Origin of the sequence: Orenia metallireducens, from assembly GCF_003001995.1 — a bacterium.
Classification (GTDB): Bacteria; Bacillota; Halanaerobiia; order Halobacteroidales; family Halobacteroidaceae; genus Orenia; species Orenia metallireducens_B.
Map to the genome: position 1 here is coordinate 1 of NZ_PVNB01000004.1, position 57,671 is coordinate 57,671.

Annotated in this window: 52 protein-coding genes and 1 riboswitch (1 of these 53 running past the window's edge); of the genes, 50 read left to right on the plus strand and 2 right to left on the minus strand. The window is 34.1% G+C overall.

The window, feature by feature from the left end:
* The first annotated feature begins 230 nt into the window (after window positions 1–230).
* Window positions 231–332, plus strand: a riboswitch (purine riboswitch).
* 107 nt (window positions 333–439) lie between these two features.
* The 50 genes from BX659_RS03680 (at window position 440) to BX659_RS03925 (ending at window position 56,334) form a co-directional block, all read left to right on the plus strand.
* Window positions 440–1,777: an NCS2 family permease gene (locus BX659_RS03680; RefSeq protein WP_097017171.1), complete on the plus strand. Its 1,338-nt coding sequence runs from the start codon at window positions 440–442 to the stop codon at window positions 1,775–1,777.
* Window positions 1,778–1,996: 219 nt separating this feature from the next.
* Window positions 1,997–3,646: a methyl-accepting chemotaxis protein gene (locus tag BX659_RS03685; protein ID WP_097017170.1), complete on the plus strand. Its 1,650-nt coding sequence runs from the start codon at window positions 1,997–1,999 to the stop codon at window positions 3,644–3,646.
* Between the two features lie 347 nt (window positions 3,647–3,993).
* The gene (gene pgl / locus BX659_RS03690; RefSeq protein WP_097017169.1) at window positions 3,994–4,689 is read left to right on the plus strand and encodes a 6-phosphogluconolactonase; all 696 of its coding nucleotides are present in this window, start codon (window positions 3,994–3,996) and stop codon (window positions 4,687–4,689) included.
* Between the two features lie 224 nt (window positions 4,690–4,913).
* The gene (locus BX659_RS03695) at window positions 4,914–5,636 is read left to right on the plus strand and encodes a GntR family transcriptional regulator (protein WP_097017168.1); all 723 of its coding nucleotides are present in this window, start codon (window positions 4,914–4,916) and stop codon (window positions 5,634–5,636) included.
* A gap of 353 nt (window positions 5,637–5,989) precedes the next feature.
* Entirely contained in the window at window positions 5,990–7,327 is a 1,338-nt protein-coding gene (locus tag BX659_RS03700) for a 6-phospho-beta-glucosidase (protein ID WP_097017167.1), read from the plus strand.
* A gap of 117 nt (window positions 7,328–7,444) precedes the next feature.
* Window positions 7,445–7,705: a SemiSWEET family sugar transporter gene (locus BX659_RS03705; protein ID WP_097017166.1), complete on the plus strand. Its 261-nt coding sequence runs from the start codon at window positions 7,445–7,447 to the stop codon at window positions 7,703–7,705.
* 89 nt (window positions 7,706–7,794) lie between these two features.
* Window positions 7,795–8,454 (plus strand): HAD family hydrolase, encoded by a 660-nt coding sequence (locus BX659_RS03710; RefSeq protein ID WP_097017165.1) that lies wholly within the window; start codon window positions 7,795–7,797, stop codon window positions 8,452–8,454.
* A 66-nt stretch (window positions 8,455–8,520) separates the two neighbouring features.
* The gene (locus tag BX659_RS03715) at window positions 8,521–9,744 is read left to right on the plus strand and encodes an MFS transporter (protein WP_172431849.1); all 1,224 of its coding nucleotides are present in this window, start codon (window positions 8,521–8,523) and stop codon (window positions 9,742–9,744) included.
* 766 nt (window positions 9,745–10,510) lie between these two features.
* Window positions 10,511–10,813, plus strand: coding sequence for a PTS sugar transporter subunit IIB (locus BX659_RS03720; RefSeq protein WP_216358758.1), 303 nt, complete (start codon window positions 10,511–10,513; stop codon window positions 10,811–10,813).
* Between the two features lie 119 nt (window positions 10,814–10,932).
* Complete coding sequence (locus BX659_RS03725) at window positions 10,933–12,270, plus strand: PTS sugar transporter subunit IIC (protein WP_106231620.1); 1,338 nt, start codon at window positions 10,933–10,935, stop codon at window positions 12,268–12,270.
* Window positions 12,271–12,372: 102 nt separating this feature from the next.
* Window positions 12,373–12,702 (plus strand): PTS lactose/cellobiose transporter subunit IIA, encoded by a 330-nt coding sequence (locus tag BX659_RS03730; RefSeq protein WP_097017161.1) that lies wholly within the window; start codon window positions 12,373–12,375, stop codon window positions 12,700–12,702.
* Window positions 12,702–14,039 carry a 6-phospho-beta-glucosidase gene (locus BX659_RS03735; protein WP_097017160.1) on the plus strand — a complete coding sequence of 446 codons (1,338 nt, stop codon included), beginning with the start codon at window positions 12,702–12,704 and terminating at the stop codon, window positions 14,037–14,039. Before BX659_RS03730 ends, BX659_RS03735 begins: the two co-directional genes overlap by 1 nt.
* Window positions 14,040–14,155: 116 nt before the next feature.
* Complete coding sequence (locus tag BX659_RS03740) at window positions 14,156–14,410, plus strand: HPr family phosphocarrier protein (protein WP_097017159.1); 255 nt, start codon at window positions 14,156–14,158, stop codon at window positions 14,408–14,410.
* Window positions 14,411–14,485: 75 nt separating this feature from the next.
* Window positions 14,486–15,916, plus strand: coding sequence for a glycoside hydrolase family 1 protein (locus tag BX659_RS03745; protein ID WP_097017158.1), 1,431 nt, complete (start codon window positions 14,486–14,488; stop codon window positions 15,914–15,916).
* Window positions 15,917–16,068: 152 nt separating this feature from the next.
* Window positions 16,069–17,001, plus strand: coding sequence for an AEC family transporter (locus tag BX659_RS03750; protein WP_097017157.1), 933 nt, complete (start codon window positions 16,069–16,071; stop codon window positions 16,999–17,001).
* 294 nt (window positions 17,002–17,295) lie between these two features.
* Window positions 17,296–18,603 (plus strand): NCS2 family permease, encoded by a 1,308-nt coding sequence (locus BX659_RS03755; protein ID WP_097017156.1) that lies wholly within the window; start codon window positions 17,296–17,298, stop codon window positions 18,601–18,603.
* A 611-nt stretch (window positions 18,604–19,214) separates the two neighbouring features.
* Window positions 19,215–19,517, plus strand: coding sequence for a PTS sugar transporter subunit IIB (locus tag BX659_RS03760; RefSeq protein ID WP_097017155.1), 303 nt, complete (start codon window positions 19,215–19,217; stop codon window positions 19,515–19,517).
* Between the two features lie 103 nt (window positions 19,518–19,620).
* Complete coding sequence (locus BX659_RS03765; protein ID WP_097017154.1) at window positions 19,621–20,961, plus strand: PTS sugar transporter subunit IIC; 1,341 nt, start codon at window positions 19,621–19,623, stop codon at window positions 20,959–20,961.
* A 124-nt stretch (window positions 20,962–21,085) separates the two neighbouring features.
* Entirely contained in the window at window positions 21,086–22,405 is a 1,320-nt protein-coding gene (locus tag BX659_RS03770; RefSeq protein ID WP_097017153.1) for a hypothetical protein, read from the plus strand.
* A 101-nt stretch (window positions 22,406–22,506) separates the two neighbouring features.
* Window positions 22,507–22,827, plus strand: a complete 321-nt coding sequence (locus BX659_RS03775; RefSeq protein ID WP_097017152.1) for a PTS lactose/cellobiose transporter subunit IIA — start codon at window positions 22,507–22,509, stop codon at window positions 22,825–22,827.
* 371 nt (window positions 22,828–23,198) lie between these two features.
* Window positions 23,199–24,605, plus strand: coding sequence for a GH1 family beta-glucosidase (locus BX659_RS03780; RefSeq protein ID WP_097017151.1), 1,407 nt, complete (start codon window positions 23,199–23,201; stop codon window positions 24,603–24,605).
* Window positions 24,606–25,099: 494 nt separating this feature from the next.
* Window positions 25,100–25,354, plus strand: a complete 255-nt coding sequence (locus BX659_RS03785) for an HPr family phosphocarrier protein (RefSeq protein ID WP_097017150.1) — start codon at window positions 25,100–25,102, stop codon at window positions 25,352–25,354.
* 257 nt (window positions 25,355–25,611) lie between these two features.
* Entirely contained in the window at window positions 25,612–26,337 is a 726-nt protein-coding gene (locus BX659_RS03790; RefSeq protein ID WP_097017149.1) for a GntR family transcriptional regulator, read from the plus strand.
* Between the two features lie 152 nt (window positions 26,338–26,489).
* Window positions 26,490–26,780 carry a YerC/YecD family TrpR-related protein gene (locus BX659_RS03795; protein ID WP_097017148.1) on the plus strand — a complete coding sequence of 97 codons (291 nt, stop codon included), beginning with the start codon at window positions 26,490–26,492 and terminating at the stop codon, window positions 26,778–26,780.
* A 171-nt stretch (window positions 26,781–26,951) separates the two neighbouring features.
* Complete coding sequence (locus BX659_RS03800; RefSeq protein ID WP_097017147.1) at window positions 26,952–28,178, plus strand: TIGR00341 family protein; 1,227 nt, start codon at window positions 26,952–26,954, stop codon at window positions 28,176–28,178.
* A 91-nt stretch (window positions 28,179–28,269) separates the two neighbouring features.
* Window positions 28,270–29,193, plus strand: coding sequence for a cysteine synthase A (gene cysK, locus BX659_RS03805; RefSeq protein ID WP_097017146.1), 924 nt, complete (start codon window positions 28,270–28,272; stop codon window positions 29,191–29,193).
* 280 nt (window positions 29,194–29,473) lie between these two features.
* The gene (locus BX659_RS03810; protein ID WP_097017145.1) at window positions 29,474–30,757 is read left to right on the plus strand and encodes a cation:proton antiporter; all 1,284 of its coding nucleotides are present in this window, start codon (window positions 29,474–29,476) and stop codon (window positions 30,755–30,757) included.
* Between the two features lie 35 nt (window positions 30,758–30,792).
* Window positions 30,793–31,263, plus strand: coding sequence for a hypothetical protein (locus BX659_RS03815; protein WP_097017144.1), 471 nt, complete (start codon window positions 30,793–30,795; stop codon window positions 31,261–31,263).
* 237 nt (window positions 31,264–31,500) lie between these two features.
* Window positions 31,501–32,274: an IclR family transcriptional regulator gene (locus tag BX659_RS03820; protein ID WP_097017143.1), complete on the plus strand. Its 774-nt coding sequence runs from the start codon at window positions 31,501–31,503 to the stop codon at window positions 32,272–32,274.
* A gap of 39 nt (window positions 32,275–32,313) precedes the next feature.
* The gene (locus tag BX659_RS03825; protein ID WP_097017142.1) at window positions 32,314–32,988 is read left to right on the plus strand and encodes a FadR/GntR family transcriptional regulator; all 675 of its coding nucleotides are present in this window, start codon (window positions 32,314–32,316) and stop codon (window positions 32,986–32,988) included.
* A gap of 461 nt (window positions 32,989–33,449) precedes the next feature.
* Window positions 33,450–34,811, plus strand: coding sequence for a GntP family permease (locus BX659_RS03830; protein WP_097017141.1), 1,362 nt, complete (start codon window positions 33,450–33,452; stop codon window positions 34,809–34,811).
* A gap of 116 nt (window positions 34,812–34,927) precedes the next feature.
* Entirely contained in the window at window positions 34,928–35,881 is a 954-nt protein-coding gene (locus tag BX659_RS03835) for a sugar kinase (protein ID WP_097017140.1), read from the plus strand.
* 18 nt (window positions 35,882–35,899) lie between these two features.
* Window positions 35,900–36,547 carry a bifunctional 4-hydroxy-2-oxoglutarate aldolase/2-dehydro-3-deoxy-phosphogluconate aldolase gene (locus tag BX659_RS03840; RefSeq protein ID WP_097017139.1) on the plus strand — a complete coding sequence of 216 codons (648 nt, stop codon included), beginning with the start codon at window positions 35,900–35,902 and terminating at the stop codon, window positions 36,545–36,547.
* A gap of 31 nt (window positions 36,548–36,578) precedes the next feature.
* Window positions 36,579–38,303 carry a dihydroxy-acid dehydratase gene (gene ilvD, locus BX659_RS03845; protein ID WP_097017138.1) on the plus strand — a complete coding sequence of 575 codons (1,725 nt, stop codon included), beginning with the start codon at window positions 36,579–36,581 and terminating at the stop codon, window positions 38,301–38,303.
* Window positions 38,304–39,054: 751 nt separating this feature from the next.
* Entirely contained in the window at window positions 39,055–39,999 is a 945-nt protein-coding gene (locus tag BX659_RS03850; RefSeq protein ID WP_097017137.1) for a sugar-binding protein, read from the plus strand.
* 550 nt (window positions 40,000–40,549) lie between these two features.
* The gene (locus BX659_RS03855) at window positions 40,550–42,391 is read left to right on the plus strand and encodes a methyl-accepting chemotaxis protein (protein ID WP_097017136.1); all 1,842 of its coding nucleotides are present in this window, start codon (window positions 40,550–40,552) and stop codon (window positions 42,389–42,391) included.
* A gap of 199 nt (window positions 42,392–42,590) precedes the next feature.
* Window positions 42,591–42,809 (plus strand): sulfur carrier protein ThiS, encoded by a 219-nt coding sequence (thiS, locus tag BX659_RS03860; RefSeq protein WP_097017135.1) that lies wholly within the window; start codon window positions 42,591–42,593, stop codon window positions 42,807–42,809.
* Window positions 42,796–43,602, plus strand: coding sequence for a HesA/MoeB/ThiF family protein (locus BX659_RS03865; protein ID WP_097017134.1), 807 nt, complete (start codon window positions 42,796–42,798; stop codon window positions 43,600–43,602). The genes thiS and BX659_RS03865 overlap by 14 nt, the downstream gene beginning before the upstream one ends.
* A complete protein-coding gene (locus tag BX659_RS03870) occupies window positions 43,599–44,012 on the plus strand; it encodes a M67 family metallopeptidase (RefSeq protein WP_172431848.1) in 414 nt (137 codons plus the stop codon). The genes BX659_RS03865 and BX659_RS03870 overlap by 4 nt, the downstream gene beginning before the upstream one ends.
* Window positions 44,013–44,031: 19 nt before the next feature.
* Window positions 44,032–46,362 (plus strand): sulfurtransferase TusA family protein, encoded by a 2,331-nt coding sequence (locus tag BX659_RS03875; RefSeq protein ID WP_097017133.1) that lies wholly within the window; start codon window positions 44,032–44,034, stop codon window positions 46,360–46,362.
* A gap of 102 nt (window positions 46,363–46,464) precedes the next feature.
* Window positions 46,465–47,682, plus strand: coding sequence for an O-acetylhomoserine aminocarboxypropyltransferase/cysteine synthase family protein (locus BX659_RS03880; RefSeq protein ID WP_106231621.1), 1,218 nt, complete (start codon window positions 46,465–46,467; stop codon window positions 47,680–47,682).
* A gap of 322 nt (window positions 47,683–48,004) precedes the next feature.
* Window positions 48,005–48,637 carry an adenylyl-sulfate kinase gene (cysC, locus tag BX659_RS03885; protein WP_097017131.1) on the plus strand — a complete coding sequence of 211 codons (633 nt, stop codon included), beginning with the start codon at window positions 48,005–48,007 and terminating at the stop codon, window positions 48,635–48,637.
* A gap of 180 nt (window positions 48,638–48,817) precedes the next feature.
* Entirely contained in the window at window positions 48,818–50,209 is a 1,392-nt protein-coding gene (locus tag BX659_RS03890; protein WP_097017130.1) for an SLC13 family permease, read from the plus strand.
* A 49-nt stretch (window positions 50,210–50,258) separates the two neighbouring features.
* The gene (locus BX659_RS03895) at window positions 50,259–50,744 is read left to right on the plus strand and encodes a hypothetical protein (protein ID WP_097017129.1); all 486 of its coding nucleotides are present in this window, start codon (window positions 50,259–50,261) and stop codon (window positions 50,742–50,744) included.
* 116 nt (window positions 50,745–50,860) lie between these two features.
* Window positions 50,861–52,012 (plus strand): sulfate adenylyltransferase, encoded by a 1,152-nt coding sequence (sat, locus tag BX659_RS03900; RefSeq protein WP_097017128.1) that lies wholly within the window; start codon window positions 50,861–50,863, stop codon window positions 52,010–52,012.
* Window positions 52,013–52,345: 333 nt separating this feature from the next.
* Window positions 52,346–54,040, plus strand: coding sequence for an adenylyl-sulfate reductase subunit alpha (locus tag BX659_RS03905; RefSeq protein WP_097017127.1), 1,695 nt, complete (start codon window positions 52,346–52,348; stop codon window positions 54,038–54,040).
* Window positions 54,024–54,359: a 4Fe-4S dicluster domain-containing protein gene (locus BX659_RS03910; protein ID WP_097017126.1), complete on the plus strand. Its 336-nt coding sequence runs from the start codon at window positions 54,024–54,026 to the stop codon at window positions 54,357–54,359. Before BX659_RS03905 ends, BX659_RS03910 begins: the two co-directional genes overlap by 17 nt.
* Window positions 54,360–54,723: 364 nt before the next feature.
* Window positions 54,724–55,176 (plus strand): S-ribosylhomocysteine lyase, encoded by a 453-nt coding sequence (locus BX659_RS03915; RefSeq protein WP_097017125.1) that lies wholly within the window; start codon window positions 54,724–54,726, stop codon window positions 55,174–55,176.
* Between the two features lie 235 nt (window positions 55,177–55,411).
* Window positions 55,412–55,837, plus strand: a complete 426-nt coding sequence (locus tag BX659_RS03920) for a MarR family winged helix-turn-helix transcriptional regulator (RefSeq protein ID WP_097017124.1) — start codon at window positions 55,412–55,414, stop codon at window positions 55,835–55,837.
* 101 nt (window positions 55,838–55,938) lie between these two features.
* Window positions 55,939–56,334 carry a pyridoxamine 5'-phosphate oxidase family protein gene (locus tag BX659_RS03925; RefSeq protein ID WP_097017123.1) on the plus strand — a complete coding sequence of 132 codons (396 nt, stop codon included), beginning with the start codon at window positions 55,939–55,941 and terminating at the stop codon, window positions 56,332–56,334.
* Window positions 56,335–56,490: 156 nt separating this feature from the next.
* Here the strand turns inward: BX659_RS03925 and BX659_RS03930 are convergent, their stop codons facing one another.
* Together BX659_RS03930 and BX659_RS03935 are read right to left on the minus strand one after the other, a co-directional pair.
* Complete coding sequence (locus BX659_RS03930) at window positions 56,491–57,189, minus strand: pirin family protein (protein ID WP_172431847.1); 699 nt, start codon at window positions 57,187–57,189, stop codon at window positions 56,491–56,493.
* Between the two features lie 122 nt (window positions 57,190–57,311).
* On the minus strand, window positions 57,312–57,671 hold the 3' end of the coding sequence (locus tag BX659_RS03935; RefSeq protein ID WP_097017121.1) for an ammonium transporter. The gene runs 897 nt beyond the window's last position; only the last 360 of its 1,257 coding nucleotides appear in the window; its start codon lies off the right edge, out of view; the stop codon is at window positions 57,312–57,314.

A 57,671-nucleotide genomic window follows, 5' to 3' on the forward strand; every position in this document is an offset into this window, starting at 1 on the left:
AATAGGACATTTGTCCTATTGTTAAATTTAAAACTATGAGTAATAAAATATAGTAAGAGTTTCAATTGTATTTTTTAACAATGCAACGATAGTGAAAATAAATATAGTTAATAAAAATATTAGTTTTTTCTTGAAGATGATTTGGATTTATGTTAATATTACTATGTAAATATGAGATATGATTAAATCTATTAAAATTAAATTGATTTTTATAATCAATGATATTAATAAAATAAAAGTATAAGTAATTCCGTATAATATCAGGGATAGGGCCTGAAAGTTTCTACCGATTAGCCGTAAACTAGTCGACTACGGGATGTTGATGTTAGTTTTAAACTACATCTTTATCCCAAGTTATTAATTCTAGATGGAATTATACTTTGGGAATTTTTTGTTTTTAACACTAATAAAATATCTTAATTGTAGGAGGGAATTTTTAATGGCTAGTTTCTTAGAAAGAACGTTTAAGTTAAGTGAGAACAAAACAGATATGAAGACGGAGATTCTTGCTGGAATTACTACTTTTATGACAATGGCGTATATTTTGGTTGTTAATCCTAATATTTTGAGTGCAACAGGGATGGACAAGGGTGCTTTATTTACAGCTACTGCACTTGCAGCAGTAATTGGTACTTTGATTATGGCTTTGATAGCTAATTATCCTTTTGCTTTAGCACCAGGAATGGGTCTTAATGCTTTCTTTGCTTTTACAGTGGCAGCAAAGTATGGGTGGAAGATGGCTTTGACAGCAGTATTGGTGGAAGGAATTATTTTTATTATTTTGACTTTTGTCAATGTTCGCGAAGCAATTTTTAACTCGATTCCAACTAATTTAAAGTATGCAGTAAGTGCAGGAATTGGTTTATTTATCGCACTGATTGGTTTTCAAAATGCTGGTATAATTAAAGCTGACCCAGCAACTTATATCGCATTAGGAGATATAACTCATGTAACTGTGGTGTTAGCGATTATTGGAGTTATTATTACAGCTATTTTAGTTGTCAAGCAGGTTAAAGGTGCTATTTTAGTAGGAATATTTGCAACTTATGTACTTGGAATATTAGCTCAATTATTAGGAATTTATGAGGTTAACCCTGAGATTATGCAATTTAACTTGATACCAACTACTTTATATTCAGCTCCACCAAGTATCAGTTCAATTGCTTTTAAATTTGATTTTGCTAAGGTATTTACTTTTGAATTTTTAGCAGTTATCTTTGCATTCTTATTTGTAGATTTATTTGATACTTTAGGGACTTTAATTGGTGTATCCTCTAAGGCAGGTTATCTGAATGAAGAGGGCAAATTACCTCGAATTAAAGAAGCACTTTTTGCAGATGCTATTGCAACCACAGCAGGAGCAATGCTTGGTACTTCTACAACAACAACTTATGTTGAAAGTGCAGCAGGTGTAGCGGATGGTGGGCGTACTGGTTTAACATCTTTCACTACGGCTATATTATTTGGATTGGCTCTATTATTTTCACCAATCTTTTTGGCAGTACCATCTTTTGCAACAGCACCAGCATTGATTATCGTTGGTTTTTATATGCTTGATAGTGTAAAACACATTAATTTTGATGATTTCTCAGAAGGTATTCCGGCATTCTTTACAATGATTGCTATGCCGTTTACTTATAGTATCTCTGAGGGTATCGTATTTGGTGTTGTATCTTATGTATTAATCAAGTTGTTTACAGGAAAGTCTAAGGATACACATCCACTTATGTACGTGTTAGCTGTGGCTTTCGTTCTAAAATATATCTTTATGGGATAATTGAATATAGTAAAAAAGAGTTGCTTTTTAAAAAGCAACTCTTTTTTTATTCAAACTACTTTTAAATCCTTTAAAATGTTGACATAAATGAGTAAAAAATGTTAAACTACTAATATATAATGAAAATGATTTTCATTATATATTAGTAGTTTTTTAATTATAGCATAATGAATATAAGAAATTAATTTACTTATAATTTTAAAAGGAGATGTAATAGAGATGCAAAGGTTAAGAGACTTAAGATTAAAGTATAAAATCTTATTAGGAATAGGAAGCACATTTTTAATGGCTATGCTAGTATTGGGACTTTCGACTCAACATCAATTAAAACGGCTAAAGCTTATTAACCAAGAGAATTTAAAACATGTATTATTAGAAGAAGAGGTAAGTAATATGAAGAGTAGGGTTGAAATTATGGCTAATAGTTTATCACAGATTTATAAACGGAACTCTTCTAAATTGAATCAATCAGAATTAAAAGAGCTGATCAGAGACCATAATAGTCAAATTCAATCTGATGTAGATGATTATTTTACAATATATAATTATCAAGGAGAGGTGGTATCCTATCCAGCTGACAGCACTTTAGAAGGAGAAAGTCAGTGGGAGTTGCAGGATTCTATGGGTAAATACATAGTGCAAGAGTTTGTTGATGTTGCTAAATCTGGTGGTGGACTTGTTGATTATTTTTCTAGTAACTCTAAAACAGGAGAGGAAGAGTTTAAATTAAGTTATGTAGAGGTCATTCCTGACACTAAGTTGTTGCTTGTCTCTAGTAGCTATCATGGTAAGATTAATCAGATTGTTCAAGAGGCCAATCGAACTATAGCTACTTATAGGGAGAAGATTTCAAGTATATTACTGCTTACCTTCTTAGTCACTATTTTACTAATGGCTATAGTCATACTTATCTTTTCAAATTATATTACTAGAAATCTAAATAGAATATTGTTAGTGCTTAATAGAATTGCCCAAGGAGATTTACGAGAGAAGTTAGAGGTTAAGAGTAAGGATGAGTTAGGTCAGTTAGCAGAAGGATTGAACAGAGCTATAGTATCTCAAAGTGAATTATTAGATAAGATATTGGGAATTATAGATGAGATATCTGAGCATAGTCAGGATTTATCTGTATTTTCAGAATCAGGTGATTCAGTTGTTGAGACTGCTAACTTTAAGATCAATAATATTATTAAATCAATCAAGCAAGTGGCTAGTAGTAGTCAGCAGATAGAGAGCTTTGCTGAAAACTCTCATTCTAAGGTTGAGATAGGAAGTTATAGAATTGGGGATTTATCGATAAAGATGGAAGAAATCAATCAAGCTGTTGGAGATGCTAAAATTACTATTAGTAGCTTAGACTCCACTTCCAAAGAGATTAGTGGTATAGTAACTATGATTACTAATATTGCTAAGCAGACAAATCTATTGGCATTAAATGCGACTATAGAGGCGGCTAGGGCGGGTGATTATGGTAGAGGTTTTGCAGTGGTAGCTTCAGAAATCAAAGAGTTGGCTGATGATACTACTAAGGCTACTGAAGAGATAAGTAATTTAATCGATAAAGTCAAGGAGAAATCAAATTTAGGATTAATGGCTGTAGAGAGGGTTAAAGAAGAATCTGATGAAGGAAAAGGACTAATTGAGGATACAGGTCTGGTATTTCAAGAAATAGCCAATCTAGTTGAAGAGACCTTTGCTCATACAAAGGAGTCCACATCTTCAGCCAAGGGGCTGGTTATTGATAGCAAAGATGTAGTTGATATAATTGCTGAAGTAAAGGGTATGTCTGAAGAATCGACTAAGTCTGCTGAGGACTTGGCTGAGATGTCTCAAGGTTTACATAAGTTAGTTAGTAATTATCAATTATAGTCTACATAGATGTTTGATTTTATAATGGGGCTCAATGGGTATAGTGCGACACTTTTTAAACCAATGAATAATTAATAAAGCATAAATAATAGTTAAGTTCAAAATCATTAGACACTCCAGAAAGATAACTTTTTTATTTATTCAATATTCATTATTATTTGTTATTTGTAAAAGTGCCGCTTTATTTCTATACTCAGACATGTTAGCAACAAGTGAGTAGTAAATTTATTACTTATTATTTTCTCACTATTATTTAAATAAAATTAGATGATTATGATATCTTGACTTGAATAATTTGCTGATATTAGATATATTCTAATTAAAGATATAATTAAGGAGGGAGATTGATGGAAAGAATAGTTGCTGCTAGAGAAGAGCTGGAAAAACAGGTTGCTCAGAAGATAGTCGAAGGTATTAAAAAATTACTCCAAGAAAAGGATTATTTGGTTTTGGGTATTGTAGGAGGTAGTTCTGTTGCTGGAGTATTCTCTTACTTAAAGGAGTATTCTATTAATTGGAATAAGGTACATATCTTTATGGCTGATGAGCGCCTAGTGCCATTGGATAGTGATGAAAGTAATTATAAGCTTGCTAAAGAAGCTTTTTTAGATGAGTTGCTTGCTAGTGGGGAGTTGGCAGAGGAAAATTTACACCCTTTTGTCTATAAGTCTAATCAGGGTGACTACGGGTTGAACAGCTATATTGAAGAGCTAAACCGATATGGTGGAAGGATGGATATGCTATTATTAAGTGCAGGAGAGGATGGTCATACAGCTTCACTATTTCCTAATCATCCATCTATTAAACAAGAGGATAAGTCCTATATTTTAGTAGATAACTCTCCTAAGCCTCCTGTTAAGAGAATAAGTGCTTCTAAAAATTTACTGCTAAAGGCTAAAGAATCTTTTCTGCTCTTTTTCGGTGAACAGAAGGTCGATGCTTATCGGAAATTTTCTGATGATAATATTTCTATTAAAGAGTGTCCATCAAAACTTGTGAAATCTATAGATAAATCATATGTTTTCATAGATATAGAAGAATAATTAATGATTGTTATAATAGTTTGATTGAAATAATTATCAAAGAGTGATATAATTGAAATATTATCAAGGTGTTTTATCAACAGAGGTATAGAAGTCTATACAGCAATTAATAAATTTTTCAGAAATTATTAGTAGGATCCATTTAAGAATTTATTTTTGCTTATCTTGTATGGGTCTTACTATTAGCTTTAATTATAAAAAACATATGGAAAGAAGGTGTATCTATGAAATTAGATGAAGATAGTCCAATTCCTTTATATTATCAGTTAGAGAATATAATTAGGGAGAAGGTAGAAAAAGGAGATTATGGAGTTGAAGAGCAGATACCTTCTGAGAGAGAGTTAAGTGAACTCTTTAAACTAAGTAGAATGACAGTCAGAAGAGCTCTTAATGAATTAGTAGAAGAAGGTATCTTATATCGCAAGCGAGGTCAGGGGACTTTTGTTGCAAGAAAGAAGATAGAGTCAGTTCCAGAGTTGATAGGTTTTAATGAGCATATTAAAGCAAGGGGTATGAAGCCAGAAAATAAGGTGATAGAGCAAAGAGTAATGCCTTGTAGCAAATTAATAGCCGAGAAGTTACAAGTTAAAGAAGGGAGTAAAGTAATCTTTACCAATAGATTACGTCTAGCAGATAGAGAGCCATTAGCTATAGAGAAATCCTATGTTCCTTATGAATTATGCCCTATATTACTTGACGAAGATCTAGCTGAAGGTTCTATTTATGAATGTTTAAAACAATCAGGTTACAAGCCTACTGAAGCAACAGATGAGGTTGAAGCTATATTGGCTGATGAATATTTAAGTGAGGTTTTAAATATAGAGGTAGGGCAACCTATTTTGAAGCGTGAGAGAAAGACATATGCTGCTAATGAACTAATAGAGTTTAGTTTTAACTTCTATCGTGGAGATAGATATACAATAATCAATAAGAAAAAATCTCTATAATAATGATTTATCAAGGATAGAGAAGCTTAATTTGTGGTTGTTACTTTATTATGGATGAGTCTTTGCAGAAGTGCTTATGTTTTTTTATTTAGTGCAAACGTTTTTCGAGTTGCTAAGGATGATAAAATAAAAAAATAATTCTAATAATTACTTGAAATAAAAAAGATACTCTGGTATAATTTGATTACAAATAATCGGTGGTATAGACCAACATACCTAGAAGATAAATTTTTTAAGAAGTTTGGTATAGACCTCTATACCTTGAGGGTTGAGTATATAATCAATCTGCTTATAAGTCTATAAGACCCTCCCGAAAAGAAATTTTAACAATCTAAAAAGGGTGGTGTGAATTAATGGCAACTAAAAGAGGATTGAAGATTGCAACAATTGGGGGAGGAAGTAGTTATACTCCTGAGATAGTTGAAGGTTTTATCAAAAGATATGATGAGCTTCCAGTTAAAGATTTATATCTAGTAGATATTGAAGAAGGTAAGTGGAAATTAGATATTGTTGGAGCCCTAGCTCAAAGAATGGTTGAAGAGGCTGGAGTAGATATGAAGATTCATTTAACCTTAGATAGAAGAGAAGCGATCAAAGATGCAGATTTTGTAACAACTCAATTTCGAGTAGGGTTATTGGATGCAAGAATTAGAGATGAGAAGATTCCACTAAGGTATAACTGTATTGGTCAAGAGACCACAGGAGCTGGTGGATTAGCCAAAGCATTACGTACCATTCCTGTGATTTTGGATATCTGTAAGGATATTGAAGAGTTAGCACCTGATGCGTGGTTGATTAACTTTACTAACCCTAGTGGTATTATAACAGAGACTATTAATAAACATACAAATGTTAAATCTATCGGTTTATGTAATGTTCCAGTCTTAATGCATATGATATCTGCTGATATCTTAGGTGTAGATAGAAATGATGTTAGAATGGACTTAGTAGGACTAAATCATCTTGTCTGGGGTAGAGATGTTATCTATAAAGGTGAAAGTAAGATTGATGAGGTAATTGAAAGGACTCTTAGTGGTAACATAGAGACAGTTAAAAATGTGGCTAATATTCCTTGGGGAGATGATCTTCTTAAGTCATTAGGAATGCTACCTTGTCCATACCACAGATACTACTACTTAACTGACAATATGTTGCAAGAAGAGATTGAGGCTGCTAAAACCAAAGGTACTCGTGGAGAGGTTGTTAAGAAAGTAGAAGCTGAGCTGTTTGAGTTATACAAAGACCCAAATCTAAAAGTTAAGCCCAAGCAGTTAGAGCAACGTGGGGGACAATATTACTCAGATGCAGCTTGTAATTTAATCAGTTCTATCTATAATGATAAAGGTGATATCCATTATCTTAATGTTAAAAATAATGGTACAGTAGATTGCTTACCAGATGATTCAGCAATTGAAAGAACCTGTTATGTAGATAAGGAGGGTGCACATCCATTAAATGTTAAACCATTACCTTCTAAAGTAAAGGGGCTATTACAAGTAGTAAATGAGTATGAGTCCTTAGCAGTAGAGGCAGGGGTTTATGGAGATTATGATGCTGCATTACAAGCATTAGTCATTCACCCATTGGTAGAAAGCAGTATTGCTAAGCCATTATTAGATGATATTATCAAAGAGAATCTAGATTATCTACCACAATTTAAAGCTGTAGTTGAATCTGGTAGAGTAAAATAACTTTTTATTTAGATATTAAAAGAAGATACTTATCTTTAAAGATAAGTATCTTCTTTTAACTATGCTCTACGAGGTAAAAAACTATTGGCTATGATATAATTGAAGGGAGGATTTAAAATGTTTGAATTGATCGGGAATATTGCAGCTGTTTTAACTACTGCAGCCTTCTTTCCGCAAGTAATTCGAACTTGGAAGACAAAGTCCACAGATGATATGTCTTGGAGCTGGTTACTTATGCTTACAATAGGTGTGTTTTTATGGTTGATTTATGGTATAAGTAATAGCTTGTTACCAGTTACTGCTGCCAATGGAGTTACTTTTTTATGCCTTTCAGTTTTGGTATATATTAAAACAAGTAACTTTTTAGCAAGGAGATAATTTCAATAGAGAAGATTAATATTGTGTAAATTAGTTTGAAATAATTATTAGTGGGCTAGGATCATATAACTAAAAATGAGGTGTTAAATATGACTGAGTTGAAAGCTGTTATCTTTGATATGGATGGTGTGATTATTGATAGTGAACCAATTCATTATCAAGTCAAGCAGATTCTTTTTGAAAAACTAGGGATAGAGATGTCTAAAGAGGAATATAGCGCTTTTATTGGTTCTTCTAGTAGTGAGATATGGGCTGCATTAAAGGAGGGTTATAACCTTAAAGAGAGTGTTGAAGATTTACTAGCTAAGCAGAATCAAATTCTGATAGAGAGCTTAAAATCTAGAGAAGATAAGACAGTTGCTGGGATAATGAACTTGCTTGAAGAATTAAAGAAGAATGACTTAAAGATTGCATTAGCCTCATCTTCTCCTGTAAAAGTTATTGAGGTAATCTTAGATAAATTAAAAATCAAGGAATATTTTTTGGAGACTGCTAGTGGTGAAAGTTTTGTCAAGAGTAAACCAGATCCTGAAATTTTTCTATATACTGCTGATAAGCTTGAGGTTAAAAGCAGAGAATGTTTAGTAATTGAAGACTCTAAAAATGGTGTCGAAGCAGCTAAAAAAGCTGGGATGAAATGTATAGGGTTTAAGAATCCTAATTCGGGAGATCAAAATTTATCTAAAGCAGATTTAATTGTAGAATCTATTGAAGTAATTGATATGGAGACTTTGACTGATTTATTTTAGTTGATCAAGAGGCAGCACAATTGATTTAGTATTATTATATCTAGTGGTGAAGGGGAGGGGCTGTCATTGTTGCTTTTTTTAAGAAATCAAAAGATTCAATTTGCTTTACTACAATGGGCTTTTTGGAGTACATGGAGCTCTTTTGCTTCATTTTATGTCTTTTATTTTAGCGAACAGGGCTACAGTAGTACAAATATAGGTCTATTTTTATCAATAATGACCTTGATGGGATTAATTGGGCAGTTGTTTTGGGGATATATATGTGATTTGAAAAGGACAATAAAGAGGGTCTTTATCTTTTGTATAACTATCATAGCTTTGATTATATTATTATTTCCCTATTATCAAAATGCTTATCTAATTATGCTTGCTATGGGTGGAATAGGATTTTTGTGGACAGCTCAGCAGTCTATAATTGATAGCTGGATCTTACAGAGTTCAACTGAGTTAAGGGAGAACTATGGCTTTACAAGGGCATGGGGTTCTTTGGGATTTGCTTTAATAGCTGTTATCTTTGGAAAGGTGATTCAGATGTATGGTTGGAATATTATTTTTATAGGTTATCCACTGCTATCACTTCTTATAATTATTATAGCTTCTAAAATAGAGGATGGTTATCAAAAAGACTTGCTTACTGCTAATCAAAATGAAAAATCAGTAGTGGTGAATCCATTTTTATTATTTAAAAACTTTGAATATATTTATCTGCTGATTATAGCAACTTTGATCTTTATGCCAAATACAATTATGATAAGTTTTCTACCAATGTTTTTGAAGAATGTAGGAGGGACAACTAGCCATCAGGGGCTAGCTCTTTTTTTTATTGCGATCAGTGAAGTACCTACGCTGCTTTTATCTAAGCAGTTTATTATCAAGTATAATTATAGAGTTATACTTTTGTTTTCAGCAATATTTTATATAGTTAGGCTTACTTTATTATCATTAGCAACTTCTCCAGCGATGATTATTGGTGTTGGAATGCTACAGGCCTTATCTTTTGCTGTATTTTTACCGACAGTAAGATATTCAATCAATCAAATTGCTCCTGATAGCTTAAAGACAACAGCACAAACCTTTGCTACCTGTTCTTATTTGGGCTTAGGTGGAGTTTTAGCAAATTCCTTAGGAGGAGTGGCTATAGATTATTTTGGAGTTAGAGTTCTTCTATATGCTTGTATAGGGATAATTGCTATTGTCATAGCAATATTATTAGTAACTATAATAATTAATAAGGAATTTAAAGTAAAAGAGGTATCTATCGAGGAGAGCCTATCAAAAGAAGCTGTATAATTTAATAGAGGATTGCTTATCTGAATGCTTTAAGAAAGATTAGGGAATAAAAATAAGAAACCTCTTGCAAAGATGAGTTAAATTTGATATACTAAAATTAATAAAAACTGGTATAGACCACTATACCCAAAAATAGCTGAATAAGTTGAATAATAAGTAGTATAGCTATCTAATTTAATTTTAAACAATTGAGTATTATATAGTAAGTTTATAAGTTTGTTAATACTTAGTTGTTAAGAAATTAAGTTTTATAAGAGTTTATTATAATATATTAAGCTAATTCAACTTGATAATTAAAAAATAATCTATTTTTAAGAAAATAATAGAAACCTCTTGTAAAATTGATTTTTTTATGTTAAAATTAAATTAGATAAGATAAGATGAAACATTAGTTATTTTACTTCTTCTTTGGTATAGACCTCTATACCCAAATTGTTTTTAAATTTTATCAACAGGATTTGTTCTTGTATAGGTGTTTATGCTTAGTGTTTAATTAAATATTTAGGGTATAAGATTATAAGCAGATTATAATAAGTATAAAATAAGAACCTGCCTCTAGACATTAACTTTAAAATGTCAGTGGTAGGTTCTTTTTTTATAAGGGCTTTATAACTTAAATAAGTGTATAACCTCATTAGATTGACTTATTAATAATTGACTTAGTGGAGGTGATAAAAAGGTTTAATTATGGGCTTAATATAATTATATTAACAAGCTTTTAATAAATGAATTAAGAAAAACTATTTTAACAAGGGGGAAGATAATAATGAAAATTTTATTAACTTGTGCAGCTGGAATGAGTACTAGTTTGATGGTGGAAAAGATGAAAAAGGCAGCAGCAGAGAGAGGTTTAGATGCTACTATTAAAGCAGAATCAGTAGATAAGTTTGTAGATTTAGTAACTGAATATGATGTAGTATTATTAGGACCTCAAGTTAGATATAAGTTAGCTGAGTTTAAGAAGATTGGTGCTGAAAATAATGTACCAGTGGAGGTAATTGATTCAGTAGCTTATGGAATGGTAAATGGAGGAAAGGTTTTAGATCAAGCTATAGAACTTATAGGTTAATATAGTAAAAAGCGTATCCTCTGTCTTCTTAAGGGGTCGACGGAAGATACACTGATAAAAAAATAATTATATTCCAGATTATATCATAATTGTCTTGAAAATTAAAGGAGGTTTTTAATATGGCAAACAATAAATTCTTTGATTTCTTAGAAACCAAGATGATGCCTGTGATGGGTAAGGTGGCAAACCAAAGGCATTTATCAGCTGTTAAAAATGGAATGATCGGTATAATTCCTTTTACGATTTTAGGTAGTATGTGTTTGATCTTAAGATTTCCTCCGATTGATCCAAGTAAGGTAGGAGCAAATCCTAACTTCTTTATTAAGATGTTATTGGCTTGGAAGACATGGGCAGATGCCAATGGTGATGCAATTATGATGCCTTTCAATATGACTATGGCTTTATTAGGACTCTTTGCAGTAATTGGTATATCTTATAACTTGGCAAAAACTTATAAATTGAACTTATTAAGTGCGACAACATTATCTTTAATGTCCTATTTGGTAGTTGCTGCACCAGCAACTAATGGAGCATTACCAATGGGATATTTAGATGCTAAAGGTTTATTTACTGCGATTATAGTTGGGTTGGTTTCTGTAGAGGTTCTTAAGTTTATGGAGGATAGAGATATTAAGATCAAGATGCCAGATGGTGTACCACCAGCAGTAGCTAACTCTTTTGCTAGTTTGATTCCAGCATTTGTGTTAATAATTATCTTTTATGCATTAAGTTTAATCGTACAAAGTGCAACTGGTATGATTCTGCCTCAAGCAATTATGGCAATGATGGCACCACTAGTAGGAGCTGTAGATAGTCCAATTGGAGTCTTTTTCACTGTACTTTTATGTCAATTATTATGGTTTGCTGGTATTCATGGTGCTTCAACAGTTGGAGCTGTTCTTACTCCTTTCTTAATTCAGAATTGGAACTTAAATGCTGAACTTCGTATTGCAGGAGAAGCAATGAAATACACTTATACAAGACCAATGTGGGCTTTCTTTATCTGTCTTGGTGGTTCAGGAGCAACTCTAGCTTTAGCATTTATGATGTTAAGAAGTAAATCTAAGCAGCTTAGCAGTGTTGGTAAGGTGGGGATATTACCTGGATTATTCAATATCAATGAACCAATTATCTTTGGGGCACCATTAGTATTGAATCCAATAATGTTTATTCCGTTTGTTTTTATATCACCTATTTTAGGAGTGCTTTCTTATTTTGCAATTGATATGGGGTTAGTAGGAAGAGCCTTTGCTACAGCACCTTGGACTACTCCTGCCCCAATTGGAGCCTTTATGGCTACAATGGATTGGCGTGCTGCAGTTTGGGTAGTAGTATTATTTGTTCTCTCAAGTTTAATGTATTATCCATTCTTTAAAACCTATGAAAAGCAACTTGTTCAACAAGAACAAGAGGCGGCAGCTATGGAAGCTGGCGGTGAACAAACAGTAACTGCATAATATGAAATTAAAAATTAAAATTATATTAATATAAGGTTAGGATTTTATAAGACAATAAAATTATAAGGCTACAAGTTATTAAGTTTATAAGGGGGAGATAAGATGAGTTCTGAAGAGATAATCTTTACTATCATAACGGAAGCAGGTAATGCCAAAGGGATTGCTTTTGAAGCCCTTGGTTTGGCAAGAGAAGGTAAGTTTGAAGAAGCAGAGGCAAAACTAAAAGAGTGTAATCAGTTTTTCCATAAGGCGCATGATATTCAGACTGAGCTAATTACTAAAGAAGCGCAGGGGGAGAAGACTGAGGTAGGTATTTTAATGGTTCATGCTCAAGACCATTTAGCTACTGCAACCTTAACTAAGGATTTAGTCACAGAGATGATTAAGATGCAAAAAGAGATTCATGACCTTAGAAAGGCTGGTGATTGTTAATGGCAACTGAAAGAGGCTTGAAGGTAGCAACTATTGGTGGAGGAAGTAGCTATACTCCTGAGATAGTTGAAGGTTTTATTAAGAGATATGATGAGCTTCCAGTTAAAGATTTATATTTAGTAGATATTGAAGAAGGTAAGTGGAAGTTAGATATCGTTGGAGCTTTAGCTCAAAGAATGGTTGAAGAGGCTGGAGTAGATATGAAGATTCACTTAACTCTAGATAGAAGAGAAGCTATCAAAGATGCAGACTTTGTAACAACTCAATTTAGAGTGGGATTATTAGATGCAAGAATCAGAGATGAGAAGATTCCGTTAAGATATAATTGTATCGGTCAAGAGACTACAGGAGCAGGTGGATTAGCTAAAGCTTTGAGAACTATTCCTGTGATTTTAGATATCTGTAAGGATATTGAAGAGCTAGCACCAGATGCATGGTTGATCAACTTCACCAACCCTAGTGGAATTATTGCAGAGACTGTTAATAAGCATACAAATGTAAAATCTATTGGTCTATGCAATGTTCCAGTTAAGATGCATATGATGAGTGCTGATATCTTAGGTGTAGACAGAGAAGATGTAAGGATGGATTTATTAGGATTAAATCACCTCGTCTGGGGTAGAGATGTTATCTATAAAGGTGAAAGTAAGATCGATGAGGTACTCGAAAAATTAGTTTCAGGTCAAGTGCAAGAGGTTAAAAATGTACCTGACTTTGGTTGGGGAGAAGACTTGCTTAAGTCACTAAGGATGATGCCTTGTCCATACCATAGATATTACTATCTAACAGCTAAGATGCTAGAAGAAGAGATAGAGTCTGCTAAGACTAAGGGAACTCGAGGAGAGGTAGTTAAAAAAGTAGAAGCAGAACTATTTGAATTATATAAAGATCCAAATTTAAAAGAGAAACCAAAACAATTAGAACAGCGTGGAGGTCAGTATTACTCAGATGCTGCCTGTGATTTAATCAGTGCAATTTACAATGATAAAGGAACAATCCACTATGTCAATATCCAAAATAATGGAACAGTAGATTGCTTACCAAATGATTCAGCAATCGAAAGAACCTGTTATGTAGATAAAGAAGGTGCACATCCATTAAATGTTAAGCCACTCCCTTCTAAAGTAAAAGGTTTATTACAAGTAGTAAATGAGTATGAAGCCTTAGCTGTAGAGGCAGGAGTCTATGGAGATTATGACGCTGCATTACAAGCATTAGTGATCCATCCATTGGTAGAAAGTAGTATTGCTAAACCATTATTAGATGATATTATCAAAGAGAATATTGATTATCTACCTCAATTTAAAGCTGTAGTTGAATCTGGTAGAGTAAAATAATTTAGTAATAAAATTATATTTAAGAGGGGCTTATCTTTAGATTTAAGATAAGCCTTTCCTTTTATGTCAATTCTCTAAAGAAACTTTAAATCTAATTGATAACGGGAGATGATGTGATGGCAACTAAAGAGATCAAAATAGTTAATGAAACGGGGATACATGCCCGTCCTGCTAGTATGCTGGTACAATTGGCTAATAGTTTTAAGGAAGATATTAATATTATAAAGGGTGGCAAAGTGATTAATGTTAAAAGTATTATGGGAATTATGAGCTTGGGCGTAGCTTACGGTGATACCCTTGAGATTGTTTCCGATAATAAAAGTGCTGTTGACCAATTAGTAGGATTAATAGAGAGTGGCTTTGGAGAGTAATAAATTAGATTTAAAAATTTTTATGATATTAGATGAAATGACATATATCTAAAATTTGAAAAGGAGGAATGCTTTGTGTATTATGAATCTTTAAAATCTTTTCCAGATGACTTTTTATGGGGGGCTTCGACCTCGGCATATCAGATAGAGGGGGCATGGGATGAGGATGGCAAAGGACCTTCAGTTATCGATATGGCTCAACATCAAGAAGGAGTAACAGACTTTAAAGTAGCAAGTGATCACTATCACCGTTATAAAGAGGATGTTGCTTTATTGGCTGAGATGGGCTTTAAAACCTATCGCTTTTCTATTGCCTGGACCCGAATCTATCCAAAAGGAACAGTAGAGATCAATCCTAAAGGTATTGAGTTTTATAATAATTTAATCGATGAATTGATTGCTCATGATATCGAACCCCTTGTTACCATGTATCACTTTGACCTCCCTTATGCTTTACAAGATAAGGGAGGTTGGTCTAATCGAGAGACTATCGATGCCTTTGCAAACTATGCTAAGACATTATATGAGAACTTTGGTGATAGGGTTAAATACTGGTTAACAATCAATGAACAGAATATGATGATTCTCCATGGAGATGCTATTGGTACACTAGATTCTAATTTAGAAAATCCAGAGAAGGAGCTATATCAACAGAACCACCATATGATGTTAGCTCAAGCAAAGGCGATGATATTATGCCACCAGATGTTAGATGGTGCTAAGATTGGTCCAGCACCGAATATATCTGCTGTTTATCCAGCTACATCTAAGCCTGAAGATGTTTTGGCAGCCAATAACTTCAATGCGATTAGAAACTGGTTATACTTAGATATGGTATGCTTTGGACGTTATAATAGTGTTGCTTGGAGCTATTTTGAAGAGAAGGGCTATGTCCCAGAGATTCAAGAGGGTGATATGGAGATATTAGCAGATGCTACTGCTAGACCAGATTTTATTGCTTTTAACTATTATAGTACAGCTACTGTAGAAGCAAGTAGAGGTAATGATGATGCTAAAAATAGTACTGGTGATCAACAAATTGTAATTGGTGAACAAGGTGTTTATAAAGGGCACACCAATCAATATTTAGAGAAGACTGAGTTTGGTTGGGAGGTTGATCCTGTTGGTTTCCGTGTTACCTTACGTGAAATCTATAGTCGTTATAATTTACCATTAATAGTAACAGAAAATGGGTTAGGTGCCTTTGATAAATTAGAAGAAGGCGATGTTGTTAATGATGATTATCGAATTGAATACCTTAAAAAACATATTAAACAATGCCAATTGGCAATCACTGATGGTGTTGAATTATTTGGTTACTGTCCATGGTCAGCAATAGATTTGGTTAGTACTCATCAAGGTTCAAGTAAGCGTTATGGATTTATTTATGTCAATAGAGAAGAGTTTGATCTAAAAGACTTAAGAAGAATTAAAAAGAAGAGTTTCTATTGGTATAAAGATGTTATAGCAAGTAATGGTGCAATAATAGTAGAAGATAAAAACTAAGCTTAGAGAGGGGACTTATCTTGAGTTTTTGAGGTAAGTCCTTCTCTCTATATCTATGTAGAAGGGGTATATACATTTATCTTGAGCTTATAATATTATTGCTTAAACTGTCTATCGATAAGAAGCTATTAGAATAATAAGGAGGAAGACAAGTGGAGGTCTTTTTGTTTGTACTATTTAATAATATATCACCGATTTTTCTGATAATTGTTTTAGGTTATATGCTGGCTACAAAATTTGAATTGGATATTAACTCTTTAAGTAAGGTCAACTTTTATATCTTCATCCCTTCTTTAATCTTTGTAAAGATCTATGAGACCAAGATAGATACAAGACTATTGAAGGTATTATTATTTGCAACACTCTTTCTTGTAGCCCTTGCTTTAATAAGTATTATAATTGCCAAGTTGCGAGGACATAGTATAGCAAGGGAGAGTGCTTTTAAAAATGCTATTATGTTCTATAATTCAGGTAATTTTTCTCTTCCTCTTATCTCTTTAGTCTTTGGGGTGACTGCCTTTGCGGCTTATGCTATCTCTGTACAGATTATGGTCTTACTTGTACAGACCTTGATAACCAATACTTTAGGCTTTTATAATGCTGGAAGGGGACAGATGGATTATAAGGAGAATCTCAAAACAATCTTTAGTATGCCCACAGTCTATGCAATTGCTTTAGCTTTAATATTTAAAGCAGTACCCTATAATCCTACAGAATCCTTCTTATGGCCTGCTATTTTATACATGAAGGATGGGATGATTCCAATAGCATTACTTATGTTAGGGATTCAATTAACAGCCACTAAATTTAATTTCAAGGATTTAGATGTTTATATAGCTAGCTTTACTAGATTATTGATTGGACCAATTTTAGCTTATTTATTGATTCTATTATTGGAAATAGATAGTAATACTGCTCAAGTATTGTTTATCTCTTCATCAGTACCGACAGCTGTAAGTACGGCATTGATTGCGGTAGAATTTAATAATGAGCCAGATTTTGCTTCTCAAGTTGTGCTGACAACAACCTTATTGAGTACTATCTCCTTAACAGGGATTATATATCTAGCCCAATATATCTTTTAAGGAATTAATCTCCGCTCTAATATAAAGGAGTCTACTGGCTGAAATGTTTCTGTAAACAACTAAATATTAGTCCAATTTGTTCAATAAGAGGATGGTAGCTACCATCCTCTTATTCTTTTTCATAATTTAATCATTAAATACTTTAAATAATCTCATAAGACGAACGTATTCTATATAATTTTATAAAAAATTAGTTTAATTATTGACTATTGCCAAGTTATATGTTAACATTAATAACGGTTTGAAGAAAAAACACAATAAAACACGAACAATAATAAATGGAGGGGAAATTTAATGACTGCTTTATTAGAAAGAATCTTTTTATTAAAAGAAAATAACACTAACGTAAAGACTGAGATTTTTGCGGGAATTACGACCTTTATGACGATGGCTTATATTATCTTTGTCAATCCAAGTATAATCTCAGCAACAGGAATGCCTATTGAAGCAGTAATGATTGCTACAGCTATCTCTGCAGCCTTTGGTACTTTATGTATGGCTTTTTTTGCAAATTATCCCTTTGCTTTAGCACCAGGAATGGGGATTAATGCTTATTTTACCTATACAGTAGTATTAAAGATGGGTCTTAGCTGGCAACAGGCTTTAGGAACTGTCTTTGTTTCAGGTATTATCTTCTTAATTTTAAGTGTAACTAAGGTAAGAGAGACGATTATTAATTCTATGCCGAAAAATTTAAAGTTGGCAATTAGTGCAGGAATGGGGCTATTTATTGCTTTGTTAGGTATGGAGAGTGCAGGGATTGTAGTTAATAGTCAGGCTATTTTGGTTGACTTAGGAGATTTAACTGCCCCTACTACCCTATTAGCTCTATTTGGCATTATCATTACTATTGTCTTGATGGCTCGTGATATTAAAGGAGCTATCTTAATTGGGATTATGGCTACTACATTGATAGGGATTCCTTTTGGAATTGTAGAACTACCAGAGGCTATTATTAAAGCTCCTACTTTTGCAAGTTGGGAACCGATCTTCTTTAAAGCAGATATTATGGGTGTCTTGAATTTAGGACTTTTACCAGTTATATTCTCCTTCTTATTTGTAGATATATTTGATACAGCAGGTACTTTAATTGGGGTAAGTCAACAAGCAGGATTTCTAGATAAAGATGGTAACTTACCTAAGGTTAATCGAGCATTATTGGCTGATTCAGTAGGGACGATGGCTGGAGCATTGATGGGAACACCAACAGTTACTACTTATGTTGAGTCTGCTACAGGGGTAGCTCAAGGTGGAAGAACAGGATTGACTGGTGTAACAGCTGCTTTTTGTTTCTTACTATCAATCTTCTTTACACCATTAGTTGCAATCGTGCCAGCTGCAGCAACAGCACCAGCGCTGATTATTGTTGGGTCATTGATGATGAAGAATGCAATTTATATAGATTGGGATAAGGTGACAGAAGCTATTCCAGCCTTTATCACACTCATTGCAATTCCTTTCACCTATTCAATTACTAATGGTATCTCTTTGGGGTTTATCATTTATCCAATTGTAAAGTATTTGCATGGTGAAGGTAAGGATGTGCACTGGATTATAACTTTATTTGGTTTCTTGTTTATTCTAAAATATATTTATATGTAATCTTTCAGGCGTGGGATATTCCACGCTTTTTTATTCTGAAATCAAGTTATAGTATAGGATATGAGGATTATTTTGAGGGATAATTATATTATTTTTTCCAACTAAAAGAAAAAAATACTTGAAAATAAAAATAAACCTTGTTATAATATAACTGTAGATGAGAAATCTTTTTTATTTAACCACGTGGTATAGACCACTAGTATAGAACTATATAATTATAAGACGGTGAAAGTTAAGAAGATAATTTAAAATAGTTCTTACTAAAACCATAAGTTTATAATTATTAGATATTTTAATCTAAAATTCAGCCAACTTTTTGAGCTGATGAGGGACAGCCAAAAATGTAGTCGGTTTTAGATTGATATACCTATAGCTAGAAGAATATTTTTTATCTAAGAACGAGGTCTAGACCACTAGTATAGAACTATTTGTTTATGGTGTGGCTACAAGACATTAAGGATCTAATGCAAATAGTTCTTGCTAAAAATTTAAGTTTATAATACTGGATATATGAATTTAAAGCAGAAATTCAAGTTTTAAATCCACATATCTACATAAGAATATATTAAAAAATCTTAATTTAGATTATTAAATTAAAAGGAGGAGATTTCATGAAGATTTTATTAACTTGTAGTGCTGGGATGAGTACTAGCTTAATGGTAGAGAAGATGAAAGAGGCAGCTAAAAATAGAGGTTTGGAAGCATCTATTAAGGCAGAAGCAATGGACGGGTTTGCAGATGTCGTAAATGATTATGATGTTGTCTTATTAGGTCCTCAAATTAGATACAAAGAGGCTGAATTTAAGAAGATTGCAGCTGAATATGAGATACCAGTAGCTGTAATTGATTCAGCAGCATATGGGATGTTAAATGGAGATAAGGTTTTGCAACAGGCTTTAGAAATGGTTAAGTAAATATATAGGGTGATATTGCTATTTATAAGTTTATAAGAAAAGATTAGAAGCATAAATACTTTAAGTTTATAAGCTATTAAAAAAAATAATAGGAGGCTTTAATATGGCAAAAAATAAATTTTATGATTTTTTAAATAATAAATTTATGCCAGTTATGGGGCGAATAGCCAACCAAAGACACTTAAAAGCAGTTCGAGATGGCTTGATTAGTACAATTCCTTTTACAATTGTAGGAAGTGCAGCATTAATTCTAAGGTTTCCACCAGTAGATCCTAGCAAAGTGGGTCCTGATTCTAATTTTCTTATGAAATTCTTATTGGCATGGAATACTTGGGCTAGTAATCATGGTGACGCTATCATGATGCCCTTCCAAATGACAATGGCCTTATTGGGTATATTTGCAGTAATTGGTATCAGTTATAGTCTAGCTAAAACTTATAAATTAAATGAGCTATCAAGTGTTGGAATGGGTCTGATGAGTTATTTGTTAGTCTCTGCACCAGCTACAAACGGTACACTCTCAATGACTTATCTCGATGCTAAAGGTTTATTTACAGCAATAGTCATTGGAATTTTGAGTATTGAAATGCTGAGGATTTTAGAAGAGAAAGAGATTAAAATAAAGATGCCTGATGGTGTTCCACCAGCAGTAGCCAGCTCTTTTGCTATTCTAATACCAGCGTTTATCTTAATGGCAGTTTTTTATGGTGCTAGTTTAATTATTCAAGGTGCAACAGGTAAGTTAATACCAGAAGCTATTATGGCGATGATGGCACCAGCAGTAAAGGCTGTAGATAGTCCCTTTGGAGTATTCTTCTTTGCTACATTATGTCAGTTATTATGGTTTACTGGTATTCATGGTGCAGCAACTGTAGGAGCTATTCAACAAGCCTTTTTAGATCAGAACTGGATGAGAAATGCAGAGCTTCGTGTAGCAGGAGAACCGATGCAATATGTTTATACAACACCATTTTGGTCTTATTTTGTAATAATTGGAGGTTCAGGTGCTACATTAGCATTGGTATTCCTATATTTAAGAAGCCGTTCTAAGCAATTAAAAAGTGTAGGTAAGTTGAGTTTATTACCAGCTTTATTTAATATTAATGAGCCAGTTATCTTTGGTTCACCACTGGTATTGAATCCAATTATGTTTATTCCCTTTGTATTTGTTCAACCGATTTTAGGTGTAATAGCTTATTTTATAGTTAAATGGGGATGGGTTGGAAAGGCATTTATCAATCCTCCATGGACTACGCCAGCACCAATTGGAGCGGTTTTATCAACACTTGATTGGAAAGCAGGGGTTTTGGTAATAGTTCTAGCAGCTTTAGCTGGAGTAATGTATTATCCATTCTTTAAGGCTTATGAGAAGCAACTTGTTGAAAAAGAGATGGGAGAAGAACAAGAAAGTCTAGAAAATGCAGAAGGTTCTGTTAGTGCATAAGATATTATTTTTATAACATTTAACTAAGAGTCTAATTTGCTAAAAATTAAAGGAAAGTTAAAATCTATTGATATATTGTAAACAAGAAGATATTAAGATTAGAAAAGAGATGAGGGGGATTTACATGAAGAAGTTTTTAATTACTATGTTATTTGTATTAGTTTTAAGTAGTTCTGTATTTGCTAGTTCTGATGTTGATAAATCATCTGATGTGGAAGAATTAGCTGCTAAGTTGGCTGCTATAGAAGCACAGCTTAACAACACAGTAACAAAAGAATCTGGAATTTCTATCAGCGGTTGGGGGCGTGCAATTTTTGCTCCAGGTATGTCCAATGATAGTGGAGACACTGTGAATTTCAATGGTACATCTTGGGGTGGAAATAGTGCTCGTATCGGTTGGACTATCAAAGGTCAAAGTAAAAACGTAGGTTTTCATGTTGATATGAATGCTGATGGAGGTAGTTCTGGTTTTCAAGATCAACAGAAAATATGGGCAAAGCCTACTGAAAATCTTACTATTGAAGTAGGACCATCAGTATTCTACCAAGCTTTACGTGGTGATACTGCATATGGTGCTTGGAACTGGTTACGTTTTGATGGTATTGATGATGAAGATGCTATCTTTGCTCGTGGTAAAGCAGGTGGCGGCGACCAAAACAATATCCACCAAAATGGTAATGGAGTACAAGGTGGATGGGAACGTGAGGATGGTATAGATGGTGGTGCTATAGCTCATTATGATAAGGATGGAGTACATGTATTTGCTGCTCTTGATCATAGTAAAGGTTCATTTTTAGATGAAGCTAAAACTGTAAGGGAAGAATATACTACTGGTGACATGCTTGCCCGTGGGCAATATGGTTTTGGTTATGACATGCCTAATGTTGGTCTAGTTCGTGCTCAATACATTGGAAAAGCATATAATGATGGTGGAAATGAACTTGAGAGCTATGGTATATTCAATGCTGCAGTAAGCTTGAACAATCTTTCAGATAATTTTGCTCTTGATTTAGGCGTATTTGTTCCAACTGAAGACTTTGATAAGACTGGCGATACTAAGCATGGCTGGACAGCTTTCAATGCTTATGGTAAATATACAGGTGTAGATAAATGGACTCTACACAGCACAATTCAAACTAAGTTTGATAAAGTAGATAAAACTGGAGACGAAGGTTTAGGTTTCCAACTTGGTGTTGGGGCTGACCATCCTTTAGCTATGGCTGATGGTAGCTACACTTTAAATACAGACTTACGTTTTATGAATGAAAACTGGAGTGGAGATGACAACTCTGTTAGTACATTAATCGGTATTTCCAAAGGTTTAGCTAGTGGGAAAGTTGGTATAGGTATAGAGTATACTACTGGAGGATTTACAGCTAGCGATACAGGTAGTTATGATGATTCTAACTGGGCAATTCCTGTTGTTCTTGAATACTGGTTCTAATCATTATCTAGTTTAGTAATCAAGGTGTTATAGTCTACTATCACAAGACTATAACACCTTAAAACCTTAAATGATAAAAACTTTATAAAAGGAGGGAAAATATGAGTTCAGAAGAGATTGTGTTTAAGATTATTACTGAAGCAGGTAATGCTAAAGGGGTATCCTTTGAGGCCTTTGCTTTAGCTAAAGAAGGAAAATTTGCTGAGGCAGAAGAGAAGTTAAAAGAGGCTAATCAGTTTTTCCATCAAGCCCATGATATCCAAACTGAATTGATTACTAAAGAGGCTCAGGGTCAAAAAAATGAAGTTAGTATATTGATGGTCCATGCTCAGGACCATTTAGCAGGTGCTACCTTAGCTAAGGATTTAATTGCAGAGATGATTCAAATGCAAAAAGAGATTCATAATTTAAAGATAAGTTAGATATTAGATTGTTGTATTTTTAATACCCCTTATAAAGTTCTATAAAGTGATTGATAAAAGTGATTTAAGCTATTTAATAATATTGTAAGATTTTATGTATTGTATTAAAGGTTTAATATTATAGTTAGCTATAGGTTTTGCCCCATAGGTTTTGTAGAGGTTATGATAGCATCATAGCACCCTGAGGGTAAATACTCTTGGGGTGATTACAACTTGTATTTAATAATTAATTTTCGCCATATATAGATAAAAGTAAATCTGATTTAGGCATTCATATTGGAATAAATTTCATTAATTATATTTCTATTACTATACAGATAGACAGGTTTAATAATTTTAATATTGTTTTTAAATGAGAAGGAGGGAGAAAAATGAAATTTCCGAATGATTTTTTATTTGGAGCCGCTTCTGCTTCATATCAGGTAGAAGGTGCCTGGAATGAAGATGGAAAAGGCCTTACTAACTGGGATGAATTTTCTAAGATACCAGGAAAAACTTTTGAAGGAACTAATGGTGATGTTGCAGTAGACCATTATCATAGATATAAAGAAGATATTAAGCTTATGGCTGAAATGGGATTAGAATCTTATAGATTCTCTATCTCTTGGGCTAGGATTATCCCAGATGGAGATGGTGAAATAAACGAAAAAGGGATAGAATTTTATAACAATCTAATAGATGAGTGTCTAAAGTATGGGATAGTTCCTTTTGCTACCTTGTACCATTGGGATTTGCCCTTAACTTTAGAGAAGGATGGAGGCTGGATCAATAAAAGAACATCAAAAGCTTTTGTTAAGTATGCAAATGTATGTTTTAAAGCCTTTGGTGATAGAGTCAAGAATTGGATTACTTTTAATGAAACAGTTGTTTTTTGTCGTTTAGGTTACTTAACTGGGGCTCATCCGCCAGGAATAGAGAATGATCCCAAAAAATATTTCCAAGCAATACACAATGTCTTTATTGCTCATGCTCAAGCTATAAAAGATTATAAGAAATTAAAACAATTTGGAGAGATTGGGATAACACATGTTTTTGGACCAGCATTTAGTATAGATGATAAACCAGAGAATAAAGAGGCAGCTTATCATGCTAATCAGTATGAGATAGCTTGGTATTATGATCCAATATTGAAGGGAGAATATCCAGAATATGTGCTAAAACAATTAGAAGAAAAGGGATGGACTCCTGACTGGACAGAAGAAGAGCTAGAATTGTTGAAAACTGCAGCTCCTTTGAATGATTTTATAGGCTTAAATTATTATCAACCCTTTAGAGTAAAGAAGAACGATATAGCAGAAGAACAAGAGAACTCTAGAGAGAACTCCACTGGTGCTCCAGGTAATGCCTCTTTTGATAATGTATATAGAACTGTTATGATGGATGACAAGAAGTATACAAAATGGGGTTGGGAGATTGCTCCAGATGCCTTACTTGAAGGTTTGAGAATGTTAAAAGCTGACTATGGTGATGTGAAGATGTATATTACGGAAAATGGTTTAGGTGATCAGGACCCAATTATTGAAGGTGAAATAGTAGATATCCCTAGAATTAAGTTTATAGAAGCACATTTAAAAGCTGTTAAAGAGGCCATTAAAGAAGGAATAAACCTTAAGGGATATTATGCTTGGTCAGTAATTGACTTGTTAAGCTGGTTAAACGGATATAAAAAGCAGTATGGTTTTATTTATGTAGACCATAACGATAATTTAAATAGAAAGAAGAAAGCCTCTTTTTATTGGTATAAACAGGTTATTGAAGAGAGAGGGGAGAGTCTTTAAAGAATGTCTACTGTAGTTATCTTAGATGGAAATACTTTTAACTATAGCTGACTTAGTTTTAGAATGAAAGCTAATGGATATATTGAGACACTTTTCACTTTAAAAAGTTAGTAAAATTATTAAAATATTTTTCGGGAAAGCTTATCAGCTTTTTTCTCGAGTGACTTTTACCATCGCCGCAAAAGTCACCAAAAGGTCTAGAAAAAATTCAACTCACTCAGCAATCAAAATAATGAACATTATCACTTATTAGACTCTCTAAATTAAGATTTTATAATACTCTAGATCCTAGCTCAATTTTTGCTTCGTTCAAACAGAAATTTTTTTCGGATTAAAAACCTTAAAATCTGTTTAATTGTCAATTGTACACTGTTAATTGCAAATTTAAGAGTGTCGCAATATCATTCTATAACGTCATAGTTAAATTTTATTCTAGATTCACGAAGCTATAGATGGATTGGTATTTAAATTGAATTGTATAGGGGGATAGTCAGATGGCTAGTCAAGAGATCAAGATAGTTAATGAAGCGGGAATACATGCTCGTCCTGCTAGTATGTTGGTGCTGTTAGCTAATAAATTTAAGGAAGATATCAATATTGTAAAGAATGGAAGAGAGATTAATGCTAAAAGTATTATGGGAATTATGAGCTTGGGGGTAAGTTGTGGCGATACCCTTGAGATTATTTCTGATAATAATGATGCTGTTGAGCAGTTAGTTGAACTGATAGGAAGTGGGTTTGGAGAATAACAAGTTCGATTTTTATGGTATTAGATAAATTAGCATAATTGACAGATAGTTTAGATATTAAATAAGTAACGAGTAAGCAGTGACTAGAGAACTTCTTACTCGTTATTTATTATATGATTTGAAAGTAAAATTAACTAGTGTTATAATAAGTTAAAAGTTATATTGAAGGTTTTGACAGTTAGCGAGTCAATCTAATACCAATCCTAAATAAAGATTATTAAAGGTATAAATTATTAAAGTAAAAGAGGAGATACATAATGAGGCTAGATGAGAGTAGTCCAATCCCATTATATTATCAATTAGAGAATATAATTAGAAGAAGAATAGAGATAGGGGAGTATAAACCTGGAGAGAGGATCCCTTCTCTAAATCAATTAAATGAGGAGTTTAACCTTAGTAAAGTGACAATAAGTAAGGCTGTTGCTAATTTAATTGAGGAGGGAATCTTATATAGAGAGAGGGGTCAAGGAACCTTTGTTTCAGAAGAGAAAGTAAAGGACTTTAGTGAAACTACAGGTTTTACTGAGACTATGATCGAAGAAGGAAGAAAGCCTTCAACTAAGGTTATATCACAGGATTTAGTCTCTCCTAGTGAATTGATCTGTGATAAATTAATGATTAATGATAAGCAAAAGGTGATTTTAACAGTCAGAATAAGAATTGCAGATGAGATACCTGTTGCTTTTGAGAAGTCTTATATACCCTATGCAGTAGCTCCTAAGCTATTGGAGTTGGATTTATCCAAAGACTCTATTTATCAGCACCTTAGAGAAGAAGGATATAGTTTAAACAAAACTATTCAGGAGATTGAAGCAATAGAAGCAGACAAGGAGTTAAGTGATCTCTTAGAAGTTAAGCGGGGTAAGGCGATCTTAAAGAGAAAGAGATTGACCTTTTCTAATGGTAATCCTGTTGAATTTAGTTTTAGTTTTTATCCTGGAGATAGGTATGTTATAACGACTGAGTCTATCTCGACAACTTAATATTGTTTTAAATGGTCAGTTTGTCTTGCAGGCTGATCTTTTTTTATTAGTATACTTTTACACTTTAATAAGTTAAACCACTGGTAAAAGAATAGAAAGTTTATTATAATATAGTTAAAAGGTTTGAGATATAATTTATGGAGGTGTAAGTTTTGAATTCTAAGTTACAAGATGAATTTACTGATCAGTTATTTGAAGCTATTTTGTTGTTAAAGAATAAAGAAGAGTGTTATAAATTTTTTGAGGATATAAGTACTGTCAATGAACTAAAATCCTTAGCCCAGAGATTAGAAGTAGCTCGTATGCTAAATGATGGTTATACCTATGAAGAGATTGCTGAAACTACTGGGGCAAGTACTGCTACTATCAGTAGGGTAAAACGCTGTTTAAATTATGGTGCTGATGGTTATCAGTTGATTTTGGAACGTATGAAGGATAAGTAGTTATATGATAATATAATTAAAGAGTTGATTCATTAGGATTATTCCCCCTTTAGGGGGTCTTTTTATGTTGGTTTATATATTTTAAAATGGTATAAAATTTCTATCTTTATAGTAAGAATTAATAATTTTTTATATAAGACTAGGATAGAATATTATTAAAGGGGGTCTAATATGCAGGTTGTTCATGCTACCTTTGCTTCAGGCGAAGGAAAAGATGCTGTTGAATTACTAAAGAATTTGGGGGTGGAGATTGAGGATTATAAATTAATTGAATCAAAGTCAGGGGATCTACTTATTATAAATCTCCTATATCATAATGTTGATGTACTGATAGATAAGCTTAAGAATCGCTTTGATTTTACTAATAATGTACATAGAAGCTTAATCATCTTTACACCTGATACTGTAATTCCAAGTAATAAGGAGAAGGCCAAAAAAGAGGCCTATCGAGCCAGTCGAGAGACAATTGTTACCTATGCTAAGGAGAATAGTGAGATGAGTAGCCAACTAGTATTTTTGGCTGTAGTGGCTGCTATAATTGCTACCTTAGGATTAATTCTTGACAATACTCCAGTAATAGTTGGGGCCATGATTATCGCTCCTGTATTTGGACCGATAGCTACGATGGCTATAGGAATTGTATTAGGAGATTTAAAGCTATTGGTTAAGGGGATTGTAGTAGAGTTATCTATTATGGGAATAGCAATTGTTATTGGGGCTATCTTTGGACTTATAATTCCTAATGTCTCAATAACTCATGCCTTAGAGGTGAGGATGTTACCAACCTTACCAGACTTGCTGGTGGCACTAGCAGCAGGTGGGGCAGGAGCTTATGCATTGATTACCCATGTTAAGTCACAACAGTTAGTAGGAGTAGTTATTGCTGCTGCCTTGATTCCAGTCATGGCTACTATAGGTGTGGGAATCTCTTTACATAATGTAGATATGATAATAGGTGCTTCATTATTGTTGTTAGGGAACCTATTTACCCTATTATTGGCTATAATCATGGTATTTTACTTTAAAGGATTGAAGCCACAATGGTGGTATGAATCTACTGCTAAGAAATTAATTAAGAAGAGTTTGGTTGTGTTGACTATCTCAGTAATCTTATTAACTATACCTTTATCTATAATCACTTACAATCAGATGGTTAGAGAAGAACCTGAAGATGTAGTCCGTCAAATTTATCGAGAGCATTTTGGTGATGAACTAGAGAGTAGATTATTTTCAATTGATGTTAAAGATAAGAAGGTAGATATTATCTTATATACTCCTATTAATACTGATAAGCATTATTTTAAATTGTTGTCAGATAAGATAAAGGATAGCCTTGGAGCTGACTATCAGGTTATCTTTGAAATTATACCAACTCAAAGATTGGAAACACCACTATAATATTCTTGACAAAAGGCGAACATTTTGTTAAAATATGAATAACATATAAACATAGTGATTTACTCGGTTTTAAATATAGAGGAGGGATAAAATGAGAGTTGTAAATAATATTACTCAATTAATTGGTCAGACTCCTATGGTTAAATTAAATAGAGTAGTCCCAGAGGGTGCTGCAGAGATTTATGCTAAGCTAGAATCCTTCAACCCTGGAGGGAGTGTTAAAGACCGTATTGCTCTTAATATGATTGAGAGTGCTGAAGCAGAAGGAGTATTAAAAGCAGGTGGTACTATTATTGAACCTACTAGTGGTAACACTGGAATTGGTCTAGCAATGGTTGGAGCTGCTAAAGGATATAAGGTTATTCTAACGATGCCAGACACAATGAGTATCGAAAGAAGAAAGATATTAAAGGCTTTTGGAGCGGAGATACTGTTAACACCTGGTGAGAAAGGGATGCCTGGTGCGATAGACAAGGCTAAAGAACTGGCAGATGCTAATGATGATTATTTTATGCCACAGCAATTTATGAATGCAGCTAATCCTGATGTACATAGAAAGACAACAGCTAAAGAGATTATAGAAGCTACTGCTGGAAAGTTAGATGCTTTTGTAGCAGGAATTGGGACTGGTGGAACTGTTACTGGAACAGGAGAGGTCTTAAAAGAAGAGATTTCAGGGATTAAGATAGTAGGTATAGAGCCAACAGGTTCTCCTGTAATCAGTGGAGGAAATCCTGGACCACATATGATTCAAGGAATTGGAGCAGGATTCATTCCTGATGTCTTAAATACTGATATTTTGGATGAAGTTAAACAGATTGAAAATGAAGAGGCTATGGAGATGGCACGTAAGTTGGCTGTAGAAGAGGGAATTCTAGTTGGAATTTCTGCTGGTGCAGCAGTGGCAGCAGCTATTAAAGTTGCCCAAGAATTGGGAGCAGATAAACGGGTAGTCGTTATTATTCCAGATACTGGAGAGAGATATTTAAGTACTACACTATTTAAAGCTGAATAGAATATATTATAGGCAAAAGAGTTACCTTCTATAGAAGGTAACTCTTTTTATGTTATATAAGATTACTTTTATCTTTCTGCTGATTAAAGAATGTTTTAAAAGTTATAATCACCATTATTAAAGGTTAAAAAGCATTGAAAAATCCCTTTAGTTACTGTATAATTATGGTTGAAACAAAGTTTCTTAATACAAAACAATCTTATTCTGAAATTAGAAAATTAAAAGCTAGAGAGAGCTATCTATATAGATGGATATTTTCTTTCGACCTGGAGGTATTATTATGGAATTTAAATCAATTGATAGTCTACATGACTTAAAACAGTTATTTATGTTACACCATCTTAGTAACAAAATTATTTATATCGTTGGAATCCTATTTGTAGCTGCTTTTGTAGCCCATGTTATCACTAAAAAACTTAAAATACCTAGTGTAGTTGGTGATATCTTAGTGGGGATTTTATTCAGTATCGGTTTTATTAAAAAGGCACCATTTTTATCGGCAGAACATAAGGAATGGTACTCTTATCTGATTCACTCCTTTGATTATGTAATTATTCTAGCAGTATCCTTCATTTCTTTTATCATCGGTACTGAGCTTAATCTAAAGGTTTTAAAGAAGCTAGAATTGGAGTTTGCGTTGATTGTCTTGATTGAATCATTGGCTACCTTTGCCTTGGTAACTACTTCGATGCTGATAATTGGGAAGCCTCTATTTTTTTCACTACTCTTAGGAGCGATAGCAACAGCAACGGCTCCAGCTGCTACAGTCTTGGTATTAAAGGAGTACAAGGCTAGAGGGGAGTTAACTTCTACCTTATTGATTGTCTTAGCCCTTGATGAGGCTTTAGCTATTATTATCTTCAGCTTCGTTAAGCCAATTGCTTTAATCAGTATATCACCAGCGTTACACTATTCTCTCTTCAACTCTTTTTTAATCCCCTTAGTTAAGATAGTTGGTTCGATAGTATTGGGGTTGAATATCGGATACTTTTCACAGAAATTAATGGGAGTATATTCTGAGCAGAAGAGTAAGAAAATATTATTATTACTAGCAACTATCTTTGGCGGTTCAGATATTGCAATCTTTTTAGGCATATCACCTTTGATTACCAATTTATCTATTGGTTTTGCCTTCAGGAATTTTTCTAAAAAGTATTTAGGTATCTCTGAAATTATAGATACCTTAAGTCTACCACTTCATACAGTCTTCTTTATCTTAGCTGGAACCCAGATTGAATTTCATAATATAACTTCCAAGTCTTTTCTTGTAGTAGCTTTAGTCTATACGCTAGCTAGAATGCTTGGCAAGGTAGGAGGAGCTAGCTTAGGGGCTTTTTTATCTAAAGCACCCACTAATGTAAGTAAATATATTGGCTTAGGACTCTTACCCCAAATTGGTGTATCGATAGATTTGGCTTATAATGTCCAGCATCAATTTATCCATTTCTCAGATGTTGGTCAATTTATCCTAAATATTATTCTCTTTACTACAATTATTACAGAAATTTTGGGGGCAATTGGTACAGAGTATGCTATTAGTAAGAGTGGAGAGATAAGAACTTAATTTCTCTAAACTATTATCTATAAGGAGGGTTTTGTGTGTCTACTAATCATAAGCCTGAAGTTTTGGATAAAGGGATGGTCAGAAGGGCCTTAGAACGTTATTATATCAGAAATACCTTTGATAAAAACTGTACCAAACTTGAATCTGGGGTCTGTCTATTAGTTGAAGGTGAAGAAGAACACCTCGCTTTAAGTCTAGAAGAGAATTATTGTTGGAAGCTTAAAAAGTTGATGGGAGATTATCACAAGTACCGCCAAAATGATTTAGTGGTTGATGATGAGGATTATTTAGAGGATTTAATTGGGATCTTTGAAGAAAAAGCTATCGATATTTTAGAGTTTGACTGTGGTCATTTTGATATAGCAGATGGTCTCCATCGTTTATGTATTGCTAGCAAGTCTGAAGTTCCTGCTTATGCTACTTATAGGGAACAATGTAAAATCTGCCCAGCTTGTGTATCTATCGAGCAAAGGGCTGAAGTTGATTATAAAAGTCATCTGTTATAGATGGCTTTACTTACTTTAAGCAGGAATTTTAGTTTAAAGGGATAAATAACTTATTAACTTTGATTATTTTAATAGAAAGAAGAAATATTATAGAATATTTATAGATAAAGAAGTCTGAAGTGAAACTTAATAGATATCTTAAATTTAATTTCATTCTAAAATTGGATGACTATATAGGTAGTACTTAAAGTAAAGTTTATTATCAGGATGATGCTAATATGAAGGGAGATTTGGGAGATGAATAAGACACCAAGTAATTTAGTTAAGGCTGTAGATAGATCAATTAATATTTTAGAAGAATTGGCTAATCATCAAGATGGTTTAGGGGTAACAGCGCTGGCTAATAGATTGGATATTCATAAGAGTTCGGTGCATAGATTATTATCTACTTTAGTCTATAGAGGTTTAGTTAAACAAGATTCTAAGACTGATAATTATAAGCTGGGCTTAAAGCTATTTGAGCTAGGGAGTAGAATCTTTAATGAATTAGAGATTAGAGAGTATGCTAAGCCTTACTTAGAGGAGCTAGTAGCAGAGACAGATGAAGCTGTTCACTTAGTTATTATGGATCAAGGGGAGATTGTCTATATCGATAAGGTAGAGAGCTCTAAGGCAATTAGAATGAACTCTCAAATTGGAAAACGGGTTCCAGTCCATTGTAGTGCTGTGGGTAAAGCGATGTTAGCTTATTATCCTGAACTAAAAGTTGATCAGATTATCAAAGAACAGGGGTTGGCTAAGTATACAGAGAATACAATCACTGATGCTAGCGAATTTAAAGAGCATTTAAAACAGGTTAAAGAGCAAGGCTATGCTATCGATGATGTAGAGCATGAGTTAGGAATTAGGTGTGTGGCTGCTCCTATTTTTGATTATAGTGGAGAAGTAGTCTCATCAGTCAGTGTTTCAGGACCGACTATCCATGTTACTAAACAAAGAGTTGAGCAGTTGGCTAAGCTAGTCAAGGATACTGCTATGAAGATATCTTCTCAATTGGGGTATAGAGGGTAGCTAAGCTTAGTGGAATAAATCAATTAAAGAGGTGGCAAAATGGGCAATAAGGTAAGTGATATAGTTTTTGAAAAGATTGAAGAAAAGATATTCAGTGGTGAGTGGGGTCCAGGAACTAAGATTATGTCTGAACCTCAATTAGCGAAGAAGCTAAATGTAAGTAGAATGTCAGTAAGGGAAGCAATAGAGAAGATGGCTGCTTTGGGTCTTTTAAAGAAGAAGCGAGGAGAGGGTACTTTTGTAAATGAGTTGACTCCAGCTGTCTATTTTAATAGTTTAATCCCAATGATTACCCTTGATCAAGATAATTATTTAGAAATATTAGAGTATAGATTGATTGTAGAAGTAGAGAGTGCAAAGCTTTGTGCTCAAAGGTGTAGTGCTGAAACTATCAATGAGCTTGAGAAGTTATATGATCTTATGGTAGATTTTAAAGAAGATAGTGATAAATTTGCAGAATTAGATACCAATTTTCATTTAAAGATAGCCGAAGGGGCTCAAAATACTTTAATAATTAAAGTGAACAAAATATTAAAGAATCTTTTGGAGTACCACCAAAAGACTCTTTATACAAATTTAGGTCCAAGTGGAGGAATTAAAGATCACAAAAATATAATTGATGCTATTAAGAATAAAGATCAAGAGCTTAGTGCCTTATTTATGAGAAGGCATATAGAAAGAACAATTGAAGATATAAAGAGATTGGATTATTAGCAGAATTAATTTTAAAATTATTAAAAGATAAGTATAATAACTTTGTAGTTGTCATACAACTCAAGGAATTTTTTTGATTAAAAATCTATTGATTCACTTTAAAATACGACTATTATCATTGTTTTGAAGCTTATTTTGGTTATTGTTAAGTGCTTATATAGAAATTATAATAATAACCCTTGAAAAAAGTATAAAAAGAAGGTATAATGTAAACATAAGTTGTCGGACAACTACAGAGTGAATATAAGTTAATAATTATTTATTAGCACTCTACTGAAACCTTGTTTCTTAATAAGGAAGAAATTTAAATATAAGTTTATAATCTTTGTATAAGACATTTTTTTGATAATAATTCGAAACAAGGTTTCTTAATGCGAAACAGATGGTGTAGTATAAGCCTATAATATTAGAAGCCTACCAATTAAAATATTTAAAAATTTTATTATTAGGGGGCGGATTAAATGGCACAATCCAGTTTAATCTTAGTAACATTGGCAGCTATAGGACTATTATTATTTTTAGTTTTGAAATTGAGAATTCAAGCGTTTATTTCATTATTGATAACCAGTATGTTTGTTGGTATAGCAACAGGGATGCCACTTAATGAGGTAATTAAGAGTATTCAAAGTGGAATGGGCGGTACTTTAGGCTTTGTAGCCACTGTTGTTGGTTTAGGGGCAATATTTGGTCAGATTCTAGAAGCATCTGGTGGAGCTGAAGCTTTGGCTACAACCCTAATTAAGAGGTTTGGTAAGGATAAGGCTTCATGGGCTTTAGTGATAGCAGGATTTTTAGTAGCAATTCCAGTCTTTTTTGATGTTGGATTTATTATCTTGGTACCTATTGTTTATGCTTTGGCTAAGGATACTAAAAAGTCGGTATTATATTACGGTATTCCTTTACTTGCTGGTTTAGCTGTTACTCATACCTTTATTCCACCAACCCCTGGTCCAATAGCAGTGGCTGAGATCGTTGGAGCAGATCTTGGTTGGGTAATCTTCTTTGGTGCTTTGATTGGATTTCCTACAGCAATTCTAGCAGGTCCTGTCTTTGGTAAATATATTGGCAATAAGATTCATGTAGATGTTCCAGAATATATGATTAAAGATGCAGCAGAGATGAAAAGAGATACCTCAGATCTTCCATCTTTTAGGCTGATTACAAGTATTATTGCTGTACCTTTAGGCTTGATTTTAGCAAATACTCTAACTGATCTTTTGGTTAAGAAAGAAATTATGGCTAACGGAAGTATTGCACAACTTTTTGGATTCTTAGGTCATCCCTTTGTGGCTTTGACTATTGCTACTTTATTAGCAATTTACTTATTAGGAACTAAACGAGGCTTTACTAAAGATGAATTATTAGAATTAAGTACTAAGGCTTTAGGACCAGCAGGGTTGATTATTTTAGTAACAGGAGCTGGTGGAGTCTTCAAACAGATGCTAATTGATAGTGGAGTAGGAACGATGTTGGCTAATACTATTGCTAGTTCAAGTCTACCACCAATTGTTTTAGCATATATTTTGGCTGTAGTAGTAAGAATTACCCAAGGTTCTGCAACAGTATCGATGATTACTGCAGCAGGAATTATTGCACCGGTAATGGAAGTTTTTGATCTTTCTGCTCCTGAAAGAGCTTTAATAGTATTGACGATTGCTTCTGGGGCGACTATCTTATCCCATGTAAATGATAGTGGTTTCTGGTTAGTAGGAAGATACTTTGGTCTGGATGAAAAGCAGACTCTTAAGTCTTGGACGGTAATGGAAAGCATTATTTCTATAGCAGGTTTTGGTTTTGCATTAGTATTTAGTTTCTTTGTATAAGATTAAATCTTGGAAGTAAGCTCCTAAGGTTATTTAAGAGGTGTCAGAAATTAATTTTTTCCTAATATATAAAACTATGTTTCTTATTAAGAAACTATTTGAAGTGAGGTGAGACTATGATAGAGGTAGTAACCTTAGGGGAGACGATGATTGTAATGAACCCTAAAGAGACGGGCAGTTTAAAGTATATCTATGATTATCGCAAACAATTGGGAGGAGCAGAGAGTAATTTTGCTATTGGAGTAGCTCGGCTTGGGCATCAAACTGGTTGGATTAGTAAGTTGGGTGCTGACCCTCATGGTGAGTATATTAATTCTTTTATCAGAGGAGAAGGTGTTGATACTTCCCAAGTTAAGTTTACTTCTAAAGCAATGACGGGATTATACTTTAAAGAGAGAAGTGTACTCCATGAGGTCAAGGCTTATTATTATCGTCATATTTCGGCAGCTAGCCAGATGAGTCCAGCAGATTTATCTGAGGATTATATTGCTCAAGCTAAGTATTTACATTTAACAGGGATTACTCCAGCCCTAAGTGATTCTTGCCATCAGACTATATTAAGAGCAATTGAGATAGCTAAAGAGAATGATGTTAAGGTCTCCTTTGATCCCAACTTACGGTTAAAGCTATGGGATGATAAAGAGAGGATGAAAGAGATTATGTTAGAGTTATTTAAAAGCTCTGATATTGTCCTTCCAGGAGTAGAGGAGGGTGAGATTTTATTTGGCTTAGATGATCCACGAGAAATAGCACAAGAGATTTTAAGTCTGGGTGCAGAGATTGTAGTTGTGAAGCTGGGTCCTGCTGGAGCTTTGGTAGCAGATAGAGATGGTATGGAAGTGGTTGCGGGCTATCCTGTTGAGCAGGTAGTTGATACTGTAGGAGCTGGTGATGGCTTTGCAGCAGGCTTTATTGCAGGTCTTTTAAAGGGAGATAGTCTAGTAGATGCTACTAAGCTTGCCAATGCTGTAGGGGCTTATGCTGTCACAGTACTTGGTGATGTGGAGGGCTTACCTACTATGGAAGAAATCGAGGTCTTTACTGGATTAAAAGAGGGGATCAATCGATAATTAAGGGGTGATAAAAAGATGGATAAGCAGAATAAGATAGATGCTGTTTTGGAGAGTGGTGTAGTAGCTGTATTAAGAGGAACTCAGGCTGATAAGATGGTTAAGATTGCTCAAGCCTTGTTGGCAGGAGGGGTCAAGGCTTTGGAGATTACATTGGACAATCCAGCAGCTTTAGATATAATCAAGGAGTTATCAGTTGAGTTAAAAGATACTGAAGCTATTGTTGGAGCAGGTACAGTCTTGGATGCTCAGACGGCACGAGCTGCAATTTTGGCAGGGTCAGAATTTGTCTTCTGTCCGACATTAAACCAAGAGGTAATTAAGGTCTGTAACCGTTATGGTAAGGTGGTAATCCCTGGGGTATTGACTCCAACAGAGATGATTAGTGCTTATGAAGCTGGGGCAGATCTGGTCAAGGTCTTTCCAGCAGGAGTGATGGGAGCTAAATATATCAAGAGTGTTAAAGGTCCTTTAAGCCATATTCCGATTATCACAACTGGAGGAATCAATTTAGATAATGCGGCAGATTTTATTAAAGCAGGGGCAACTGCTATAGGTGCAGGTGGATCTTTAATCGATAAAGAGGCTATTGATCAAGAGAACTATCAAGTATTAACTCAAAAGGCAAAAGAGTTTGTTAAAGTTGTACAAGAAGCTAAAAACTAATTATTAAGCGATTAATACAGGAGGTCTGATTATGCTAAATAGCCAGAAGTTAAGAAAAGCAGGACCAGAGATTGATGCTTTACGCTTAGCAACAGGTTGGAGTAGGGAGGATCTATCGAAGGCACAGATTTTAATTGATAGTACTTATGGTGCCAGCCATCCTGGTAGCTTTCACTTAAATGAAATAGTTAAAGAGATTGCTAAGGGTGTAGAAGCAGTAGGAGCTAAGCCAGCCGAATTTACAGTTACCGATATCTGTGATGGTGTAGCTCAAGGTCATGATGGGATGAATTACTCTTTAGTCTCCCGTGAAATGATTGCTAATATGGTAGAGATTCACGCTTTGGCTCACCCTTATGATGGAATTGTATTATCATCTTCTTGTGATAAGGCAATTCCTGCTCATTTAATGGCGATGGCAAGGGTTGATATGCCAGCAATCCATGTACCAGGAGGGACAATGAGTCCTGGTAAGGATGGGTTGACCTTAGAGAAAATAGGAACTTATGCTATCCAATTAGAAAAGGGAGAAATTAGTCAAGAGGAGTTTGTCTGTTATCAAAATGAGGCTTGTCCTAGTTGTGGGTCTTGTCAATTTATGGGGACAGCCAACTCGATGCAGGTGATCGCTGAAGCTTTAGGCTTAGCTTTGCCAGGCTCAGCCTTGATGCCAACTAAGAATGGAATTATCGATAAATTTGCTCAAAAAGCAGGAGAGCAGGTCTTGGAATTAGTTAAAAAAAATATTAAACCTAGTGATATTTTGACTAAAGAGGCTTTTGAGAATGCAATTACTCTTCATGCGGCAGTAGCTGGATCAAGTAATGCTTTATTACACATTCCTGCTATCGCCCATGAGATTGGTATAGAGATAGAGCCAGAATTATTTGATGAGATTCATAGAAAAACTCCATACATTGCCAATGTAATTCCAAGTGGTCAATATGCCTGTGAAGCTTTATGGTATACTGGTGGAGTCCCTGCTGTTATGGAAGAGATTAAGGACTTACTACACCTTGATGTGATGACCGTTACAGGTAAGACCTTAGGTAAAAATTTAGTAGACCTCAAGAAAGAAGGTTTTATTGAGAGTTGTCGCGGTCAATTTAAAGATAATTACGGTCAAATTGAAGTAGAGGATGTCCTAAAGAGTAAAGAGAACCCAATCTCCCAAGAAGGTGCTATAGCAATTTTAAAAGGAAATCTAGCTCCTGAAGGGGCAGTGGTTAAGCACTCTGCTGTAGCTATAGAGATGCATAATCATATTGGTCCAGCTCGTGTCTTTGACTGTGAAGAGGATGCTAAGGATGCTATTATTAAAAAGGATGTTCAGCCAGGTGATGTAGTCTTTATCCGCTATGAAGGTCCAAAGGGTAGTGGGATGCCAGAGATGTTCTATACCACTGAAGCTCTTGCATCTGATCCTGAACTGGTAGCTACTACAGCTTTAATCACCGATGGTCGTTATTCTGGGGCTACTAGAGGTCCAGCTATTGGTCATGTCTCTCCAGAGGCAGCTGCTGGAGGTCCAATTGCTTTAGTAGAAGAGGGAGATTTGATTAAGATCGATATTCCTAATCGTAAGTTAGAGATTGTGGGCATAGCTAAAGAAGAGAGAAAGGCTAAAGAGATTGAAGAAGTATTAAAGACTAGAAAAGCAAATTGGATTAAGCCTAATTTAGGTAAGAAGAAGGGTGTTTTAGCCCAATATGAGAAATTAGCTACCTCTCCGATGAAGGGTGGCTATATGAGTTAATAGTTTAGAGAAAAGCTTTGGGATTTAATTTGACAATTAGATTAGAGATGTTAAGGTAACTTGATTATGGTGTAGAGTTTTTTGCTACAATATAAGCAGGTTGCCTTTTTTAATTCTAAGCAGTGATGATCTTTTAATTAAAGCAACAAGTTCCAATCCTTGTTATACATCTGATATATAAGTAAAGGTAGAATAGATTAAGTTATTACTCAAATAAAAATTAAATTATTTTGGTAATGATTTATATTGTTTGATTTAAATCTCATTTATTTTTCAATCTAAAAAGAGGATAAGGAGATCTTTTGTAGAAAATTAAAAGATATAGGAGTCATTTATTAATCTAGTATAATACAAAGAATCTTTATTGAGTAATAGCTTCAATAAAGAGTAACTACATAGTCATCAGCTTTAGGGTAAAGTCTAACTACAACTCTAATTGATAGTAGATATGCAGGTATTATCTTGATTAGTGTTTTGTAGAAATATTTACTTTTATCATTTTTTTCAGAATATTCAGTATAAGTAGTAGAAAATGGTGATCAGACTACTCCTCTTATTCTAAAGGCAGTTGCAATCAATAGATTGGTTAAAAGAGAGGGTAGAAAGGTTACTAAATTAAGTAATTCCAAAAGTATTACATAGGGGAGGTGAGTGGTAGTTATTAACAACTTACTAATTTAATTTTATTTATTATCAATTCACATCTATGTATAACTACAATTAAATTACCAAATTAAAGGGGGAATTACTAATGTTAAAGAGAAAAGGTGTTCTTCTAGTTCTAGTTTTATTATTAACTACTATGATTTTAGCTAGTTGCGGTGAGAATCAAAGTGCTCAAAAGGATCCAAATGAAGAGAAGATCTTTGTACTGGTACCGAAGTTAGTTAGTCACCCTTATTTTAAATTAAGTGCAGAAGGTATGGAGCAAGCTGCTCAAGATTTGAATGTTGATGCTCGTTTTGTTGGACCACAAAAAGCCGATGCGGCTAAACAAGTCTCTACAATTGAGAACTTAATAGTCCAAGGGGTTGATGGAATTTCTATCTCTCCAGTAGATGCTAATGCAATTAAACCGGTTATTAAACAAGCAATGGACAAAGGGATTAAAGTAATAACTTTTGATGCTGATGCCCCTGGTAGTGGAAGAACTGCCTATATTGGAACAGGTAATAAGGCTGCTGGAAAGAAAGCTGGAGAAGCAATGGCTAAGAAGTTAAATGGTAAGGGTAAGGTAGCTATTATGACTGGACAGCTAGGAGCAGAGAACTTAAATCAAAGGATAGCAGGATTTAAAGAAGCTTTCAAAGGTACCGATATTGAAGTTGTTAAGGTTGAAGCAAATAATGATGACATGTCCTTAGCTTTAAGTCAAGCTGAAGCATTATTACAAGCCTATGATTTAGATGGAATCTTTGCCTCTAGTGCTAGTGGTGCACCTGCTGCTGCTCAAGCCTTAAAGAGTAAGGATTTGGTAGGAGATGTAGTTATTATCGGGTTTGATGATATGCCTCAAACTTTAAATTATATTAGAGAAGGTGTTGTTTATGCAACTATCGCTCAGCGACCTGATTTAATGGGATATAAGTCAGTTGAATTATTATTAAAGCTAACAGAAGGTGGAGAGATTGATGAATTTATCGACACTGGAGTTGCTGTTGTAACTAAAGAGAATATTGATACTTATAAAGAGTAACTTATAAAGTAAAATGTTTGAATTTTAAGAAAATTGGGGCATTTATTAAAAGTAAAGAATGCCCCAATTTAAGTATAAGAAGTAGATCTAATTTGGTGTCCTTCTACTTATAGTAAGTCAAGGAAAGCGTTAGAAGCTTTTTGGATGTCAAAGATTTATTCTGGAATAATGTAAAGTTTACAGATTAATAAATCAAAATGAAATTGAAGAGATTATTAGGATTTTATAAATCAACTTATAATTTGGACTGAAATATTATTTTAGATGTGTAAATTTAAAATGAAACTTAATGGGGATATTGCGACAGTTTAGCTAACAGCTTCTAGCCTCTCCTACGGGTTTAAAAATCATAAACCCTCCGTGATAAATCTGCTATTAGCTAAGAACTTATAAAGCTAGAGGCTATTAAAAAGTGTCGCTTTATCTCTATATAAAGATAGATTTAAATTATTCTATAATCATAAATCTGTATAGTCTATAACTTATAGTAATTATTTATTATTTTTAACCTCTATTCATTAATACACTTTGAATCAAAGGAGGCGTGTATATGTTTTTAATAGATAGCCTAAATAGAAGTCTAAAGAAGAAGTTGATTTTAACTTTGTTGTTAATTACTATATTGCCGATATTTACTTTAGGATTAATAAATTACAATAACGAAAAAGACCTAATGACAGAGCAGGTCTTTTTATTTAATAAAGCTTTGGCTAATGATCTAGGAGTAAAGATAGATTATTATATACAAAAGAAGATGAATCAGATTGATTATTTGGCTAGTGAGAGTTATTTAACAAGAGATGATCTACTATCTTTTCAAGAATTATATCAAGGTTTTGAATTAGTATATCTCCTTAACCAAAGTGGTGTGATAGAAGCTATTAGTGAAGGTGGGTTAGAAGTAAAAAGTAATTACTATGGTGACCCATGGTTTCAGAATGCAATTTCAGGACAAAACTATATCTCTAACTATCACTACTCAGAATTTATTGACAAGCAAGTTATTCAATTTGCCATACCGATAAGAGATAATGATAAGATAATAGGAGTTTTAGGAGCTGAAATTAATTTAAATGCGATAGAAAAGATAGTAACAGATACTATAGAGGATACAGAAAATAGTGAAGTTTATCTGATAGATAATACAGGAAAACCATTAATATATAATAAAGAGAAGGAAGCTACAGTAAATAGTAAACCATTTCAGTCTCTTATTCAATTTGTTTTATTGAAGGGGAAGAATGGAGTAAAAGAGTATAAGGATGAAAAGGGAGTTAATATACTTGGTTCATATAAATTTATCGAAAAACTAGGGTGGGCGATTGTAGTTCAGCAATCTAGTGATAAGGCCTTTGCTGAAATCAGAAGAGATTTATGGATTAATCTATTTGTAATTTTAGGCGTTGGAGTCTTAGTTGCTCTTATTGCTTTAAAGATTAGTAAAAGTATCTTTAATCCAATTGATGAGCTTAAAAAGAATATGAAACGGGTCAGTAAAGGTGATTATAGTAAAAGTGTTAATATTGAGCGTCAGGATGAAATAGGTGAGTTGGTTGATAGCTTCAATAAATTGATTGAGCAGCAAATAGATATAATCAGTGATTTAAAAGATAATAGTAATAAGATATCTGCTACAAGTAAAAAGCTCTTTAAATCAGCTGATAAATCCCATAATGCTAATCAGAATATGGCAGAGTATATAGAGGATACAGTCCATTCTATTCAAGATATAGCAGCGATAAATCAAGAGATAAGTAGTTTTTCTGAGGAGACAACAGCAAGTACCCAATCTGGAAAGGAACAGATAGATGAAGCAATGCTTCAGATTACTAAAGTCAATAACTGTATTATTCAGGCCAATCAAGCTAGTAAGGAGTTAGCAGAAGAATCTAAGAAGATAAGGGAGATCAATAATTTGATTACTAATATTACTGATCAAATTAACCTATTATCTTTAAATGCAACAATCGAGGCTGCTAGAGCAGGAAAAGCAGGACTAGGCTTTGCTGTTGTTGCTGAAGAGATTGGAGCTTTGGCTAAAGAGACTGCTAAAGCTACTAGTAATATTAATAAAACAGTTGGTGAGGTTGAATCAGGAATAGAGAATGTATTAAATTTAGTTTCACAAGGAACTAAAGAGGCGGATATGGGAGATAAGATCATCAAAGAGGTTGCTCAATCCTTTGAGGAGATAGCTACTGCTATCGAAGAAACCTCATTACAACTACAAGATGCTAGTCTCTCAACTCAGCAGGTATCTGAAAAGAGTGAGGAAGTAAAAGATTCAATTGAAGATATGAATGTACTATCTAAAGGTGTCTCTGATATATCCTTTGAATTAGATGAGATGTCAGATAGATTGAAGGATATTATCAATAAATTTAAGATTTAATTTTAATAAATAATTTTTAGCTAAGCCCCTTCGTACAGGAAGGGGCTTTTTTTATATCTACTTAGATGAATAGCTAATAATCTTTTTTTGGAATAATTCCCACTAATTTTATTGACATACCAGGGATAATGTGATAATCTTTTTAATAATATAAATACATGAAAACAAAGTGGAATACTAGGAAATGGAGTGGTGGAGAATGAAAATTAAAGTTAATGGTGAAGCAGTAGAGTTGGAAAAAGAGTTAACAGTTAGTGAATTATTGGTAAAGCAAGATGTAGATATGCCAGATATGGTATCAGTAGAATTAAATGGTGAGATTTTAGATAGAGATACTTTTTCAGACACAGTTGTAAAGGATGGAGACCAAGTAGAATTTCTCTACTTTATGGGTGGTGGAGCAAGTGTACGATTTTAGTGAAGAGCAGTTACAGAGATATTCAAGGCATATTATTTTGCAGGATGTTGGTGTAGAAGGGCAAGAGAAATTGTTAACTAGTTCAGTACTTATTATAGGAACTGGAGGGCTTGGAACACCAGCAGCACAGTTTTTGGCAGCAGCTGGTATCGGTAAGATTGGTTTAGTGGATGCAGATAAAGTAGAGCTTTCTAACCTACAACGTCAGGTCTTACATCATACACCTGATGTAGGTAAATTAAAGGTACAATCAGCTAAAGAGAAGATCAATGCGATGAACCCTGATGTAGAGGTCAAGACCTATGACTACTACTTGACTTCTCAAAATATAAAGGAAGTTATTAGAGAGTATGATTTTGTAATAGATGGTACTGATAACTTCCCAGCTAAATTCTTAATCAATGATGCGTGTGTAATGGAAGGTAAGCCTTTCTCCCACGCAGGAATTATTAGATTTGGAGGGCAGACAACAACTGTAGTTCCAGGAGAAGATACACCATGTTATAGATGTATGTTTCCTCAGCCACCTAAGCCTGGTTCAGTTCCTTCTTGTAAGGAAGCAGGAGTTATCGGAGTAATGGGTGGAGTGATTGGAACTATCCAAGCAACAGAGGCTATCAAGTATATCTTAGGAAAAGGTGAGCTCTTAACTGGAAAATTACTAACCTATGATGCCTTAAAGATGGACTTTAGAAAGATCAATCTCAATAAGAGAGAGAACTGTGGGATTTGTAGTGATGATCCAGAGATCACAGAATTAATCGACTATGAACAAGGAGTCTGTGAATTATGATAATCAAACTACCTAAAGAGCTATACCAGAAGCTACTTAAGCATACTCAAGCTGAATTTCCTAATGAAGGCTGTGGTTTAGTGGCTGGAGCAAAAACTGGTGATGGGATTGAAGTTAAAGATGTATATACAATGACCAATCTAGATGCTTCAGCAGAGCACTTTACAATGGATCCTAAAGAGCAGTTTGCAGTGGTCAAAGAGGTTAGAAATAAGGGCTATGATTTGATTGGAAACTATCACTCTCATCCTTTTACCCCTTCTCGTCCATCAGAAGAGGATAAGAGGTTGGCTTATGATGAAGATGCAATCTACTTTATCCTATCTTTAAAGGATGAAGAACCAGTACTAAAGGCTTTTAGTATCAAAAAACAGAAGGATGTTACTCAGATAGAGCTTGAATTAATTTAGTGAAAGGAAGGTGAAGAATATGAGTAATCGACCGATTTTTAATATTCCAGATACAGTTAAAGAAGACACGAATAATTATCCCAAATTAGTCGAACGTTTTGTAGCGAAAGACTTAGATGATGCTAGATTTAAAGGGCGTAGAGTTCCAATGGGAATCTATAGTCAGAGGGGCTATGAGCCTGGAGAAGAGAGATATATGGTCAGAGTTAGAGTTCCAGGTGGAGTGGTAAGTAAAGAACAATTAAAAACTTTAAATGAATTAAGTAAAGAGTATGGCAATGGATATATTCATATTACCACTAGACAGGATGTACAGATTCATCAGGTTAAGATAGAGGATACACCAGAAGTATTATTTAAGCTATTAGAGGCTGGATTAAGTCCACGAGGTGGTGGGGGTAATACTGTTAGAAATATCTTAAATTCTGCTAGAGCAGGGGTCAATCCTGAGGAAGCTTTTGATACTACACCCCATAACTTGGCTTTAACAGAATATCTGATTAAGACACGCTCTTCTTTTAATCTACCAAGAAAGTACAAGATCGCTTTCTCCTCGGATCCTAAAGATGATTCTTTAGCTACATTAAATGATTTAGGCTTTATAGCTACCAAGCAAGATGGGAAGAAAGGCTTTAAAGTATATGGAGCAGGGGGAATGGGAGGCTCTTCAGAATTAGGTATAGTTTTAGAGGAGTTCGTAGAAGAGGATAAGATCTTCCATATAGCAGAGGCTATTAAGCGATTCTTTGATGAGCATGGTGATCGTAGTAATAAACATAGGGCTAGACTCCGTTTTGTCAGAAAGCGCCTTGGTGATGAAGAGTTTGTCAATAAATATAAAGAGTACTTAGCAGAAGTGCTAACAGAAGATCTAGAGGTTGAAGAGTTAAATAGATATGAGGAATTAAGAGCAGGTAAAGGAGAAAAGATTGATTTAATAGCTGATTATCTTTATGCAGAGAAGGTAGAAGGCTATTATTCTTTAGAGCTTAGAATGGAGAATGGAGATATCAACTATGATGAATTGAATCTCTTATTAGAGCTATTAGATGATAGTGAGATATCTTTAAGAACTACTATCAAACAAGGCTTATTAATTAGAGGTATTAAAGGGCAAGATTTAGCAGGGTTAATTGAGAAGATTAATCAGGTCAATCCTAATCTAGTAGTTGCCAATATGGGAACAATGCCTGTTTCTTGTAAAGGTGCATCTACTTGTAAACTAGGATTATGCGTTTCACCTAATTTATCAGAGGCTATTAGAGAGAAATTAATTACTTTAGATGATAAAGTGCAAGCAGCATTACCGCAAATTTATATCAGTGGTTGCCCAAATGTCTGTGGACAGCATATTATTGGTAATATTGGTTTTGAAGGTAAGGCTAAGCGATATAATGATAGATTGGTTCCTCACTATGCATTATTTTTAGGAGGAAATGTAGAGGAAGGTAATAGTAAGTATGGAGAGGCAGTTATAGATATTCCTGCTAAGCGGATACCAGAGTTTTTGGCAGAATTGGCTAAATTATTGGCTGAAGATGGAGATTATAACCGAGCTGATTTTAATGATTATCTAGAAAAGGGTGGAAAAGCTAAGATAGTTGAACTGGCTGAGCAATTCATTGAGATTCCTACTTATGAACAAAATCCAGATATTTATAAGGATTGGGGTAAGAAAGAAGACTTCTCCTTAGCAGGTAGAGGACCTGGAGAATGTGGAGCAGGTGTAATGGATATCATCCAATTGGATATCAATACTGCAAAATCTAATTATAGTAAAGGAATCAAAGCAGAGGATAACAATGAACTTTATAAAGCAATTATCAATGCTGCTAGAGCATTATTGGCTGTAAGAGGAATAGATACCGATAAGGATAGAGTTATTTTAGCAGAATTTAAAACCGAGTTTATCGATAAGAATTTGTCAGATAAACATTATAGTGAGCTTTTAGATGCTGCCCTAGATTATAAACTAGGAGATATTGATAGTCTATTATCTTATCAAGACCAGATTGATGCTTTAATTGAACGAGTAGACTTTTTATTCAACTCTTTAAATGCTAAATTGGAGTTTGAATTAGAAGAAGTTACTAGTGATAATAATAATGAAGATAAGAATATCTTAGGTAATAAGGTGGCAGATTTAAGAGGAGTTAAATGTCCAATGAACTTTGTCAAGGCTAAGGTGGCAATAGCACCTCTTAATTCAGGGGATATAATAGATATTTATTTAGATGAGGGAGCACCGATAGCTAATGTTCCTCAGAGTCTGGCTTCAGAAGGACACGAAATCCTATCTAAAGAGAAGAGAGAAGACGGTTCATATAGCTTAAGAGTTAAAAAAGCATAGTAATTAGTTGATAATTTGAAGTTGATAGTTGATAGTTAAAAAACAAGTAATTTATAATTATCAACTATCAATTGTACACTAAATAACAGGGAGGAGAATATAATGGACTTTGAGACGAAGTTGGTAAATTTGAAGATCAAGGATCAATATGGTGCGACAAATACTCCAGTTTATTTAAATAACTCTTTTGCTTATGATAATGCGGAAGATTTAGAGAAGGTATTTAATAATCGTGCCTTGGGATATACTTATTCAAGAATTAGCAATCCTAGCACTAAAAGTGTAGAGGATAAATTAGCTAGCCTTGAAGGTGGAAAACAGGCGATAGTATGTGCATCAGGAATGGCTGCTATCTCTACAGCTACTTTGACTTTATTAGAAGCAGGAGATGAGTTTATCTCAACTAGCTCTTTATTTGGTGGGACTTATAACCTCTTTAAGAACTATCAAAAATATGGAATTAAACCACGTTTCAGTCAAGGTATTGAAGCTGAGGATATTGCAGAGCTGATAACTGATAAGACAAAGTTCGTCTTTTTAGAGACCTTAGGAAATCCTAAATTGGATATTCCAGATATTAAAGGGATAGCTAAGCTCTGTGAGAAGAATCAGATTCCATTGATCGTTGATAGTACAGTCACAAGCCCTGTTTTAATCAAGCCAATTGAGCTAGGGGCAAATCTGGTAATCCATTCAACTTCAAAGTATATCAATGGTACCTCTAACTCGATTGGTGGAGTGATTGTTGATGGAGCAAACTTTGATTGGACTGTCTTTGATAATTTTGCTGATTATAAGAGGTTTAGTAAATTAGCCTTTAGTGTTAAAGCTAGAGGAGAGGTCTTTAAAGACTTTGGACCTTGTTCATCGCCATTGAGCTCTATGTTAAATGAACTGGGGATTCCTACTTTAGCTTTAAGAATGGAAAAGCATTGTCAGAATGCATTAGAATTAGCCGAATTTTTGGCAGAGCATCCAGAGGTAAAAGAGGTTAATTATCCAGGTTTAGAGGATAATCAGTATAATCAACGGGCTAAAGAATTATTTGCTAATGGATTTGGAGGAATGTTGACCTTGAGAGTTGGTAGTAAAGAGAAGGCTTTTGAAATTATAAATAATTTAGAGTACTTCTATAACTTAGCTAATATTGGTGATGTTAAATCCTTGGTGATTCATCCTGCATCTACAATCTATGCTGGTAATACGGTAGAAGAAAGAGAGTCATTGGGTGCTTATAATGATTTAATTAGGGTCAGTGTAGGGATTGAGAATGTAGAAGACCTTAAAGCAGATTTTGCACAAGCACTAAATAAGTACTAGTTAACAGTGGACAGTGAACAGTTAAATTCAAAAAATTTATAACCATTGGAACCTAATAAATTAGCAATGAATTAACACAAATTGTACGAATTAAAAGTAAAGATTAAATTATAAATGATAAATTAAGGTTTTAAGAAGTTCTTGATTTAATTCCTGTAAATTTGTGAAATTGGCTGCTAAAAAATTGTTTTGAATTAGTTTTTTAGATTCTAAGTAATGAAAGATTGGGTGTTAGATTGTTTTGTTCTTTGGCTTTTTAGGTGTTTAACTGTCAACTATCAACCGTCAACTGTAAACTAATAAATTAGGGAGGAGTTTGAGTATGGAGGAATCGACTAATAAGAATATAGTTTGGCATGAAGGAAAGGTAAGTTATCAAGATAGGTGTGAGAATTTAGATCAAGAGGGTTTAGTTATTTGGTTTACTGGACTTTCTGGGGCTGGTAAATCTACTATTGCTGTAGAGGTTGAAAAAGAATTGATTAAATTAGGTAAGGCTGTTTATCGTTTAGATGGTGATAATGTGCGCCATGGCTTGAACTCAGATTTAGGATTTACTGCTGAGGATAGAAATGAGAATATCCGCAGAATTGCTGAAGTGGCAGCATTATTTAAGGATGCAGGGTTAATTACTTTGGCTTCTTTTATCTCTCCATATCAGAAGATAAGAGATTTTGCTCGACAGAGAGCAGGCAAAGATAACTTTATTGAGGTTTATGTTAAAGCTGATGTAGAGACCTGTGCAGAACGTGATCCAAAAGGCTTATATGAGAAGGCTAAGAGTGGAGAGATCAAGAACTTTACTGGAATCTCTGCTCCTTATGAAGTTCCAGAGGATGCTGATTTGGTCTTAGATACTGTTGAATTATCGGTAGAAGAGGCAGTAGCAAAGGTATTAGAGTCGATTGATAAGAGACAGGGGATAATTAAGAAGAAATTACAGGCAATAGGATAAAGAGCAGTTGACAGTGTACGGTGTATAGTTGACAGTTAAAATAATAAAAAAGACTTATATCATATGTGATTTGATGATTTTTGTTTTGAACTGTCAACCATCCCTATGAGTCTAAAGTATAAGACTCTTCGGGTAGACCACTGTAGACTGTAAACTAAATTAACGGTAAGGGTGATGGCGATGTTTAAAAGGCTTAAAGATTTTATTATTATTGGTGGAATCATACTATTTTTATCGGTGTTATTATTGCCACAACCTGAAGGATTAACTGTAGCTGCCAAGAGTTCTATTGCTCTGTTTATACTCTGTTTGAGTCTATGGATTAGTAATGCTATTCCTTTAGCAATTACCAGTTTGTTAGGAATAATTTTGATTCCACTATTGGGTATCTTAGAGTTGGATGAGGCCTTTGCCCTTTTTGGAAATAAAGCTATCTTCTTTATTCTGGGAGCTTTGATTTTAGCAGCTGGGATTTATCAAACTGGTTTAGGCTCTAGAATTGCCTTTAGCATTTTAAAGAAATTTGGTCAAAGCCCTCGAAAATTACTGTTAGGAATATTATTAACCTCTGCTTTATTGTCCTGCATCATGCCAGAGCATGCAGTAGCCGCTTTATTATTACCGATTATCTTAGAGGTGGCTACTAGTCTAGAGTTAAAGCCTTTAGAGAGTAATTACGGGAAGCTATTATTCTTATCTATGGCGTGGGGGGCAATTATTGGTGGAATAACGACTTTTTTAGGGGGAGCACGAAACTTATTAGCAGTGGGTTTGCTTGAGAAGAACTATGATATTTCCATTGGTTTTTTTGAATGGATTAAGTATTCTTGGCCAATTCCTACTTTAATTTTATTAGTGACTTATTTTATAATTGCTAAGCTTGTAAAGATAGATATAGATAGTATAGAGTTGGCAAGAGAGACCTTAGAAGCAGAGATAACTAGCAGAGGGGCAATGTCTAGCAAGGAAAAGAAGCTGATGTTAGTTTTAATAGCTGTGCTCTTTAGTTGGCTATTCTTATCTTCTATAATTGATATAGCTATTACCTCTATCTTGGGTGCTGTATTGACCTTTGCTATTCAGGTAGTAGAGTGGCATGATATTGAGGAATATGTCAATTGGGGTGTGATTTTAATGTATGGTGGAGCAATTGCAGTAGCCACCTCTTTGGTAAGGACAGGTGCTACCAATTGGCTATCTGAGGCTGTGTTTGTCCATCTGAATCTATCGCCCTTTATCTTTCTGATATTTTTAGCCATCTTCACTATGTTACTTACTGAAGGGATTAGCAACGCAGCGGCAGTGGCGATTGTTCTGCCTTTAGCCTATAGTATAGGCGATATCTATCAGATCAATCCGATTATTATTACCTTATCTGTTGCTCTGCCAGGAGGTTTGGCCTTCTCTTTGCCGATGGGCTCACCCCCTAATGCTATTGCCTACTCTTCAGGATATTATAGAATTAGCGATGTAGTTAAATTTGGTCTGATATTAATGCTGATCTCTTGGCTAGCGTATATGTTAGTTGCTAAATTTTATTGGCCACTGATAGGATTAAAGATTTTAATATGATAGATATGTTAATTGTAAACTTGAATTATCAGGTGGTGTTGATATCTTAATGGAAAAAATAATGTTATTATTATTCAGTTTCGCTTCTTTAGATAAGGTTATTGAAGATTCTTTTAAATTATTGACTAAGGAGAATCAATTACAGGTGATAGCAGTATTAGAAGAAGAGCTTCCTGCATCATTACCAAAGCTAATTTCTCAGATAGGTTTTTTAGGAGAGAAGGTAACTGAAGATGTAAAGGAGATCATCCTAAAGGAATATAAGAAAAGAGGGGTTGAGACTCTAAAATCCATCTCTGCAAAGGGAATGGAGGAAGGGTATCAAGTTAAAGTAGAACAGATAGCTAAAACAGCCCTACCTAATTTAAAGCAAGATTTACAGCAAGGAGAATTTAGTCAGTTGATAATCAACTATACTCGTGATCAATTTATCTCTAAAGATGTACTAGCATATGAGATTGATGATTTTTTAGAAGGTTTAGATATATCTTATAGGATATATTATGATGGCAAATTAGCAACGGAAAAGCAGTGAGTAATGAGCAGTAAAAAAAGAGCTAAAGGTAATGTGAATTATTTTATTAGGCAGTATAAGTGTGTTTTATATTAAAAAAATATAACGATAAAAGAGATAATAAGGGAGTTGTTATAATGTTAATTGAAGCCCATGGTGGAAAGTTGGTTAATAGAGTACTAGAAGGAGAAGAGCGTGAAGAATTACTAGAGAAGGCAGCTAAAATGCCTCAGTTGAAGTTGAGCTTAAGAGATTTGACTGAGGCTGAAAATATAGCTATTGGACTTTATAGCCCTTTAGAAGGATTTATGACTGAAGATGATTATACTAAGGTTGTTGAAGATATGTACTTAAGTAATGGCTTACCTTGGACTATTCCAGTGGTATTGGGAGTTAGTCAAGCTAAGGCAGAGAGTTTAGAGGTAGATCAAGATGTGGCTTTAACTGATAGTGAGGGTACTGTATATGCGATTTTACATTTGGCTGATAAATATGAGTACGATCAAGAGCAGGAAGCTCAGCTAGTATATAAGACTACAGAGACTGAGCATCCAGGTGTAGTAAAGGTTTATGAACGTGGTGAGGTCTTATTAGGTGGTAAAATCTCATTATTAAGAAGAATTGAGCATAAGCTATTTAATGAGTATAGGTTGGATCCAAAGGATGTTAGAGAGTTAATTAAAGAGAAGGGATGGAATCGGGTAGTAGGCTTCCAGACTAGAAATCCTATACATAGAGCCCATGAATATATTCAAAAGTGTGCTTTAGAGATCTGTGATGGGTTATTATTAACACCATTAGTAGGTGAGACTAAGGGGACAGACGTACCAGTAGAGTATCGAGTTGAGAGCTATGAAGTAGTAATGAATAAGATCTATCCTCAAAATAGAACAGGTTTGGCAGTATTTCCAGCGGCAATGAGATATGCAGGACCAAGAGAGGCAGTATTTCATGCTTTATGTCGTAAGAATTATGGTTGTACCCACTTTATCGTTGGTCGTGACCATGCAGGTGTTGGAGATTATTATGGTACTTATGAAGCCCAAGAGATGTTCGATAACTTTAAACCTGAAGAGATAGGTATTGAACCATTACGCTTTGACCATGCTTTTTATTGTAAGGAGTGTGAGAGCATGGCTACTGCTAAGACATGTCCTCATGGTCAAGAAGACCACATCTTCTTAAGTGGTACTAAAGTACGTGGCTTATTAAGAGATGGACAGAGACCTCCAAAGCAGATGACTAGACCAGAGGTAGCGGATGTATTGATTAAGGGAATGGCGAAATAAGTACAGTGACAAGTGACTAGTGATGAGTGACGAGAAGTTGTTAGTGAGTAATTTAATTCTTTGTGATAGTAGAAAAATTAACCTAATATAGAGATAAAGCGACACTTTTGTTGTTAGGTAGATAGGTGGGGAGATGGTTAGGAACTGCCTAACTACCTAACTACCTAAATTTCTAACTCCTGACCACCAAAGAAAAGGTGTCGCAATATACCCATTAACTGATAATTTATATATTGAAATTTAACTAGCACAACGTATTAATTTAATATTCTTATTTACGTACTCATTACTATTTACTGCTCACTAATTATTGCACTTAAAAGGGTGGTGAAAATGAATAATATCGAAATTGTTAATTTAAAGACTGATATTTTAATTATTGGTGGTGGCGCTGCTGGCTGTTATGCAGGGGCTAGAATCAAAGAAGAGGACCCTAAGGCTGATGTCCTAATAGTTGATAAAGCCCATATCAAGCGCAGTGGTTGTCTAGCTGCAGGAATTAGTGCAATTAATGCCTATCTCAATCCTGGAGTAACTCCCAAGGATTTTTTAGATTATGTCAAGAAGGATTCAGAAGGTTTAGTCAGGGATGATCTGGTTTATACTCTGGCTCAAGGATTGAACAAAGCAACCCATTGGCTTGAAAAGTGGGGTTTACCCTTCTTAAAGGATGAAGTAGGTAATTATGTAGCCAAGGGTAAGCGAAGTGTCAAGATTAACGGTGAACATATTAAGCCGATTATGGCTAAAGCTGTTGAAGAGAGTGGAGTAGAGGTTTTAAATAGGGTCAATATTAGCAATTATATAGTAGTAGATGATCAAGTTAGAGGAGCCTTTGGTTTTTCTGTTAGAGAGAATAAGTTCTATGTAATTCAGGCTAAGGCTGTTATCTGTGCTACAGGAGGGGCAGCAGGGATTTATAAGCCTAATAATCCAGGTTCAGCTCGCCATAAGATGTGGTATTCTCCCTTTAATACTGGTGCTGGCTATGCTATGGGGATTCGGGCTGGAGCAGAGATGACAACCTTTGAAATGAGATTTATTGCTTTAAGGACCAAGGATACCATCTCTCCTACAGGGGTTTTGGCACAAAGCTTTAAGGCAAAGCAGGTTAATGGGGAAGGTATAGAATATCAAGAAGAATATAAGAAGAATTCTACTCCCTATAGATTACATGCTACTTTAGAGGAGAATAAAGAGGGGAGAGGGCCTTGTTACTTAGATGTGACTCATTTAAGTGATGAGAGCAATCATCGTTTAAAGCGAGCCTATTTAAATATGTCTCCAGGAATTGTCTTAAAGTGGGCTGATGGAGAGATAGAGCCTAATCAAAGTCCAGTAGAGATATATGGAACAGAACCTTATATCGTAGGTGGTCATTCTCAATCAGGCTATTGGGTTGATAGCAAGAGAAGAAGTACCATAGCAGGGTTATATGCAGCTGGTGATGTGGCTGGAGGAGCACCTAAAAAGTACGTTACTGGAGCTATGGTTGAAGGTGAGATAGCAGGGCTTGATGCTTTGGATTATATTAGAGGTAGAGATTTTGTAGATCTCTCTAATAACCTTATCAACAAAGAGTTTGATAGAGTATTCTCTCCTTTGGAAAAGGAGGAAGGCTTTCTTCCAGAGGATCTTGAAGAGCGATTACAGAAGGTTATGGATGAATATGCTGGAGGTATTAGTACTAATTACCGTTTAGATGAAGGCAAATTAATTATGGCTAGAAAAGAGCTTAGAAGGCTAAAGGAAGATTTAACTAGAGCAAAGGCGGAAGATGTCCATCAGCTGATGAATTTACATGAGGTTATTGATCGAGTAGATGTGGCTAGAGTGCTTGTAGAGCACTTATTATATAGAAAAGAGACCCGCTGGAGATGTTATCAGGAGAGGGTTGATTATCCTAAGAAGGATGATGAAAATTGGTTTAAATTTGTCAATTCTAAGTATAACCAAGAGCTTGATCAGATTGAAATCATCGAAAGAGAACATATAAGGTTAGGTGATTTAGATGGCAGTCAAAATTGATAAGAACTTATGTAATGGCTGTGGGAGTTGTAAAGAGTCTCGTTGTATGGCAGTCTGTCCTGGCAATTTATTATACAAAAATGAAGATAATCAAGCTAAGATCAGGGATAAACGGGAATGCTGGGACTGTGCTGCTTGTGTCAAGGAATGTCCAAGGCAAGCCATTGCCATGTATCTGCCAGCAGAGGTTGGGGGGAGAGGGTCTACCTTGCAGGCACAGGATTTTGGTGATAAAATAGTATGGAAGCTAAAGAAATTAGATGGTAGTATAGAAGAATTTAATATCCAGAATAAATTATTATTTAATTCAAATTTGTAAGCATATCATGTTCTATGGTGTGCTTATTTGTTATAATATAGGTATGTGAATTCAAAATGAAACTTAATAGAGAAAAAGCGATATTTAGGAGGTAGCTGGGTAGGGGTTAGGAAGACCTGACTACCTAACCCTCTAACTTCCAACTACCAAAGTAAAAAGTGTCCTAATATCCCTATATAGCTTCATAGTTAAATTTCATTCTAGATTCACGAATCTATATCTTGCTAATAGCTAAAGGATATGAGAGATAGATACTATATTATCTTTTTGAGGTCAAGATTAAGTAAACCATAAAAATACGGTTTCAATGTTTTACTTAGACTTGGACTTAACCTTAAACTAAATCAATAAAGGGGGATTTTAAATGAAAAAAGTAGTTGTAGAGAGCTTTACAATGGATCATACTAAGGTCAGCGCACCCTTTGCTAGAAAGGCTGGTACTATTGAAACACCTAAGGGTGATATTATCACTAAATTTGATTTAAGGTTTCTCCAGCCTAATCAAGAGGCAATGCCAACAGCTGCTCTTCATGGCTTAGAACATCTATTAGCAGGCTTTATCAGAGAAGAGTTAGATGATGTAGTAGACTTATCACCAATGGGCTGTAGAACAGGATTTTATCTAATCTTAGTAGGAGAAAGAAGTGAAGCGGAGGTAGCTGTTGCTTGGATTAATGGGCTTAAGAAGGTCTTAGAGGCTGAGGAAATTCCAGCAGCAAACCCTATTCAATGTGGTAATTATAAAGATTTGTCCTTATTTGGAGCTAAAGAGTATGCTAAGATTGTCTTGGAAGGTCTAATGAAAAAGTATAATTAGATATTAAATTAGTAACGAGTAAGAAGTGATGAGTGAAAAAATCTAAAAAAATATATAGATATAATTTATTAGCAACGAATTTTGCGAATTTAAAGTAAGGTGAATTTAAAAAATTACTTTAATCCTTAATTCGTTGCAGAAAAAGTTTAATAATTTTACTTGATATTACTTGGACATCCAAGTATAATGAAATTAGGATGAAGAATTAGCTCATCTAAAGAAAGGACTAATACCTATGAATACAGATAATAGCATTAAACTGATTAATCTTATTAGACAAGAAGCCAATAATTTCTTATTAAAGGAATTAAAGAAGATTGGATTAGAAAATATAGCTCCTTCCCATGGTGATATCTTCTTTGTTTTATTTAAAAATAATGAATTAACGATGACTGAGATTGCTAATAAAATTAATCGTGATCGTTCTACAGTAACTACTCTAGTTAGAAAATTAATGAAATTAGGATATTTAGATGAAAAAGAAAATCCTGAAGATAGAAGATCTAGTATTATCTTTCTGACCAAAAAAGGTCAAGGATTGAAAGATGATTTTGATAGAATATCTAAAAAACTCTACCAGATGGAATATCAAGGAATTAAAGAAGAAGAAAAAGAGTTGTTTTTAAAATTACTAAATAAAATTTATAGTAACTTCAAATAATTTTTTAATATAATACTTGGATATCAAATTAAATATTATTTTTCCAAATACTTTGATATCCAAGTTGTTATAAATATCTAATAAAAATGGAGGAATGAGAAATGAAAAAAGCATTAGATTTCTTAAAAGAAAGTGGTACTTTTTATTTAGCAACTACTGAAGGGGATCAACCTAGAGTTAGACCCTTTGGGGCTGCCTTTGAATATGAAGGAAAATTATACATTGCTACAAATAATACAAAAAAATGTTTTGAGCAAATGTTAGAAAATCCTAAGGTTGAAATCTCTGCTATGGATAAAAATCAACAATGGATTCGTATTACTGGAAAAGTTGTAAATGATGATAGACGTGAGGTAAAGGAATTTGCATTGCAAACTATTCCAACTCTAAAGCAGATGTACAGCGTTGATGATGGAATTTTTGCAGTGTTATACTTCAGCAAAGGAACAGCTACTATTTGTTCTTTTACTAGTGAACCTGAAACATTCTCATTATAATACATAGAATATATAAGCTAACTATATTCTGAAGTTAAAATTATTTTATCTTGAAATTAGAGAAATAGAGATTTTTAATTTAGATTTAATTTAATAAGTATTAGGCAAAAAATAAGTCTTTAGCTAAAAGCTAGAGACTTATTTAAGTTATAATTATTAAATTAAATCTATTAAGATGATTTCTGTTTTATCATTTGTAGCTAAAGTTATTTGAGAAGTATCTTCTATTTGGGCAGAATCTCCTTTAGCTAAATCGTAGCTATCATTTAATTCTAAAGAACCTTCAATAACAAATAAATAGACTTTACGCTTATTTTTTAAGCTATAAGATAATTCATTATTAGCTTCTAAGGTAGCCAGATAAATATCAACATCCTGATTGATACTTAAAGTACCTTCTTGATTATGACCTGAGACGATAGGAAGTAGCTTATTTAGTTGCTCTTTTTTACTAAAGTCTTTCTCTTCCCAGCTAGGTGCTACATCTTTATCTTTAGATTCAAACCAGAGCTGTAAAAAGTGAACTTCTTCATCTTCAGAGTGGTTGTGCTCTGTATGTTCAACACCACTACCAGCTGTTATTCGCTGTACTCCGCCAGCATTTACTAAGCCAACATTTCCAAGGCTATCTTCATGCCCCAACTGTCCATCTATTACATAGCTAACGATCTCCATATTAGTGTGAGGATGTCTAGTAAAACCTTCACCTGCTTTAATGACATCATCATTAAAAGCCTTTAATACACCAAATCCTTGACTATTTTCCTTATCTTCTTTAAAAGAAAAGCTCAACTTACATTCAATCCAATCACGTTTAACTGTATAGCGGTTGTCTGATGCTATTATTTTGATCATTATATTCTCCTCCATATGATTAATTATATTATAGTAAAGTCGCCCTTTCTGAGTTATCTTAAGCAATAAGCATTTTGATACCAGAAAAGGACGACCTTGGTTATCTTCTCTTATAAATTAATCTATACTACATTTAAATTATTCTCTTGATAAGTATCTAAAGAATTCATTACTCCTAAGCTCTCTTCAGGGTAAGCTTCTAAGGAGTGAGTTGATAAATCTGAACCTAATTCCTCATCAGAAGCAGACATTCTAAAGCCAAAAGTCTTGTCGATAACGAGATAAACTAAAGATCCTCCTACTAAAGCTACAGCAATTGCAGAGAAGGTTCCTAATAATTGAGAGATGAAGCTTAAGCCTCCTAGACCTCCAAAGATTTTATGAGTGAAGATTCCAGAAGCAATTCCACCCCAGCTTCCTACTAAACCATGTAAGACAAAGACACCTAAAACATCGTCTACCTTAAATACTTCTGTTTCTAT

Excerpts from the sequence above, each read along its gene's own strand:
- BX659_RS03785 (WP_097017150.1), top strand. The coding sequence starts at position 25,100 with ATGGCTAGTCAAGAGATCAAGATAGTTAATGAAGCGGGAATACATGCT.
- BX659_RS03890 (WP_097017130.1), top strand. The coding sequence starts at position 48,818 with ATGTTTAAAAGGCTTAAAGATTTTATTATTATTGGTGGAATCATACTA.
- BX659_RS03700 (WP_097017167.1), top strand. The coding sequence starts at position 5,990 with ATGGCAACTAAAAGAGGATTGAAGATTGCAACAATTGGGGGAGGAAGT.
- BX659_RS03870 (WP_172431848.1), top strand. The coding sequence starts at position 43,599 with ATGATAATCAAACTACCTAAAGAGCTATACCAGAAGCTACTTAAGCAT.
- BX659_RS03720 (WP_216358758.1), top strand. The coding sequence starts at position 10,511 with ATGAAAATTTTATTAACTTGTGCAGCTGGAATGAGTACTAGTTTGATG.
- cysK (WP_097017146.1), top strand. The coding sequence starts at position 28,270 with ATGAGAGTTGTAAATAATATTACTCAATTAATTGGTCAGACTCCTATG.
- BX659_RS03735 (WP_097017160.1), top strand. The coding sequence starts at position 12,702 with ATGGCAACTGAAAGAGGCTTGAAGGTAGCAACTATTGGTGGAGGAAGT.
- BX659_RS03880 (WP_106231621.1), top strand. The coding sequence starts at position 46,465 with ATGGACTTTGAGACGAAGTTGGTAAATTTGAAGATCAAGGATCAATAT.
- BX659_RS03685 (WP_097017170.1), top strand. The coding sequence starts at position 1,997 with ATGCAAAGGTTAAGAGACTTAAGATTAAAGTATAAAATCTTATTAGGA.
- BX659_RS03680 (WP_097017171.1), top strand. The coding sequence starts at position 440 with ATGGCTAGTTTCTTAGAAAGAACGTTTAAGTTAAGTGAGAACAAAACA.
- BX659_RS03765 (WP_097017154.1), top strand. The coding sequence starts at position 19,621 with ATGGCAAAAAATAAATTTTATGATTTTTTAAATAATAAATTTATGCCA.
- BX659_RS03915 (WP_097017125.1), top strand. The coding sequence starts at position 54,724 with ATGAAAAAAGTAGTTGTAGAGAGCTTTACAATGGATCATACTAAGGTC.
- BX659_RS03775 (WP_097017152.1), top strand. The coding sequence starts at position 22,507 with ATGAGTTCAGAAGAGATTGTGTTTAAGATTATTACTGAAGCAGGTAAT.
- BX659_RS03895 (WP_097017129.1), top strand. The coding sequence starts at position 50,259 with ATGGAAAAAATAATGTTATTATTATTCAGTTTCGCTTCTTTAGATAAG.
- ilvD (WP_097017138.1), top strand. The coding sequence starts at position 36,579 with ATGCTAAATAGCCAGAAGTTAAGAAAAGCAGGACCAGAGATTGATGCT.
- BX659_RS03835 (WP_097017140.1), top strand. The coding sequence starts at position 34,928 with ATGATAGAGGTAGTAACCTTAGGGGAGACGATGATTGTAATGAACCCT.
- BX659_RS03850 (WP_097017137.1), top strand. The coding sequence starts at position 39,055 with ATGTTAAAGAGAAAAGGTGTTCTTCTAGTTCTAGTTTTATTATTAACT.
- BX659_RS03725 (WP_106231620.1), top strand. The coding sequence starts at position 10,933 with ATGGCAAACAATAAATTCTTTGATTTCTTAGAAACCAAGATGATGCCT.
- BX659_RS03740 (WP_097017159.1), top strand. The coding sequence starts at position 14,156 with ATGGCAACTAAAGAGATCAAAATAGTTAATGAAACGGGGATACATGCC.
- BX659_RS03830 (WP_097017141.1), top strand. The coding sequence starts at position 33,450 with ATGGCACAATCCAGTTTAATCTTAGTAACATTGGCAGCTATAGGACTA.
- BX659_RS03770 (WP_097017153.1), top strand. The coding sequence starts at position 21,086 with ATGAAGAAGTTTTTAATTACTATGTTATTTGTATTAGTTTTAAGTAGT.
- BX659_RS03695 (WP_097017168.1), top strand. The coding sequence starts at position 4,914 with ATGAAATTAGATGAAGATAGTCCAATTCCTTTATATTATCAGTTAGAG.
- BX659_RS03855 (WP_097017136.1), top strand. The coding sequence starts at position 40,550 with ATGTTTTTAATAGATAGCCTAAATAGAAGTCTAAAGAAGAAGTTGATT.
- BX659_RS03800 (WP_097017147.1), top strand. The coding sequence starts at position 26,952 with ATGCAGGTTGTTCATGCTACCTTTGCTTCAGGCGAAGGAAAAGATGCT.
- pgl (WP_097017169.1), top strand. The coding sequence starts at position 3,994 with ATGGAAAGAATAGTTGCTGCTAGAGAAGAGCTGGAAAAACAGGTTGCT.
- cysC (WP_097017131.1), top strand. The coding sequence starts at position 48,005 with ATGGAGGAATCGACTAATAAGAATATAGTTTGGCATGAAGGAAAGGTA.
- BX659_RS03730 (WP_097017161.1), top strand. The coding sequence starts at position 12,373 with ATGAGTTCTGAAGAGATAATCTTTACTATCATAACGGAAGCAGGTAAT.
- BX659_RS03875 (WP_097017133.1), top strand. The coding sequence starts at position 44,032 with ATGAGTAATCGACCGATTTTTAATATTCCAGATACAGTTAAAGAAGAC.
- BX659_RS03710 (WP_097017165.1), top strand. The coding sequence starts at position 7,795 with ATGACTGAGTTGAAAGCTGTTATCTTTGATATGGATGGTGTGATTATT.
- BX659_RS03930 (WP_172431847.1), bottom strand. The coding sequence starts at position 57,189 with ATGATCAAAATAATAGCATCAGACAACCGCTATACAGTTAAACGTGAT.
- BX659_RS03920 (WP_097017124.1), top strand. The coding sequence starts at position 55,412 with ATGAATACAGATAATAGCATTAAACTGATTAATCTTATTAGACAAGAA.
- BX659_RS03925 (WP_097017123.1), top strand. The coding sequence starts at position 55,939 with ATGAAAAAAGCATTAGATTTCTTAAAAGAAAGTGGTACTTTTTATTTA.
- BX659_RS03840 (WP_097017139.1), top strand. The coding sequence starts at position 35,900 with ATGGATAAGCAGAATAAGATAGATGCTGTTTTGGAGAGTGGTGTAGTA.
- BX659_RS03905 (WP_097017127.1), top strand. The coding sequence starts at position 52,346 with ATGAATAATATCGAAATTGTTAATTTAAAGACTGATATTTTAATTATT.
- BX659_RS03790 (WP_097017149.1), top strand. The coding sequence starts at position 25,612 with ATGAGGCTAGATGAGAGTAGTCCAATCCCATTATATTATCAATTAGAG.
- BX659_RS03825 (WP_097017142.1), top strand. The coding sequence starts at position 32,314 with ATGGGCAATAAGGTAAGTGATATAGTTTTTGAAAAGATTGAAGAAAAG.
- BX659_RS03705 (WP_097017166.1), top strand. The coding sequence starts at position 7,445 with ATGTTTGAATTGATCGGGAATATTGCAGCTGTTTTAACTACTGCAGCC.
- BX659_RS03780 (WP_097017151.1), top strand. The coding sequence starts at position 23,199 with ATGAAATTTCCGAATGATTTTTTATTTGGAGCCGCTTCTGCTTCATAT.
- thiS (WP_097017135.1), top strand. The coding sequence starts at position 42,591 with ATGAAAATTAAAGTTAATGGTGAAGCAGTAGAGTTGGAAAAAGAGTTA.
- BX659_RS03755 (WP_097017156.1), top strand. The coding sequence starts at position 17,296 with ATGACTGCTTTATTAGAAAGAATCTTTTTATTAAAAGAAAATAACACT.
- sat (WP_097017128.1), top strand. The coding sequence starts at position 50,861 with ATGTTAATTGAAGCCCATGGTGGAAAGTTGGTTAATAGAGTACTAGAA.
- BX659_RS03810 (WP_097017145.1), top strand. The coding sequence starts at position 29,474 with ATGGAATTTAAATCAATTGATAGTCTACATGACTTAAAACAGTTATTT.
- BX659_RS03760 (WP_097017155.1), top strand. The coding sequence starts at position 19,215 with ATGAAGATTTTATTAACTTGTAGTGCTGGGATGAGTACTAGCTTAATG.
- BX659_RS03910 (WP_097017126.1), top strand. The coding sequence starts at position 54,024 with ATGGCAGTCAAAATTGATAAGAACTTATGTAATGGCTGTGGGAGTTGT.
- BX659_RS03820 (WP_097017143.1), top strand. The coding sequence starts at position 31,501 with ATGAATAAGACACCAAGTAATTTAGTTAAGGCTGTAGATAGATCAATT.